The sequence below is a fragment of the Delftia sp. CH05 genome (assembly GCF_009827015.1).
Taxonomy (GTDB): Bacteria; Pseudomonadota; Gammaproteobacteria; order Burkholderiales; family Burkholderiaceae_C; genus Comamonas; species Comamonas tsuruhatensis.
Map to the genome: position 1 here is coordinate 1 of NZ_WUMG01000042.1, position 52,297 is coordinate 52,297.

At 66.6% G+C, this 52,297-nt stretch carries 58 protein-coding genes; 35 read left to right on the forward strand and 23 right to left on the reverse strand.

The features are described 5' to 3' along the window. Together GRX31_RS23920 and GRX31_RS23925 are read left to right on the forward strand one after the other, a co-directional pair. On the forward strand, positions 1-550 hold a 550-nt coding region (locus tag GRX31_RS23920), incomplete at its 5' end, for a chromate transporter (RefSeq protein ID WP_160855219.1). After that, positions 547-1,155, forward strand: coding sequence for a chromate transporter (locus tag GRX31_RS23925; protein WP_016447144.1), 609 nt, complete (start codon positions 547-549; stop codon positions 1,153-1,155). The genes GRX31_RS23920 and GRX31_RS23925, both read left to right, overlap by 4 nt. 111 nt (positions 1,156-1,266) lie before the next feature. Here GRX31_RS23925 and GRX31_RS23930 read toward each other — a convergent pair whose 3' ends face one another. After that, on the reverse strand, positions 1,267-2,046 hold the full coding sequence (locus GRX31_RS23930; protein WP_442874094.1) for an SIR2 family NAD-dependent protein deacylase: 780 nt from the start codon (positions 2,044-2,046) through the stop codon (positions 1,267-1,269). Between the two features lie 59 nt (positions 2,047-2,105). Beyond that, complete coding sequence (locus tag GRX31_RS23935; RefSeq protein ID WP_016447146.1) at positions 2,106-2,744, reverse strand: TetR/AcrR family transcriptional regulator; 639 nt, start codon at positions 2,742-2,744, stop codon at positions 2,106-2,108. A 222-nt stretch (positions 2,745-2,966) separates the two neighbouring features. On the opposite strand from GRX31_RS23935, the gene GRX31_RS23940 reads away from it, so the two are divergent. The 5 genes from GRX31_RS23940 to GRX31_RS23960 all read left to right on the forward strand — a co-directional run bounded on the left by GRX31_RS23940 (position 2,967) and on the right by GRX31_RS23960 (position 5,293). Further along, complete coding sequence (locus tag GRX31_RS23940; protein ID WP_016447147.1) at positions 2,967-3,470, forward strand: VOC family protein; 504 nt, start codon at positions 2,967-2,969, stop codon at positions 3,468-3,470. Positions 3,471-3,551: 81 nt separating this feature from the next. After that, positions 3,552-3,974 carry a VOC family protein gene (locus tag GRX31_RS23945; RefSeq protein WP_034365141.1) on the forward strand — a complete coding sequence of 141 codons (423 nt, stop codon included), beginning with the start codon at positions 3,552-3,554 and terminating at the stop codon, positions 3,972-3,974. 47 nt (positions 3,975-4,021) lie between these two features. Next, positions 4,022-4,405, forward strand: a complete 384-nt coding sequence (locus GRX31_RS23950) for a VOC family protein (protein ID WP_046988004.1) — start codon at positions 4,022-4,024, stop codon at positions 4,403-4,405. 8 nt (positions 4,406-4,413) lie between these two features. After that, positions 4,414-4,890 carry an SRPBCC family protein gene (locus GRX31_RS23955; RefSeq protein ID WP_017403914.1) on the forward strand — a complete coding sequence of 159 codons (477 nt, stop codon included), beginning with the start codon at positions 4,414-4,416 and terminating at the stop codon, positions 4,888-4,890. Positions 4,891-4,915: 25 nt separating this feature from the next. Next, a complete protein-coding gene (locus tag GRX31_RS23960) occupies positions 4,916-5,293 on the forward strand; it encodes a DUF1428 domain-containing protein (RefSeq protein ID WP_047217000.1) in 378 nt (125 codons plus the stop codon). Here GRX31_RS23960 and rlmB read toward each other — a convergent pair. Continuing rightward, positions 5,290-6,081: a 23S rRNA (guanosine(2251)-2'-O)-methyltransferase RlmB gene (rlmB, locus tag GRX31_RS23965; RefSeq protein ID WP_160855221.1), complete on the reverse strand. Its 792-nt coding sequence runs from the start codon at positions 6,079-6,081 to the stop codon at positions 5,290-5,292. The two genes, GRX31_RS23960 and rlmB, sit on opposite strands and share 4 nt — an antisense overlap. A 215-nt stretch (positions 6,082-6,296) precedes the next feature. On the opposite strand from rlmB, the gene sstT reads away from it, so the two are divergent. Next, the gene (gene sstT, locus GRX31_RS23970) at positions 6,297-7,520 is read left to right on the forward strand and encodes a serine/threonine transporter SstT (RefSeq protein ID WP_160855223.1); all 1,224 of its coding nucleotides are present in this window, start codon (positions 6,297-6,299) and stop codon (positions 7,518-7,520) included. A gap of 40 nt (positions 7,521-7,560) precedes the next feature. On the opposite strand, the gene GRX31_RS23975 is transcribed toward sstT, so the two are convergent. Continuing rightward, positions 7,561-8,271 carry an ABC transporter ATP-binding protein gene (locus GRX31_RS23975; protein ID WP_160855225.1) on the reverse strand — a complete coding sequence of 237 codons (711 nt, stop codon included), beginning with the start codon at positions 8,269-8,271 and terminating at the stop codon, positions 7,561-7,563. Between the two features lie 16 nt (positions 8,272-8,287). Here GRX31_RS23975 and GRX31_RS23980 point away from each other — a divergent pair, with 16 nt between their 5' ends. After that, positions 8,288-8,953, forward strand: coding sequence for an arylesterase (locus GRX31_RS23980; protein ID WP_016447154.1), 666 nt, complete (start codon positions 8,288-8,290; stop codon positions 8,951-8,953). 19 nt (positions 8,954-8,972) lie between these two features. Here the strand turns inward: GRX31_RS23980 and GRX31_RS23985 are convergent, their stop codons facing one another. The 5 genes from GRX31_RS23985 to GRX31_RS24005 all read right to left on the reverse strand — a co-directional run bounded on the left by GRX31_RS23985 (position 8,973) and on the right by GRX31_RS24005 (position 13,799). Further along, a complete protein-coding gene (locus tag GRX31_RS23985; protein ID WP_016447155.1) occupies positions 8,973-9,158 on the reverse strand; it encodes a hypothetical protein in 186 nt (61 codons plus the stop codon). A gap of 64 nt (positions 9,159-9,222) precedes the next feature. Next, on the reverse strand, positions 9,223-10,032 hold the full coding sequence (locus tag GRX31_RS23990; RefSeq protein WP_016447156.1) for a DUF2189 domain-containing protein: 810 nt from the start codon (positions 10,030-10,032) through the stop codon (positions 9,223-9,225). Positions 10,033-10,148: 116 nt separating this feature from the next. Continuing rightward, on the reverse strand, positions 10,149-11,900 hold the full coding sequence (locus GRX31_RS23995; RefSeq protein ID WP_160855226.1) for an alkaline phosphatase D family protein: 1,752 nt from the start codon (positions 11,898-11,900) through the stop codon (positions 10,149-10,151). Positions 11,901-11,998: 98 nt separating this feature from the next. Next, positions 11,999-13,228, reverse strand: a complete 1,230-nt coding sequence (locus tag GRX31_RS24000; RefSeq protein WP_046239850.1) for a PLP-dependent transferase — start codon at positions 13,226-13,228, stop codon at positions 11,999-12,001. Between the two features lie 100 nt (positions 13,229-13,328). Further along, complete coding sequence (locus GRX31_RS24005) at positions 13,329-13,799, reverse strand: BON domain-containing protein (protein WP_016447159.1); 471 nt, start codon at positions 13,797-13,799, stop codon at positions 13,329-13,331. Positions 13,800-13,949: 150 nt separating this feature from the next. Here GRX31_RS24005 and GRX31_RS24010 point away from each other — a divergent pair, with 150 nt between their 5' ends. The 4 genes from GRX31_RS24010 (at position 13,950) to GRX31_RS24025 (ending at position 18,205) form a co-directional block, all read left to right on the forward strand. After that, entirely contained in the window at positions 13,950-15,695 is a 1,746-nt protein-coding gene (locus GRX31_RS24010) for a SulP family inorganic anion transporter (protein WP_016447160.1), read from the forward strand. A gap of 31 nt (positions 15,696-15,726) precedes the next feature. Continuing rightward, a complete protein-coding gene (locus tag GRX31_RS24015) occupies positions 15,727-16,509 on the forward strand; it encodes a GGDEF domain-containing protein (RefSeq protein WP_017403908.1) in 783 nt (260 codons plus the stop codon). After that, complete coding sequence (locus tag GRX31_RS24020) at positions 16,496-17,365, forward strand: MinD/ParA family protein (RefSeq protein ID WP_016447162.1); 870 nt, start codon at positions 16,496-16,498, stop codon at positions 17,363-17,365. The genes GRX31_RS24015 and GRX31_RS24020 overlap by 14 nt, the downstream gene beginning before the upstream one ends. 66 nt (positions 17,366-17,431) lie before the next feature. Next, entirely contained in the window at positions 17,432-18,205 is a 774-nt protein-coding gene (locus tag GRX31_RS24025) for a sulfurtransferase (RefSeq protein ID WP_160855227.1), read from the forward strand. 99 nt (positions 18,206-18,304) lie between these two features. On the opposite strand, the gene GRX31_RS24030 is transcribed toward GRX31_RS24025, so the two are convergent. Continuing rightward, positions 18,305-19,084 carry an IclR family transcriptional regulator gene (locus tag GRX31_RS24030; RefSeq protein ID WP_047472496.1) on the reverse strand — a complete coding sequence of 260 codons (780 nt, stop codon included), beginning with the start codon at positions 19,082-19,084 and terminating at the stop codon, positions 18,305-18,307. Positions 19,085-19,320: 236 nt separating this feature from the next. Here GRX31_RS24030 and GRX31_RS24035 point away from each other — a divergent pair, with 236 nt between their 5' ends. The 4 genes from GRX31_RS24035 (at position 19,321) to GRX31_RS24050 (ending at position 22,937) form a co-directional block, all read left to right on the forward strand. Beyond that, on the forward strand, positions 19,321-20,094 hold the full coding sequence (locus GRX31_RS24035; RefSeq protein WP_016451665.1) for an ABC transporter substrate-binding protein: 774 nt from the start codon (positions 19,321-19,323) through the stop codon (positions 20,092-20,094). Positions 20,095-20,182: 88 nt separating this feature from the next. Further along, the gene (gene ehuD, locus GRX31_RS24040; RefSeq protein WP_016451664.1) at positions 20,183-20,848 is read left to right on the forward strand and encodes an ectoine/hydroxyectoine ABC transporter permease subunit EhuD; all 666 of its coding nucleotides are present in this window, start codon (positions 20,183-20,185) and stop codon (positions 20,846-20,848) included. Continuing rightward, the gene (locus tag GRX31_RS24045) at positions 20,845-21,600 is read left to right on the forward strand and encodes an amino acid ABC transporter ATP-binding protein (RefSeq protein ID WP_160855228.1); all 756 of its coding nucleotides are present in this window, start codon (positions 20,845-20,847) and stop codon (positions 21,598-21,600) included. The genes ehuD and GRX31_RS24045 overlap by 4 nt, the downstream gene beginning before the upstream one ends. A 2-nt stretch (positions 21,601-21,602) precedes the next feature. Next, positions 21,603-22,937, forward strand: a complete 1,335-nt coding sequence (locus tag GRX31_RS24050) for an NAD(P)/FAD-dependent oxidoreductase (protein WP_442874095.1) — start codon at positions 21,603-21,605, stop codon at positions 22,935-22,937. Positions 22,938-22,957: 20 nt separating this feature from the next. Here the strand turns inward: GRX31_RS24050 and GRX31_RS24055 are convergent, their stop codons facing one another. The 3 genes from GRX31_RS24055 to GRX31_RS24065 form a co-directional block, all read right to left on the reverse strand. After that, entirely contained in the window at positions 22,958-23,527 is a 570-nt protein-coding gene (locus GRX31_RS24055) for a flavodoxin family protein (protein WP_046239827.1), read from the reverse strand. A gap of 154 nt (positions 23,528-23,681) precedes the next feature. Continuing rightward, complete coding sequence (locus GRX31_RS24060; RefSeq protein WP_016447170.1) at positions 23,682-24,089, reverse strand: DoxX family protein; 408 nt, start codon at positions 24,087-24,089, stop codon at positions 23,682-23,684. A gap of 22 nt (positions 24,090-24,111) precedes the next feature. After that, positions 24,112-24,813 carry a pirin family protein gene (locus GRX31_RS24065; RefSeq protein WP_016451660.1) on the reverse strand — a complete coding sequence of 234 codons (702 nt, stop codon included), beginning with the start codon at positions 24,811-24,813 and terminating at the stop codon, positions 24,112-24,114. Between the two features lie 132 nt (positions 24,814-24,945). Between GRX31_RS24065 and GRX31_RS24070 the strand changes: the two genes are divergently transcribed. The 5 genes from GRX31_RS24070 to GRX31_RS24090 all read left to right on the forward strand — a co-directional run bounded on the left by GRX31_RS24070 (position 24,946) and on the right by GRX31_RS24090 (position 30,028). Next, the gene (locus tag GRX31_RS24070) at positions 24,946-25,884 is read left to right on the forward strand and encodes a LysR family transcriptional regulator (RefSeq protein ID WP_016447172.1); all 939 of its coding nucleotides are present in this window, start codon (positions 24,946-24,948) and stop codon (positions 25,882-25,884) included. Between the two features lie 134 nt (positions 25,885-26,018). Further along, entirely contained in the window at positions 26,019-27,146 is a 1,128-nt protein-coding gene (locus tag GRX31_RS24075) for an NAD(P)/FAD-dependent oxidoreductase (RefSeq protein ID WP_160855231.1), read from the forward strand. A gap of 66 nt (positions 27,147-27,212) precedes the next feature. Continuing rightward, positions 27,213-28,151 (forward strand): tRNA glutamyl-Q(34) synthetase GluQRS, encoded by a 939-nt coding sequence (gene gluQRS, locus GRX31_RS24080; protein WP_160855233.1) that lies wholly within the window; start codon positions 27,213-27,215, stop codon positions 28,149-28,151. A 64-nt stretch (positions 28,152-28,215) separates the two neighbouring features. Continuing rightward, a complete protein-coding gene (gene trmB, locus GRX31_RS24085; protein ID WP_197065211.1) occupies positions 28,216-28,971 on the forward strand; it encodes a tRNA (guanosine(46)-N7)-methyltransferase TrmB in 756 nt (251 codons plus the stop codon). A gap of 34 nt (positions 28,972-29,005) precedes the next feature. After that, a complete protein-coding gene (locus tag GRX31_RS24090; RefSeq protein ID WP_016447176.1) occupies positions 29,006-30,028 on the forward strand; it encodes a GGDEF domain-containing protein in 1,023 nt (340 codons plus the stop codon). 36 nt (positions 30,029-30,064) lie between these two features. On the opposite strand, the gene GRX31_RS24095 is transcribed toward GRX31_RS24090, so the two are convergent. The 3 genes from GRX31_RS24095 to alaS form a co-directional block, all read right to left on the reverse strand. Then, positions 30,065-31,279, reverse strand: coding sequence for a GGDEF domain-containing protein (locus GRX31_RS24095; RefSeq protein WP_337193980.1), 1,215 nt, complete (start codon positions 31,277-31,279; stop codon positions 30,065-30,067). Between the two features lie 45 nt (positions 31,280-31,324). After that, the gene (locus GRX31_RS24100; protein ID WP_016447178.1) at positions 31,325-32,407 is read right to left on the reverse strand and encodes an ABC transporter substrate-binding protein; all 1,083 of its coding nucleotides are present in this window, start codon (positions 32,405-32,407) and stop codon (positions 31,325-31,327) included. 91 nt (positions 32,408-32,498) lie between these two features. Next, on the reverse strand, positions 32,499-35,123 hold the full coding sequence (alaS, locus tag GRX31_RS24105) for an alanine--tRNA ligase (RefSeq protein ID WP_016451657.1): 2,625 nt from the start codon (positions 35,121-35,123) through the stop codon (positions 32,499-32,501). Between the two features lie 435 nt (positions 35,124-35,558). Between alaS and GRX31_RS24110 the strand changes: the two genes are divergently transcribed. Then, entirely contained in the window at positions 35,559-35,858 is a 300-nt protein-coding gene (locus GRX31_RS24110) for a hypothetical protein (RefSeq protein WP_160855237.1), read from the forward strand. A 141-nt stretch (positions 35,859-35,999) separates the two neighbouring features. Here the strand turns inward: GRX31_RS24110 and GRX31_RS24115 are convergent, their stop codons facing one another. Further along, a complete protein-coding gene (locus GRX31_RS24115) occupies positions 36,000-37,337 on the reverse strand; it encodes an MFS transporter (protein WP_016447181.1) in 1,338 nt (445 codons plus the stop codon). 297 nt (positions 37,338-37,634) lie between these two features. On the opposite strand from GRX31_RS24115, the gene cyoA reads away from it, so the two are divergent. The 7 genes from cyoA (at position 37,635) to GRX31_RS24150 (ending at position 44,579) form a co-directional block, all read left to right on the forward strand. Beyond that, positions 37,635-38,681 (forward strand): ubiquinol oxidase subunit II, encoded by a 1,047-nt coding sequence (cyoA, locus tag GRX31_RS24120; protein WP_016447182.1) that lies wholly within the window; start codon positions 37,635-37,637, stop codon positions 38,679-38,681. 65 nt (positions 38,682-38,746) lie between these two features. After that, on the forward strand, positions 38,747-40,753 hold the full coding sequence (gene cyoB / locus GRX31_RS24125) for a cytochrome o ubiquinol oxidase subunit I (RefSeq protein ID WP_016447183.1): 2,007 nt from the start codon (positions 38,747-38,749) through the stop codon (positions 40,751-40,753). Next, complete coding sequence (gene cyoC / locus GRX31_RS24130) at positions 40,746-41,378, forward strand: cytochrome o ubiquinol oxidase subunit III (RefSeq protein ID WP_016447184.1); 633 nt, start codon at positions 40,746-40,748, stop codon at positions 41,376-41,378. Before cyoB ends, cyoC begins: the two co-directional genes overlap by 8 nt. Further along, a complete protein-coding gene (gene cyoD, locus GRX31_RS24135) occupies positions 41,379-41,813 on the forward strand; it encodes a cytochrome o ubiquinol oxidase subunit IV (protein WP_016447185.1) in 435 nt (144 codons plus the stop codon). A 71-nt stretch (positions 41,814-41,884) separates the two neighbouring features. Then, positions 41,885-42,598: an SURF1 family protein gene (locus tag GRX31_RS24140; RefSeq protein ID WP_160855247.1), complete on the forward strand. Its 714-nt coding sequence runs from the start codon at positions 41,885-41,887 to the stop codon at positions 42,596-42,598. Positions 42,599-42,711: 113 nt separating this feature from the next. After that, on the forward strand, positions 42,712-44,013 hold the full coding sequence (locus GRX31_RS24145; protein ID WP_016447187.1) for an ATP-binding protein: 1,302 nt from the start codon (positions 42,712-42,714) through the stop codon (positions 44,011-44,013). 29 nt (positions 44,014-44,042) lie between these two features. Beyond that, positions 44,043-44,579 carry a response regulator transcription factor gene (locus tag GRX31_RS24150; RefSeq protein ID WP_012205888.1) on the forward strand — a complete coding sequence of 179 codons (537 nt, stop codon included), beginning with the start codon at positions 44,043-44,045 and terminating at the stop codon, positions 44,577-44,579. Positions 44,580-44,651: 72 nt separating this feature from the next. Here GRX31_RS24150 and cyoE read toward each other — a convergent pair whose 3' ends face one another. Both cyoE and GRX31_RS24160 read right to left on the reverse strand, forming a co-directional pair. Beyond that, a complete protein-coding gene (cyoE, locus tag GRX31_RS24155) occupies positions 44,652-45,557 on the reverse strand; it encodes a heme o synthase (RefSeq protein WP_016447188.1) in 906 nt (301 codons plus the stop codon). After that, positions 45,554-46,741: a COX15/CtaA family protein gene (locus GRX31_RS24160; RefSeq protein WP_160855239.1), complete on the reverse strand. Its 1,188-nt coding sequence runs from the start codon at positions 46,739-46,741 to the stop codon at positions 45,554-45,556. Before GRX31_RS24160 ends, cyoE begins: the two co-directional genes overlap by 4 nt. A 522-nt stretch (positions 46,742-47,263) precedes the next feature. Between GRX31_RS24160 and GRX31_RS24165 the strand changes: the two genes are divergently transcribed. From GRX31_RS24165 to GRX31_RS24180, 4 genes are all read left to right on the forward strand, one after another. Next, positions 47,264-47,485, forward strand: a complete 222-nt coding sequence (locus GRX31_RS24165) for a hypothetical protein (protein WP_017403888.1) — start codon at positions 47,264-47,266, stop codon at positions 47,483-47,485. A gap of 200 nt (positions 47,486-47,685) precedes the next feature. Beyond that, a complete protein-coding gene (locus GRX31_RS24170; RefSeq protein ID WP_016447190.1) occupies positions 47,686-47,868 on the forward strand; it encodes a hypothetical protein in 183 nt (60 codons plus the stop codon). Next, entirely contained in the window at positions 47,865-48,113 is a 249-nt protein-coding gene (locus GRX31_RS24175) for a hypothetical protein (RefSeq protein ID WP_017403886.1), read from the forward strand. The genes GRX31_RS24170 and GRX31_RS24175 overlap by 4 nt, the downstream gene beginning before the upstream one ends. A 99-nt stretch (positions 48,114-48,212) precedes the next feature. Further along, complete coding sequence (locus tag GRX31_RS24180) at positions 48,213-48,494, forward strand: hypothetical protein (RefSeq protein WP_016447192.1); 282 nt, start codon at positions 48,213-48,215, stop codon at positions 48,492-48,494. A 36-nt stretch (positions 48,495-48,530) separates the two neighbouring features. Here the strand turns inward: GRX31_RS24180 and GRX31_RS24185 are convergent, their stop codons facing one another. From GRX31_RS24185 to GRX31_RS24200, 4 genes are all read right to left on the reverse strand, one after another. After that, the gene (locus GRX31_RS24185; RefSeq protein WP_017403885.1) at positions 48,531-49,319 is read right to left on the reverse strand and encodes a class I SAM-dependent methyltransferase; all 789 of its coding nucleotides are present in this window, start codon (positions 49,317-49,319) and stop codon (positions 48,531-48,533) included. A 725-nt stretch (positions 49,320-50,044) separates the two neighbouring features. After that, positions 50,045-50,182, reverse strand: a complete 138-nt coding sequence (locus GRX31_RS30650) for a hypothetical protein (RefSeq protein ID WP_193726258.1) — start codon at positions 50,180-50,182, stop codon at positions 50,045-50,047. A 171-nt stretch (positions 50,183-50,353) separates the two neighbouring features. Further along, positions 50,354-50,890, reverse strand: coding sequence for a cysteine hydrolase family protein (locus GRX31_RS24195; protein ID WP_043790130.1), 537 nt, complete (start codon positions 50,888-50,890; stop codon positions 50,354-50,356). A 442-nt stretch (positions 50,891-51,332) separates the two neighbouring features. After that, positions 51,333-51,836, reverse strand: coding sequence for a GNAT family N-acetyltransferase (locus GRX31_RS24200; RefSeq protein ID WP_016447197.1), 504 nt, complete (start codon positions 51,834-51,836; stop codon positions 51,333-51,335). A gap of 238 nt (positions 51,837-52,074) precedes the next feature. Here GRX31_RS24200 and GRX31_RS24205 point away from each other — a divergent pair. Further along, positions 52,075-52,297, forward strand: a 223-nt coding sequence (locus GRX31_RS24205) for a transposase (RefSeq protein WP_160855243.1), incomplete at its 3' end; no start/stop codon positions are given.

Here is a 52,297-nt window from a genome sequence, read left to right on the forward strand (position 1 = left end):
GCCCGCCCCCGCCAATCTGCGCGATCTGTTCTGGTCCTTCACCTGGCTGGCCCTGCAGGGCTTTGGCGGTGTGCTGGCCGTGGTACAGCGCGAGCTGGTCGAGAAAAAGCGCTGGCTGACCAATGAAGAGTTTGTGGAGGACTGGGCCGTGGCCCAGATCATGCCCGGCCCCAATGTGGTCAACCTGTCCATCACCATTGGCGAGCGCTACTTCGGCTGGCGCGGTGCCGTGGTGGCCGTGTGCGGCATGCTGTGCTTTCCCATGCTGCTGGTGCTGACGCTGACCGTGATCTATTCCCAGTTGGCCGACCACCCCGCCGTGGCCGGCGCGCTGCGCGGCATGGGCGCCGTCGCAGCCGGCCTGGTGGCGGGCATGGGCCTGAAGCTGGCCAGCACGCTGAGCCGCCACCCGCTGGGGCGCTGGTGCAGCGCGGGCCTGGCGCTGGCCTCGTTCATTGCCATGGCGGTGATGCGCATTCCGCTGGCCTGGGTGCTGCTGGTGGTCGGCGGCGCGGGCTGCGTGCTGACCTGGAGAAAGCTCACGCCATGAATGCTGCCCACCAGATTGCACTGAGCCTGCAGCCCGCCGACTGGTTGCAGTTGCTGCTGTATTTCCTGACGCTGTCGCTGATGGCCGTGGGCGGGGCCATTGCCACGGCGCCCGACATGCACCGTTTTCTGGTCGATGGCCATGGCTGGCTCAGCGAGGCGCAATTCAGCTCCTCCATCGCCATTGCCCAGGCGGCGCCCGGGCCCAATGTGCTGTTCATCGCCCTGCTGGGATGGAACCTGGGCCTGAACGCAGGCGGAGGCACGGGCCTGCTGGCCTGGGCCTTTGGAGCACTGGGCGTGACCATCTGCATGATCGGCATCCTCTTGCCCAGTTCGCTGCTGGCCTGGCAGGCATCGCGGTGGGGCCAGCGTAACAGGAACCGGCGCGGCGTGCGGGCCTTCAAGCAGGGCATGGGCCCTCTGGTCATCGGCCTGCTGCTGGCCACGGGCTGGCTGCTGGGCACGGGCAGCGGTCGCCCCGCCCAGGATTGGCGCCTGTGGCTGCTGACCCTGGTCTGCGCCCTGCTGGTCTGGCGCACGCGCATCCACCTGCTGTGGCTGCTGGGCGCCGGCGCGGCGCTGGGAGCGCTGGGCTGGATCTGAGCGGATGCGCGAGAGGGAGGGGACTGCCCCGGTTGTGCGTCAAAAGGAGCCGCCATGGCGCAAGCCCCTTCCCTCCCCCTGGGCCGCGTCGGGCGGCCTGCCCCTCCGCCTTCAGTCGCCCAGCAGCAGCGGCAGCACCTGTGCCGACGGGCCGCGCAGGCGTTGGTGGGCCGCGTCATCCAGCTCGGACGGTGCGGGATTGATCACGGCCACATGTGCGCCCGCCCTGCGTGCGATTCGCGCCAGCCCTGCAGCCGGGTACACGGCGCCCGATGTGCCCACCACCAGCAGCACATCGCAGTGCTGCACCGCCGCCTCGGCGGCCTGCCACACGCCCATGGGCAGGGACTCGCCGAACCAGACCACGCCCGGGCGCACCAGGTTGCCGCAGACGGCGCACTGCGGCGGCTCGCCCGGCTTCACCTGGGCCAGATCGCAGCATGCGCGCGGCCTTTCCAGCCAGCGGTCCCGCATCAGCTCACCATGCAGGCACAGCACGCCGGGGCTGCCTGCGCGCTGGTGCAGGCCATCGACGTTCTGCGTGACCAGCGTCATGCGGCCCGGGTGGCGCAAGGCCCATTGCGCCAGCGCATGGTGGCCGGCGTTGGGCTGCACCGCAGCCACGGCTTCGCGCCGGTGCGCATACCACTGCCAGACGCGCTGCGGATGCGCGCGAAAGCCTGCCTCGCTGGCCATGTCCTGCGGGTTGAACTGTGCCCAGTAGCTGTTCTTGTCGTCGCGAAAGGTGGGTACGCCGGATTCGGCGCTGACGCCTGCGCCCGTGAGCACCGCGATATGGGCTGCACGCGCGATGCGGTCGCGCAGCTCGCCCTGGCCGGCCAGTTCAGGCTCGGCGGGGGAAGGCGAGGAAAGGGAATGTTCGTCGGGCATCGGGGCGGCGATGGAAAAAAATGGCAGGCCATTGTGAGGCAGTGTCGCCCCGCCACGCATCAAATGCCTTTTTCCACCATCTCCAGCAGGCGCAGCGCCAGCGCGCGCCGCTGCTCGGCGGTGGCGTGGCGCAGCGGCCCGTCTATCACCAGCAAGGCCATGCCGTGCACCGCGGACCAGGCCAGGAACTCGGCCTGGGGCCGGCGCTCGGCAGGCAGCACGCCGGCCTCGGCCATGCTGTCCAGCGCATAGCCCAGCAGCTCGAACGGGTTCAGTCCCATGGCCGCTGCACGCGTGGTGTCGGGCGGCAGGTCCACGTCGTACTCGACCGAAGCAAAGGCCGTGCGAAACCAGCCGGTCTCCGTCTGGGCAAAGCCCAGATAGCCGCGCCCCACGGCGGCCAGCAGCGCGCGTGAGCGCTGCAGCACATCGGGCAGGGTGCGCGCCTGGGCCATTTCGGCCTCGATGGCTGCGGCCAGTGCGCCCAGGGCCGCAGCGCGCACGGCATCAAACAGCGCCTGGCGGTTGGCAAAGTGACGATAGGCTGCATTGGGCGCCACGCCCGCGCGGCGCGTGGCCTCGCGCAGCACGATCGCCTGGGGACCGCCTTCACGCGCCAGCGCCAGGCCAGCCTCGACCAGGGCCTGGCGCAGGTCGCCATGGTGATATGACTCACGCCTGACACGTCGCTGCGTCACTGTTTTGCTTCCTTTTTTCTGCGTGGCCACATCACCCGAGAGGGAAGACAGCCCTGCCCCGCCGATTTACAGCTTGACACCGAAGCTGACAGCGCTTGATGTGGACAGCGTCCATTTTAGTCCCTAGCATATGTGAACGGCGTACACACGCCGGGCAGAAATCGATAAAAAGCCGGCATCGAACGGCATAAAACGGTTATCACCGTCACCAAGGAGACAAGCATGGCTTTGCACACCGGCCGCATACAGCCCTGCCTCTGGTTCGACAACCAGGGCGAGCAGGCGGCGCGCTTCTATACGGAAGTCTTTCCCGATTCCCGCATCACGGCCATTGCGCGCTACGGCGAAGCAGGCCACGACATCCACGGCAGGCCGGCGGGCAGCGTGATGACGGTGCAATTCGAGCTGGAAGGCCAGCCCTTTCTGGCGCTCAACGGCGGCCCCATGTTCCGCTTCAACGAGGCCGTCTCGCTGATGGTCAGTTGCGATACACAGGACGAGATAGACCACTACTGGGGCGCCCTGTCCGAGGGCGGCGACCCGGCGGCGCGTCAATGCGGCTGGCTCAAGGACCGCCATGGCCTGTCGTGGCAAATCGTTCCGTCCCAGATGGCGAGCTGGATGGGAGGCCCCGACATGGCCGCCGCCCAGCGCGTGATGCAGGCCCTGCTGGGCATGCAAAAGCTGGACATCGCCGCTCTTGAGCGCGCGCATGACGGCGGCTGAAGCCTCCTGGTCCCCTCCTCCCGTCGTCCCGTCCTCCCGTTCCTCCACTCCCCTCGCCACCGTCCCTCCCAGGAGCGTTCCATGCAATTCATCCCCTATCTGAACTTCAACGGCAACTGCGCCGAGGCCTTCGCCTTCTACGCCAGGCTGTTCGGCGGCACCATCGTGCACCAGAGCACCTTTGGCGAGACGCCGGGCATGGAGCAGATGCCCGAGGCCGACAAGCGCCTGATCATGCATGCCCACCTGCAGATCAAGGACCAGGCGCTGATGGCCTCGGACGCCACCGACAACTGCGGTGGCGGCGGCTACCAGCAGGCCCAGGGCATGTGGATCTCGATCGGCGTGGACGACGCCACCGAGGGTGGCCGCATCTTCAACGCGCTGGCCGAAGGCGGCAAGGTGACCATGCCCTTCCAGGCCACGTTCTGGTCGCCGGGCTTTGGCATGGTGACGGACCGCTTCAACACACCCTGGATGGTCAACGTCAAGGGCGAGGCCTGAACAAGGCCGGCCGACACATTGCCTCTGTCACCCACGAAGGAGTCCTCATGAACGCCAATCCCGTCGTCTGGTTCGAGATCCATGTGCAGGACATGGCGCGTGCGCGCCGGTTCTATGAAACCGTCTTCCAGGGCAAGCTGGAGCACCTGCCCGCGCCCGATGGCTCCGACAGCCAGGAGATGCTGTCCTTTCCGATGGACATGACAGGCCCCGGCGCGAGCGGAATGCTGGTGCGGATGGACGGCGCACCTTCCGGGGGCGGCGGCACGCTGGTCTATTTCGGCTGCGAGGACTGCGCCATAGAACAGGGCCGCGTCGAGGCCGCAGGCGGGCGCATCGAGCAGGCCAAATTCTCCATCGGCCCCCACGGCCACTGCGCCGTCGTGGTGGACACCGAGGGCAACCGCATCGGCCTGCACTCCATGCAATGAGGAGCACCATGACAGCACAAGACCTTCCCGAACACGCCAACGACCTGGTGCTCACGCGCCTGTTCGACATCCCCGCCGACAGGCTCTACCGCTGCTGGACCGAGCCGGCGCTGATCCAGCAATGGTTTGCACCCAGCCCCTGGAGCGTGGCCCGGGTGGACAACGATGTGCGGCCCGGCGGCCACAGCCTCATCGTCATGCGCAGCCCCGAAGGCCAGGAGATGCCCGGCAGCGGTGTCTACCTGGAAGTCATTCCCAACCGGCGCCTGGTCTTCACCGACGCCTTCACCCAAGGCTGGGTGCCAGCCGACAAGCCCTTCATGACGGGCATCGTCACCTTCGACCCCGAAGGCAGCCAGACCCGCTATACCGCCCGGGTGCGCCATTGGAATGCCGCCGACCGCGCCCAGCACGAGGCCATGGGCTTTCACAGCGGCTGGGGCCAGTGCGCAGACCAGTTGGCGGAACTCGCAGCCCGGCTCTGACGCCGGTTTTCACCAGGAGAGCACCATGCACTACATCGACGGATTCGTACTGCCCGTTCCCCGGGCCAACCTGCAGGCCTACCGCGAGGTGGCCGAGGCCGCAGGCAAGGTCTGGATGGAATACGGCGCGCTGCAGTACTGGGAATGCGCGGGCGACGACGTGCCCATGGGCAAGCTGACCTCGTTTCCCCAGGCCGTGCAGCTCAAGGAAGGCGAGATCGTGTTCTTTTCATGGATCGTCTATGCCTCGCGCGCGGAGCGCGACCGCATCAATGCCGCCGTCATGAAGGACCCGCGCATTGCCTCCATGGACCCGGCCACCATGCCCTTCGACGCCAAGCGCATGTTCTGGGGCGGCTTCGAGAGCGTGGTGGAGCTGGGCGCCGGCGGCGCGCCAGCCTAGATCTGGTCGGCCGGGGCGGCGGATACGGCAGGCGTGATGCCCAGGCCGCGCTGGCGCAGCGCCTCGTACAGGCACACGCCGCTGGCCACGGACACATTGAGGCTGGAGACGGCGCCCATCATGGGAATGCCGATCAGCTCGTCGCAGGTCTTGCGCGTGAGCTGGCGCATGCCGTCGCCTTCTGCGCCCAGCACCAGGGCCGTGGGGCCCTTGAGGTCCACCTCGTACAGGGTCTTGGGCGCATCGTCGCTGGTGCCGATGATCCAGATGTCGCGCTCCTTGAGCTCGTTGAGCGTGCGCGCCAGGTTGGTGACCATGAAATAGGGCACGGTCTCGGCCGCGCCGCTGGCCACCTTGGCCACGGTGGCGTTCACGCCCACCGCATGGTCCTTGGGCGCAATCACCGCATGGGCGCCTGCGCCATCGGCCACGCGCAGGCAGGCGCCGAGGTTGTGCGGATCGGTCACGCCGTCCAGCACCAGCAGCAGCGGGTTGCTGACGCCATCGGCCTCCAGCTGCTCCAGCAGTTCATCCAGCGAATGCACCTGGGCCACCGCCTCCACGCGCGCGGCCACGCCCTGGTGGCCGTGGCTTCCGGCGAGCTTGGCCAGGCGTTCGCCGTCTGCCTCGATCAGCCGGACGCCGGCCGACTTGGCGCGGTCGAGGAACTGGCGCATGCGCGCATCACGGCGCGTGGCCTCGTAGTAGACCTCGATGATGGATTGGGGCGCGGTCTTCATGCGCACGCCGACGGCGTGGAAGCCGAAGAGAACTTTGGGGGACGACATGGGGCGCGATTATCCCGCCAATTGGGCGCAGCCCCGGCACCCGCCGGACGAAGCCCGTCTGCACGCAACGGCTCCTGTGGTTTTTACGTAGCCGCTACACTGCGCGGGTTGGCCGCTTTCCAGCGGGCCCCTCTCATTGCGGCATGCACCGAAGCCACGGGCATGCCGCTTTGCATTTTTCATCGCCCTGTTTTTCCATTTCTTTCTCAACCATCATGCTCAAAGCCTTTCTTGCCTGGCTTGCCCGCACCAGCCTGGTGGGCCAGATCGCCATCAGTCTGGTCGCCGGCGGCCTGTTGGCCTGGCTCTGGCCCGAGGCCGCCCAGTCCGTATCCCTGCTGGGGACGCTGTTCATCTCCGCCCTCAAGGCCGTTGCCCCTGTCCTGGTGCTGCTGCTGGTGGTCTCGGCCACCAGCAACCACCGGCCCGGCCACGCCACGCAGATACGGCCCATCCTGTGGTTGTATGTGCTGGGCACCTTTGCCGCGGCCGTGGTGGCCGTGGTGGCCAGCATGGCCTTCCCGTCCACCATCCAGTTCAAGGACGCCGCCCCCGCCCAGGGCGCGCCTGGGCGCATTGGCGAAGTGCTGATGGCCCTGGTGCAAAGCGCCTTCGACAACCCGGTACGCGCGCTGATGAATGCCAACTACATCGGCATCCTTGCCTGGGCAGTGACCATGGGCCTGGCCCTGCGCCACGCCTCTGAGACCACGCGCGCCGTGATGCATGACCTGGGCCAGGCCATCACCCGCGTGATCCAGGGCGTGATCCGCCTGGCGCCGCTGGGCATCTTCGGCCTGGTGGCGGGCACCTTTGCCCAGTCGGGCCTGGAAAAGCTGCTGGACTATGCCCACCTGCTGGCCGTGCTGCTGGGCTGCATGCTCTTCGTGGCCCTGGTGGTCAATCCGTTCATCGTCTGGACGCAGACGCGCCGCAATCCCTATCCCCTGGTGCTGACCTGCCTGCGCGAGAGCGCGGTCACGGCCTTCTTCACGCGCAGCTCGGCCGCCAACATCCCGGTGAACCTGGCGCTGGCCAAGCGCCTGGGCCTGGATGAGGACACCTACAGCGTCTCCATCCCGCTGGGCGCCACCATCAACATGGCCGGCGCCGCCGTCACCATCAGCGTGCTCTCGCTGGCTGCGGCCCATACCCTGGGCATCCAGGTCGATCTGCTGACCGCCATCTTGCTGTGCGTGGTGTCCGCGGTGTGCGCCTGCGGCGCCTCGGGCGTGGCCGGTGGCTCGCTGCTGCTGATTCCGCTGGCCTGCAGCCTGTTCGGCATCTCCAACGATCTGGCCATGCAGGTGGTGGGCGTGGGCTTTGTGATCGGCGTGATCCAGGACTCGGCCGAAACCGCACTCAACTCCTCCACGGACGTGATCTTCACGGCCGCGGCCTGCGAGGCGGCAGGGCGGCGCGAAGCTGTCGCCGCCTGAGGTCCTGCCACTGGTTGCAGCCGCTTGACCCGGCGGCCGATCAGGCCGCCAGCGCCTGCCCCTCTTCGATGCTGGCGACGCGGCCGGCCTCGATGGTCACGCGCCGCTCGCAGCGCGCGGCGATGGCTCGGTCATGCGTGACCATGACCAACGTGGTGCCGCGCTCACGGTTGAGCGCGAACATCAGCTCCATGATGGTTTCGCCGGTCGCAAAGTCCAGGCTGCCCGTGGGCTCGTCGGCCAGCAGCACGGCGGGCTCGACCACGAAGGCGCGGGCCAGCGCCACACGCTGCTGCTCACCGCCCGACAGCAGCTTGGGATAGTGGCCCAGGCGCTGGCCCAGCCCCACGCGCTCCAGCATTTCGGTGGCGCGGCGGCGGGCGTCGCGGCTGCCGGCCAGCTCCAGCGGCAGCATCACGTTCTCCAGCGCCGTCAGATTGCCCAGCAGCTGGAAGCTCTGGAAGACAAAGCCCAGCTTCTGCGCACGCACGGCAGCGCGCGCATCCTCGTCCAGCGCAAACATGTCCTGGCCCTGCAGCCGCACCGTGCCGCGCGTGGGCGTATCCAGGCCTGCGAGTATGGACAGCAGCGTGCTCTTGCCCGAGCCCGAGGCACCGACGATGGCCACGGTTTCCCTTACCGCGAAGCGCAGATCGATATCCCTCAGAATATCCAGTGTTCCGGTCGAATCGCTGACCGACTTGAAGACATGCTCGACTTCGATCAGGGGCTGGGCAGTGCTTTGTGACATGGAGGATGGGAAGACGATGCAAGACAAGCTGCGCGCAATGCGCCGACGCCGCCACTTTATCTCGGCCGGCTTGGCCTTCGGTCTGCTGGGTACTTGGACGGCCATGCCCGCCCGGGCTGCAGACGCCGGCCCGTTGCTGGTGCTGGGCGATTCGCTGAGTGCCGAGTACGGTCTGGCCCGCGGAACGGGCTGGGTGGCGCTGCTGCAAAAGCGCCTGCAGGAGAGCCAGAAAAATGTGCCGCTGGTCAACGCCAGCGTGAGCGGCGAGACCACCTCGGGCGGCCGCTCGCGCCTGCCGGCCCTGCTCAAGCAGCACAAGCCGTCGGTGGTGGTGATCGAATTGGGAGGCAACGATGCGCTGCGCGGCCTGCCGCTGCAAAGCACGCAGGGCAATCTCGACGCCATGGTACGCGCGGCCCGTGATGCCGGGGCCAAGGTGCTGCTGGTGGGCATGCAGGTGCCTCCCAACTACGGCAGCGGCTATACGCGCCAGTTCGAGCAGTTGTTCTCCAAGGTGGCGCAAGAGCAGAAGGTACCGCTCGTGCCCTTCCTGCTGGCCGGTATAGGCGATGCGGCCGACTCGGCCCAGTGGTTCCAGGCTGACCGCATCCACCCCACGGCCAAGGCCCAGCCGCGCATGCTGGACAACGTCTGGCCACAGCTCAGCAAACTGCTGCCCTGAGCACAGGGCAGCCAGGCTGTCAGCTGCTGCGGCCTTCCTCGCCGGAATGCGCCGCTGCGGGGGATGCCTGGTCTTCACCCGCCATACCGCCGCCCTCATGGTCGTCGGGTTTTCTTTCGGCCTTGGCCTTCTCCTTTTCAAGCTTCTTCTGCTTCTTGGCCAGTTCGCGCTGGCGTTTTTCATAGGCGTAGTTGGGTGTCGCCACAGGTGGACTCCTCTGTTGTTGCAAGCCCCACTGTAGCCGCAAGACGGGGCCCGGCCGTAAAACCTCAGGATAGGGGGGACGCAGGGTCGGCAGATTCACCCACGCTGCAGCGGTAAGCATGCCAACTGGCGCAGCCCAGCAAAGGCCCCACCAGCAGCAGGCCCACGCCGTGCCACCACAGCGCAGCAGCCACCAGCACGGTGATGATCGCGGCCCATTGCAGCATGACGGCCAGGTTGAGGCCGACCACGCGCATGCTGGTGATGCAGGCCGTCAGCGCATCGCTGCCCCGGTCCAGCATGGCCGGCAGCGCCACCACCATGCTGGCGAACACCAGGGCCGCGAAGGCGCCGCCGACCAGCATGTAGATCGCCAGGAACTCCCAATTCTCCGGCCGTGCCACGGCCTGCAGCATGCCGGCCGTGGTGGGCATGCCGGTATCGAAGAACACGGCAAACACCACCATGGAGGCGCGCGCCCAGAGCATTTCCAGCACCAGCAGCACCATGACCAGCATGCCCATGCTGCCCATTTGCGTGTCCCAGCAGGTCAGCGAGCTGCCAAGCTCCGGCGGCAATCCCCGCTCCAGCCTGCGGCTGGTGTCGTACAGGCCCATGGCCAGGAAGGGGCCGATGAGCAGACAGCCGCTGGCCATGGCCATGCTGTATTCAGGGCTGGCACGGAACACCCAGCCGATGAGCAGGGCCATGGCCCAGAAGCACAGGCCATAGAACAGCGCAACGCCCGGCGCCCGCCGCAGATCGCGCCAGCCCAGCGCCAGCCAGCGCCAGGGATCGGCCATGCGCAGCGGTTGCACCTGCAGCGCGCCAGCCGGGTGGTCGGAAGCTTTCTCGGGAGCGGGGGATGCCTGCATGCCTGGACCTCCTGGATCAGCGAGCCCCAAGTTAGCGCAGCCATGGCCGCGCTGCCATGGCGGAAACTACCGAGGGCCCCCGCCCAGACCGCGCAGGCCCGCACCCCGGTCCGCCCTCAGGCCTGCACCAGCTTGCCCGGCTGGCCGGGCAGCACCTTCCAGGCCGCGTCCCGCACGGTCTGGTACTGGCGGCTGAACACCGTATCCACATAGATCCATTCGGCCTGGCAGGCCTGGGGGGTTGCCGTGACGATCATGTAGCCGCGGCGGGAGGTATCGCAGTACTTGAGCGTGTTGATGAACTGCAGCAGCGCGCCACGCAACTGGGCCGGATCCTGGCCGGGCAGGTAGTCCTCGAAGCCGGGCGAGCTGACGGACGAGGTGGCGAACTCCACGCCCACGCCCTGCCCGCTGCGGTCGCGCAGCTCGCTGGCCCAGGCGTTGTGGGTGTCACCGGCCAGCACGACCAGGTTCTTGCCCAGGCTGCGCGCCGTGGCCAGCACGGTCTCGCGAGCCACGGCGTAGCCGTCCCAGGCATCGAGGTTGTAGGGAATGCTGGGCTGGGCCAGGATGGCCTTTTCCGCCGCCGTCAGGCTGGCCGGGTTGGCCTGGGCCTTGGCCAGCAGCGCCGCGTAGGCCGGCAGCGAGACACCGCTGCCGGGGCTGAGGATGTCCATCAGCAAGGGCGCCGGCAGCTCCATGCGCCCCATCAGCACCTGCTGGCCCAGCACCTGCCAGGTGGCCTGCGAGGCCGCCATCTGCTGGCCAAGCCACTGGGTCTGCGTGGCGCCCATGAGCTGGCGTGCGGGATTGGCCATGTCGGAGGAAAAGCGCGCCGCGTCCAGCCCCTGTGCCGTGAAATAGTCGGCGTAGTCCAGCTGTTCGTCGCGGCCGATGACGCGCGTGTCCAGCATGTGCAGCGCCAGCAGGTCGCCGAAGGCGAAGCTGCGGTAGATGATCTCGGGCTGTGCGTTGCGCGTGGGCATCCACTCGTGATAGGCCTTGAGCGCGGCCACCTTGCGCAGCTCGAAGTCGCCTTCGGTGGCCGGCTGGTGGTTCTCGGCGCCGTGCATCCAAGTGTCATTGGAGACTTCGTGGTCGTCCCAGACCGCAATCATGGGCGCTGCCGCATGCAGGGCCTGCAGGTCGGCATCGCTCTTGTACTGGGCATGGCGCTGGCGGTAGTCGGCCAGGCTGACGATTTCGTTGGCCGGCAGGCTCTGGCGCTGCATGGCTTCGGCCTTGCCGTTGGCATAGCCGCCGCGCGCATATTCGTAGATGTAGTCGCCGAGATGCACGGTGGCGTCCAGGTCGCCCTGGCGTGCCGCATGCGCGTAGACATTGAAGAAGCCGGCCGGGTAGTTGGCGCAGGAAAACACGGCCAGCTTGACCTGCTGCACGGCGCCCACGGGCAGGGTTCGCGTGCGGCCCGTGGCGCTGGTCATGCCCTGGCAGCGAAAGCGGTAGTGGTAGCGCGTGGCGGGCCTGAGGCCCGTGGCATCGGCCTTGAAGGTGAAATCCTGGGTGGCGCGCGCCATGGCCTTGCCCGAAGTCACGAGGGTCTTGAAGTCGGCTTCCGATGCCACTTCCCACTCCACCTCGATGTCGCTGGAATGGCCCTGCGGCGGCGTCACGCGGGTCCAGAGGATGACGCGGTCACTCAACGGGTCGCCGCTGGCCACGCCGTGGCGGAACTCGACGGGAATGCGGCTGTCGCCATCCGACCCGCCGCAGCCGGCCAGTGGCAGCGCCAGGGCCGAGGCGCCCATGCCGCGCACGAAATGGCGGCGGCTGGCCACGAGGCCGGATTCTCGGGAGCCGGCTTTCGCCTGCTGCAGGATGTTGGTGATGCTCTCTTTGTGCTTCATGCTGGACCGGGGCCCGAAGGCCTCCGTGGGGTGGTATGAAGCCAGCGAGCATCGGCGGCGCAGGTGACAGGCAGATGTCACCTGCGCCTGGCGCTCAACTATGCAAACGCGGCGGCCAGGGCCTGCTCCAGGTCGGCACGCAGGTCCTGCACCGCTTCCAGGCCGATGGCAAAGCGCACCACGGTGCCGCTGCGCAGCTGGGGCGTGGGGCAGCTGCGCATGGACGACAGCTCATAGGGCACGACCAGGCTGATGGGACCGCCCCAGCTGTAGCCGATCTTGAACAGGCGCAGGCTGTCGCAGAAGCGGTCCACGGCCTGCTGGCCGTGGCGCGGATCGATGACCACGCTGAACAGGCCGGCGGCCACGCCCTCGCCGCCTGCGGCTGCGCCACACAGCGCCTTCCAGTTCTCGTGGCCCGGAGCGCCTTCCAGCGCCGGGTGCAGCACCTGGGCCACGGCCGGCTGCTGCTGCAGCCAGCGCGCCAGCTCGCGCGCGGCGCGGTCCTGGGCGTGGTAGCGCAGCGCGATGCTGGGCAGGGAGCGCAGCACGGCCTCGGTGTCGTTGCCGCCCACGCCCAGGCCCAGGCGCATGTGCGCCAGCTTGATGCGCATGTGCAGCGCCTGGTCGCGCGTGATGATGCTGCCCATGAGCACGTCGCCACCGCCGCTGGGGTACTTGGTCAGCGCATGCACGGTGGCATCCACGCCCAGGCTGTGCGTTCCATCGGCCAGCAGATCGAAGGGATTGAAGGCCAGGCCCGCGCCCCAGGTGTTGTCCAGCACGGTGGTGATGCCCCGCTCGCGGCACAGGCGCACCATGGCGATGAGGTCGGGGAACTCCATGGTCACCGAGCCCGGCGCCTCCAGCCAGACCAGCCGCGTCTTGGGCGTGATTTTGGCTTCGAGGTCGGCAACATCCATGGCGTCATAGCACTGGTGGCGCACGCCGAAATGGGCCAGCTCGCCCTCGCTCAGGGTCTTGTTGGGACCGTAGGCGTTGTCGGGCAGCAGCATCTCGTCGCCGGTGCGCAGCAGGGCCAGGGAGGTGGTCGCAATCGCAGCCAGGCCGCTGGGTACCAGCAGGCACTGCAGGCCGCCTTCCAGCGCGCTCAGGCGCTCTTCCAGCAAGAAGGTGGTGGGCGTGCCGTGCAGGCCGTAGGTATAGCTGCTCTTGTCCAGCCACTGGCGCCGGCGCATGGCCGCCACGTTCTCGAAGATCACCGTCGAGGCCTTGTGCACGGGCGGCTGCGGCGCAACAAAGCCCTCGGGCGGCTGGTAGGGATGGTGGATGAGATGGGTGCTGATCTGCAGGTCGGGTGTGCTCATGCAGCGCATCTTATGCGCTGGGCTGCAGCGTTCAGGCATAAAAAAACCAGGCGGGGAATCCGCCTGGTTTTCACAAGGGCAACGGAGCCGGTGGCTGCGATCAGCTGGCCTTGATCTCCAGCATGTTGCTGACGTTGTTCACGCCCTTGACGGACTTGGCAATGTCGCCTGCGCGCATCTTGAGTGCTTCGCTGGGGACCGAGCCGGTCAGCGTCACGGCGCCTGCCTTGGTGTCCACGTCGATCTTGAGGGCGGAGATATCGGGCTCCTTGATCAGGTCGGCCTTGATCTGGGCGGTGATGCCGGCGTCGTCGAGTGCGGCGCCTGCCTGGCTCATGGCGTTGTTGGTGGCCGCTTCGGCCTTGGCAGCACCTTCCTCGATCTTGGTGCCGGCGCTGCTCATGGCGTTGTCGATCTTCTGGCCGGCGCTTTGCGCGGCCTGCTGGGACTGCTGAACCGCAGAGTCGAGCTTCTGGCCCGCGGTGTCTTCGGTCTTGCCGCAGGCGGCAAGGCCGAAGGCCAGGGCAGACACGGCGAGGATCTGGCAGCAGCGTTGGGTGATGAAAGTCATGCGGTTACTCCTTGAATAGTTGTGAGGCGGTCAACACAGGCCTCGACTTTATTGAGGGCCCTGGGACAAACCCATACGACGCCGACGCAAGCGCCTGTAGGACAAGCCCGAACATCCCGGCACCATCCAGTTAGCATGACAATAGCGGCCATGCATTCCCTGGCGCGCTGGTTTCCCTTCCTGGCATGGCCCAAACCTTCGGCAGCCGTGCTGCGCGGGGAGTTCTGGGCAGGTCTCACCGTTGGTCTGATGCTTCTGCCCCAGGGCGTGGCCTATGCTGCCCTTGCGGGCATGCCGCTGATCACGGGCATTTACGCATCCATCGTTCCGGCCCTGGTGGCCGTGCTGTTCAGCGGCTCGCCCCGTCTGGGCGTGGGACCCACGGCCCTGAGCGCGCTGCTGATCGGCGCCTCGCTCACGGGCCTGGCCGAGCCAGGCTCCGCGCACTGGGTGGCGCTGGCCGCATGGATGGCGATTCTGTCGGGCCTGGTGCAGTGGTCGCTGGGGCTGATGCGCGCCGGCTGGCTGCTCAACCTGGTGACCTCGCCCGTGCTCACCGGCTTCACGCAGGCTGCGGCGCTGCTGATCCTGGCCTCGCAGCTGCCCACGCTGCTGGGCCTGCGCTCGACCTGGGGTGCCGTCTGGAACACGCCGTCGCTGCAGCTTTTCGACTGGCAGTCCATCGTCTACGGCATGGCCAGCATTGCCTTGCTCGTGCTCGCCAAGCGCTGGCGTGCGGCCTTTCCCTCGGCCATCTTCATCATTGCGCTGACCGGCGTGATCAGTTGGGCCACGGACTTTGCCGACGACGGCGGCGCCGTGGTCGGCCATCTGCCCGCGGGCCTGCCCAGCTTCCAGCTGCCGGGGCTGCTGAGCTGGGACGAGTTCGGCGCCCTGGTGATGCCGGTGCTGGTGATCTCGCTGGTGAGCTTTCTGGAGACGGCCTCCAGCGCCCAGGTGGAGCACCAGCAGGCCGGCACGCGCTGGAACGAGAACCAGGACCTGGTCGCCCAGGGCCTGTCCAAGATCAGTGCGGGCCTGTTCGGCAGCTTTGCCACCAGCGCCTCGTTCTCGCGCTCGGCCGTGAACCTGCTGGCCGGCGCCAAGACGGGATGGTCCAACGTGTTCTCCATCCTGCTGGTGGTCATCGTGGTGATGTGGTTCATCCCGGCGCTGTACCACGTGCCCAAGGCGGCGCTGGCGGCCATCGTGATCACGGCCGTGGTCAACCTCGTCAAGCCGCGTGTGCTGCTGCAGCTGTTCAAGGTGTCGCGCGTGGAGGGCAGCATTGCCCTGGCCACGCTGCTGCTGACCATCGTCACGGCGCCGCGCATGTACTGGGGCGTGTTCGCGGGCATCGTGCTGAGCCTGGGCTACTTCCTCTACCAGCGCCTGCACCCGCGCATCATCGAGGTGGGCCAGCATCCTGATGGCAGCCTGCGCGACCGCAACCTCTGGCAGTTGCCTCCGCTGGCGCCAGGCCTGCTGGCCCTGCGCATGGATGCCGAGCTGGACTTCGGCTCGGCCTCGGCCCTGGAGCGACGCATCGGCGACGAATGGGCGCTGCGCCCCGAGACGCACCACCTGTGCCTGCTGGCCCAGCCCATCAACCGCATCGACGTGACGGGCGTGGAGACCTTCGTGCGCCTGCAACTGCTGGTGGCCAAGCGCAGCGGCGTGCTGCACGTGGTGGGCCTGAAGTTGCCGGCCGAGCAGGTGCTGCTGCGCGCCGGCGCCCTGCACCGCGGGCCGCACCTGCGGCTGTACCGCACCGATGCGGAATTCCTCGCCGCGCTGGCCCTGCCGCCCTTCATATCTCGGCCGGGATCAACATCTGTTACCAGCGATGGTGCAAAAGTCGACGCCGGCGCGGCGACAATTGAGCCTACACACTGATACACTTCACCGGCTTTTGATTCAGCCCTCTGTGACTGCCCCCGCCTCCCACCAATCCGTATACCTGCGCGACCTGCGCCTGGCCACAGCCCACGCGCTGGTTACCCACGCTGGCGGGGCGGTCCATTTGCCCACGGATTCGCCGACGCGATACCTGCAGGCGCTGATCGACGAACTGTGTTCGCTGTCGCTGCGCGACCCGCTCACGGGACTGGCCAACCGCCGCCATTTCCGCACCATTGCCGAGCGCGAGATCGACCGCGTGGCGCGCTCGGGCGAAGCGGCGCTGATGCTGATGCTGGACATCGACCATTTCAAGCAGATCAACGACCAGCACGGCCATATCGTCGGCGACCGGGTTCTGCAGTCGGTGGCCCGAACCCTGACCAGTTGCGTGCGCCCCATGGACACGCTGGCCCGCTACGGAGGCGAGGAGTTCGCCATCGTGCTGCCGGCCTGCCCTGCTACGTTCGGCCTGTCCGTGGCCGAGCGCATACGCAGCGCCATCGAGCGCATGCCGGTGGTCATCTCACCCACGTTGACACTGCAGATCACCATCAGCATCGGCGGCGCCTATGCGCTGCAGTGGATACGCAGCACCACGACCTTGTGGACCGAGCGTGCCGACAAACAGTTGTACCTGGCCAAGTCTGCCGGCCGCAACCGCGTGCACATTGAAGAACAACCAGACAGTACGGTAAGCGCGGAGGAAAAAAGCCTGCTTTTCGGACCTTTGTATGCCCCCTCCCCGTTTGACAATGGGCTGAATCCAGATATTGCAACCGATGTGGACCCCGAAGATGGACTCCGCTGATAGCCCGGTGGTAAGCGACAACGCCATTCCCCACCCCTCCCTGCCCGCTGCCGTTTCGATGAGCGATGCCGTGCGCGCCAAGCCGCGCGGACACATCATCGCCGTGACCAGCGGCAAGGGCGGCGTGGGCAAGACCTTCGTTTCGGCCAACCTGGCCGCAGCGCTGACACGCCATGGCCTCAAGGTCCTGGTGCTCGATGCCGACCTGGGCCTGGCCAACCTGGACGTGGTGCTCAACCTCTACCCCAAGGTCACGCTGCACGATGTGTTCACCGGCCGTTCCACGCTGGAGGAAGCCATCCTGCCCGCCCCCGGCGGCTACTCGGTGCTGCTGGCCGGCTCGGGGATGATCGAGTACTCGCGGCTCACGCCCGAGATCCGCCAGCAGTTCACGCACACCATCGAGACGCTGGCTCCTCGCTACGACATCGTGCTGCTGGACACGGGCGCGGGCATCTCCGACGTGGTGCTGTTCTCGGTGTCCATGGCCACCGAAGTGCTGGTCATCGCCACGCCCGAGCCCACCTCGCTGACCGATGCCTATGCAGCCATCAAGGTGCTTGCCATTCAGCAAAAGCGCCAGCAGATCCGCCTGGCCATCAACCAGGCCGCGCGTCCCGGCGATGGCCGCGCCATCACGGGTCAGCTCCAGCAGGTGCTCAACCGCTTTGTCAGCACGGCCTCCGGCGAGCCATTGCGGCTCACGCACCTGGGCGACATTCCCTCCGACCCGGCCGTGCGCGAGGCCGTGATGCGACGCCAGTTGCTGCTGCAATCCATGCCCGGTGCACCGGCTTCGCTGGCCGTGGCCCAGCTGGCCAATAAAATCAAGGCCCTGCTGGTGTCGGGCGGCTGATCGGGCCGCCCCTCGCCGGCGACCCGATCCAACCTGCGGCCCTTGCCGCCCCCCGCCTGCCTGCCTGTGCCCGATATCCTCAATATTTCCTGCTACAAGTTCACGCCGCTGCCCGACGCAGCGGCGCTGCGCGACACCCTGGCCGAACGCGCCCAGGCCCTGGCACTCAAGGGCACCATCCTGCTGGCCGAGGAAGGCATCAACTTCTTCCTGGCAGGCCCCGCCCAGGCGGTGCACAGCTTTGTCGACCAGTTGCGCACCGATGAGCGCTTTGCCGACCTGGCCCCCAAGGAAAGCTGGTCCGACACCGTTCCTTTCCGCAAGATGCTGGTCAAGGTCAAGCGCGAGATCATCCGCATGGACCACCCCACCATCCGCCCGGCAGAGGGTCGCGCGCCTTCTGTCAGCCCCGCCACGCTGCGCCGCTGGCTGCAGCAGGGCCACGATGACGAGGGCCGCGAGGTGGTGACGCTGGATACGCGCAACGACTTCGAGGTCGATGCCGGCGCCTTCAAGGGCACCATCGACTGGCGCATCACCAAGTTCACCGAATTCCCGCCCGCGCTGCGTGCCCACAAGGCCGAACTGGCCGGCAAGACCGTGGTCAGCTACTGCACGGGCGGCATACGCTGCGAGAAGGCCGCCATCCTCATGCAGGACGAAGGCCTGGACCATGTCTATCAGCTCGAGGGCGGCATCCTCAAGTACTTCGAGGAGACCGACGGCGCCTTCTATGACGGCGGCTGCTTCGTCTTCGACGAGCGCCGCGCCGTGGACGCGGACCTGGCGGCCGCCCCCCAGCTGGAGCATCCGCAGACCCAGGAGACTCCGTCTGCATAGGCCGATCCCCCAGCCCTGACCTGAAGCCCGGGGCATGCACGCCACGCTTGCGGCGTGCACCACCAATGCGGCCATACCGGCTGCAGCATCGGCTGCCGTTCAACCCAGGGCACGCACCGAGTTGCTGAGCGAGCGGGCGCAGGCCAGCAGCCCTGGGCCCAGGCGGGCCTGCGCCTCCTCCACCGTCCATCGGCTGGTCGGCGCGACGATGTGCACGGCGGCCACGGGACGGCCATGGCTGCCGATGACGGGCGCGCCCAGCGTCATGTCGCCCAGAAAGAGTTCCTCCCGGTTGACGGCATAGCCGCGCTGACGCGCCTGGGCCAGCTCATTGAGAATGGCGGCCTCGTCCGTGATGGTGAAACGTGTGTGCGCGGTTCGCTCGCTCTGGCGCAGCAGGGCCAGGGCTTCTTCATCGGGCAGTGCGCTCAGCCAGGCACGCCCCGAGGCAGTGCAGTACATGGGGATGCGGCTTCCAATGGGCATGTGCACCGGCACAAACTGGGCGCTGATGAAGCGTGCCACGTAGACCATCTCCAGCCCGTCGGGCTCGGTCAGGCAGGTGGTCTCGGTCGTGATCTTGGTCAGTTCCGAAAGATACGGATTGGCCAGGTCGATCACCGGATTGGCCGCCAGGTAGTTGTAGCCCACGCGCATGACGCGCGGCGCGAGCTGGTAGCGCCGGGTTTGCGGATGCTTGCGGACATAGCCCAACTGCTCCAGCGTGAACACCATGCGTTGCGCCGAGCTTTTGTTGATGCCCGCAGCGGCGGCCACATCGGCCAGCGTCATGCTCCGATGCTGCGCGCTGAAGGCGCAGAGCACGGCCAGGCCCTTCTCCAGCGACTGGTTGAACAGGGGGTTGGTGTCGTCATCCATCGGTGACGAAGCGGGTTGAGACGGTGCTTGCATGGCGGTAAGTATAGGCATCCACATCAAAAGAATCGCATATCGATTTCTTTGAATTACTTAGTGGTTTTCTCTTATTTCTTGAAGATTCATCCACATTGATCATTGGCACGGTTCCGAGAATTCTCCGCTGCAGGCGAGGGGCTGCCCCCAAGGTGACCTGTCCCTGCTCTTTCCTTCCGTCGTTCACGCCAAGGAGTCAGGCAATGCCAGGTTTTGTCCACCGCGTCCTCCACCTCGCCTTGGGCCTGTGTGCCGCCGGCGCCGTCGCGCTGGCTGCGGCGCAAGGCGGCAGCGCCCCGGCCAGCTACAACGTGGGCGCCACGCCCACAGGCATTCCGTTCACTTTTCTGGACGTCAAGAGCAACAGCATCCAGGGCATGATGGTCGACACCATGCAGGCCGTGGCCAAGGCCGGAGGCTTCCAGGCCCATGTGCAGCAGACCAGCTTTGCGGCGCTGATCCCCTCGCTCACATCCAGCAAGATCGACATCATCTCGGCGGCCATGCTCAAGACCGCCGCACGCCAGCAGGTGGTCGATTTCAGCGATGCGGTCTACTCCTACGGCGAGGGCCTGATCGTCAAGGCCGACGATGCCAAGGCCTATGTGTCATTGGACGACCTCAAGGGCGAGGTCGTCGGTGCCCAGGTGGGCACGGTGTTCTACGACCTGCTGCAGAAAAAGGGCATCTTCAGGGAAGTGCGCAGCTACGACTCGGTAGCCGACATGACGCGCGACCTGGCGCTTGGCCGCATCAAGGCAGGGCTGGGTGACCAGCCCATCATTGCCTACCAGATACGCCAGCACAGCTTCCAGGGCGTGAAGCTGGCCGAAAGCTACAAGCCCTCCAACGTGGGGGATGTGTGCCTGGTGGTGCGCAAGGGTGACACCGAAACACTGGCCCGCCTGAACAAGGCCATCGCCACCATCAAGGCAGACGGCACCCTGGCCCAGATCGTCAAGAAGTGGGGCATCTGAGGACATCGGACGCCCGTCGGATCGCCTCGCGCATCACCCCGCTTTGCCGCGCAATGCACGGCAATGACACCTTCGAGGAAAGTACGCCATGCAAGCATTTGTGCAGCACGCGCGAGAGTTCCTGCCCATCCTGCTGCAAGGAGCGGTGGTCACGGTGCAGGTCACCGCGCTGTCGTTCCTGTTGTCCAGCGCGATCGGACTGGTGCTGGCGCTGGGCAAGCTCTCACCCGTGCGCGCCGTCTCGTGGGCCGCGTCGACCGTGGTCAATGTGATACGGGGCCTGCCCATCATCGTGCAGCTGTTCTACATCTACTTCGTGCTGCCCGAGGTCGGCATCCAGCTCACCGCCTTCCAGGCCGGGGTGATCGGCCTGGGCATTGCCTATTCGGCCTATCAGGCAGAAAACTTCCGCGCCGGCATCGAGGCGGTGGACCCAGGCCAGCGGGAAGCCGCATTGGCCATGGGCATGCGACCGGCCCTGCTCATGCGCCGCGTGGTGCTGCCGCAGGCATTCCGCATAGCGCTGCCGCCCTACGGCAACACCCTGGTGATGATGCTCAAGGACTCGTCCCTGGTCTCCACCATCACCGTGGCCGAGATGACGCGCCAGGGCCAGCTGATCGCAGCGTCCACCTTCCAGAACATGACGGTCTACACCCTGGTCGCCCTGCTCTACCTGGCCATGAGCCTGCCGCTGGTATGGGGGCTCAGGCGTCTGGAGAAGCGCTTTGGTGCGGGAAGGAAGTCGCCATGATCGAGATCGATCACCTGGAAAAGGCCTACGGCGAGCATCGCGTGCTGCGGGGCGTCAACCTGCGCGTGGCACGTGGAGAGGTGGTGTGTCTGATCGGCCCTTCGGGTTCAGGCAAGTCCACGGTGCTGCGCTGCATCAACGGCCTGGAGTCGTACCAGGGCGGCGAGGTGCGCGCCTTCGGTGAGCGCGTGGACACACGCGCGCCGTCCATCCACGCGCTGCGCAGCCGCATGGGCATGGTCTTCCAGCACTTCAACCTCTTCCCGCACCGCACCGTGGTGCAGAACGTGATGGAAGGCCCCATCCATGTGAAGGGCCAGGCGCCCGGCCAGGCCCATGCCGAGGCATTGGAGCTGCTGCGCAAGGTAGGTCTGGCAGACAAGGCACAGGCTTGGCCCGCACAGCTTTCGGGCGGGCAGCAGCAGCGGGTGGCCATTGCCCGCGCCCTGGCCATGAAGCCAGAGGCCATGCTGTTCGACGAACCCACTTCGGCCCTGGACCCCGAACTGGTAGGCGACGTGCTGGGCGTGATGCGCCAGCTGGCCGAAGAAGGCATGACGATGATCGTGGTCACGCACGAGATGGCCTTTGCTCGCGAGGTGGCCGACCGCGTGTGCTTTCTGCACGGCGGCACCATCGTGGAGGAAGGCCCTTCGGCCCAGGTGCTGGGCGCACCGCGCCATGCACGCACGCAGGACTTCCTGCGGCGCGTGCTGCACCAGCACTGTGCGCAATCAGAAGGTGCGGCATGACGATGGCAGCTACCGCCTCCATCGCATCGTCTTCGTCGGTACGCCCCGTGCTGTCGCACCCGTCAGCGCCATCGCTGTGGGCGGCCACTGCACCCGCCGCACCGCCCACGCCACCGCTGGCGGCAGCGCTGACCACCACCGACGCGCTGGTGATCGGCGCGGGATATACCGGCCTGTCGGCAGCACTGCACCTGGCCGAAAGCGGCGCCAGCGTGTGCGTGCTTGACGCCCATGCTCCCGGCTGGGGCGCGTCGGGCCGCAACGGCGGCCAGGTGAACCCCACCCTCAAGTACGACCCCGACGAACTGCAGCGCATCCACGGCGCCGCTCGTGGCGAGCGGCTGATCGACGCCGTCTCCCGCTCGGCCGACCTTGTGTACGGGTTGATCGAACGCCACGGCATCGACTGTGCGCCCGTGCGCGCCGGCTGGCTGCAGGTCGGATACACCCAGCAGGCGGTGGACGGCATGCATGCGCGCGCCCGGCAGTGGGAGCGGCGCGGCGTGCGCGTGGAACTGCTGGACCGCACTGCCACGGCAGCACGCACCGGCACGCCCGCGTTTGCCGGCGGCTGGCTGGATGGCCGCGCCGGCGCCATACAGCCCCTGGCCTACGTGCGCGGACTGGTGCGCGCCGCACAGACCTTGGGCGCGCAGGTCCACAGCGGATCGCCCGTGCTGGCACTGGAGCGACAGGGCACGGACCATTGGACCGCCACCACGGCCCAGGGTCAACGCATACAGGCCAGGCAGGTGCTGCTGGCCACCAACGGCTATACCGATGGTCTGTGGCCTGGCCTGGCGCGTACGGTACTGGCAGCCAACAGCTTCATCGTGGCCACGCAGCCCCTGGGCAAGGCGGGCGCGCACATCCTGCCCGGGGGCGAGACAGGCTCGACCTCGCAGCGCCTGCTGCTGTACTTTCGCAAGGACGCACAAGGCCGTCTGCTCATGGGCGGGCGCGGACATTTTGCGGACCCGCAGGGTGCAGGCGACTATGCCCACCTGGAACGCGCCGTGGCGCTGATGTTCCCCGGACTGGGCCCCCTCCAATACGAGTACCGCTGGGCAGGGCGCATCGCCGTCACACGCGACTTCATGCCCCACCTGCACCAGCCTGCCCCCGGCATCACCATGGCCCTGGGCTACAACGGCCGCGGCATTGCCATGGCTACCCTGCTGGGGCGGGAGGCGGCTGCGCTGATGGCCGGCGGAAATGCGCCGGCCTGCCCCTTTCCGGTAACGCCGGTTCAGCCGATACCGCTGCATGGGTTGCAACGGTTGTACATAGCGGCAGGGGTGGCTTGGTACAGCCTGCTGGACCGGCTGGGTGCTTGAGGTTCAGTGGAGCCGGCCGATCAAGCCGCGCCGGCCTGGCGCACCAGCCGCAGCGCCTGCTGCGCCACGCGCTCGCCGAACAGGCGCGCGGTCTCCAGGTCGCCCGGCAGCATCTCGGCGGCCGAGGCATCCGAGGCCGATTGCGCCATGGCGCCGCTGAAGGCGCCTATCCAGTTGAGGTCGTTGCGCTGCGCGGCGCGCGCGTTGGACGGCAGCATGCCGCTGCCCACCCACAGCCCGCCGTGCTGCATGGCCAGCTGGAACAGATAGTCCAGCGTGGTCTGCTTGTTGCCGTTGACGCTGGCACTGTTGGTGAAGCCGGCGAACAGCTTGTCCTTCCAGGCCTGCACGAACCACGGCTTGGACGAGGCATCGGCAAAGCGCTTGAACTGCCAGCTGGGCCCGCCCATGTAGGTGGGCGAGCCGAAGATGATGGCATCTGCCGCCGCCAGCAGCTCCCAGCCGCCGGCAGGCAGCTGGCCGTCGCTGTCTATGGCCAGCATGCGCGCACCCGCGCCATCGGCCACGGCCTGGGCCATGCGCTGGGTGTGCCCGTAACCCGAGTGGTAGACCACCACGATATCTGCCATACAAGAAATCCTCGGGCGCCGGCCACGGCTCCAGGCCGGCAGGCGCCACATTCATCGATCATCCACGCCAAAAGGCCCCACAGCGCTGCTGCGGGGCCCACTCAGGCCGGTAGCCTAACAAAAATAAAGGAGCCGGCGGCAGTGCGCGGGCCACTCAATGGCGCCGTGCATCCACACTCCAGCCACCGGCGCCATGGGCGGCAAAGCCCAGCAGGCCGCCCGTGACGGCGATGTTCTTCCAGAACAGCAGCTGCTGCATCATGGCCGCGTCAGCCGGCACGCTCCAGTAGGCATGGAAGAAGAAGCTGGCCACCAGCGTGAAGAAGGCCAGCGCCAGGGCCGCCCAGCGCGTGCACCAGCCCAGCAGCAGGGCCAGCCCGCCGACGATCTCCACCACCAGGGCCACGGCCACGCCGATCTGCGGCATGGGCATGCCCACCGAGGCCGCATAGCCCACCGTGCCGGCGAAGCCTCCGATTTTCTGAAAGCCCGCAGGCACGAACATCAGCGCGATCAGGATGCGGCCGGCCAGCGCCAGCGGGTTGCTCAGACGGTTCAGCATGATGGTTACTCCTCGTGAATGCTCAGGCTTGCAGATCGAACACCAGGACCTCGGACTGTTCCCCGTCGTGCAGGCGCAGTCGCGGTTCATTCTCCACAAGGGCCGCATCGCCCGTTGTCAGCCGTTGCCCATTGACGCTCAGCGCGCCGCGCACCAGGTGCACATAGGTTTTGCGGCCGGGGGGCAGCTCCATTTCGGCGTGCTCATCGCCGTCGAACAGGCCGGCATAGAGCCGGGCATCGGCATGGACGGTGACCGAGCCATCCGCGCCATCGGGCGAGGCCACCAGGCGCAGGCGGCCGCGCTTTTCCTCGTCGGCAAAGGCTTTCTGCGCATAGCCGGGCGCAATGCCCGTCTCGCTGGGCAGCAGCCAGATCTGCAGGAAATGCGTGGTCTGGCCTGGTGCGTGGTTGTGCTCGCTGTGCACCACGCCCGAGCCGGCGCTCATGCGCTGCACCTCTCCCGGCGAGATGGTCTGCTCATTGCCCATGCTGTCCTTGTGCGAGAGCCGGCCTTCGAGCACGTAGCTGATGATCTCCATGTCCTTGTGGCCATGGGCGCCAAAGCCCGTGCCCGGGGCGATATGGTCTTCATTGATCACGCGCAGGTTGCCAAAGCCCATGTGGCGCGGATCGTGATAGCCCGCAAACGAGAAGCTGTGGTGCGAGCGCAGCCAGCCGTGGTCGGCATGGCCGCGTTCGCGGGATTTGCGCAGGGCGATCATGTGTATGTCCCTTTCAACTGGTCAGATCTTCAAAACTCTTGCGTCGGTGGCTCCACTGTAGAAGCCGCTGTAGCAGGCCAGGCACAGCGGGATTGATGGCATCATTCAAAGCTTTTGAATCCATAACGCCCCATGCCCAGCCCCCGCGACGTGCTCACTCCCGACAGCTTGGCCATGCTCCAGGCCATTGCCGAGGCCGGCAGCTTTGCCGCCGCCGCACGCCAGCTGGGCCTGGTGCCAAGTGCCCTGACCTACCGCGTGCGCCAGATCGAGGATGCGCTGGACGTGCTGCTGTTCGACCGCCGCTCGCGCCACGCCCAGCCCACCGAGGCCGGCCGGGAACTGCTGCGCGAAGGCACCCGGCTGCTGCATGAGATCGACACCGTGGCCCACCGCGTGCGCCGTGTGGCCACGGGCTGGGAGCCGCACCTGACCATCGTGGTGGACGGCGCCGTGGCGCGCACGCCCATGCTGGAACTGGTCGAGGCCTTCTACGCCATGCAGCCGCCCACGCGGCTGAAGCTGCGCGACGGCATCCTCACCGGCACGCTGGAGACGCTGACCTCGGGCCGCGCCGACCTGGCCATCGGCGTGGCCGTCAACTCCAGCAACGTGGCAGGCCTGCAGGCCTGCGAGCTGGGCGAGCTGGACTTCGTCTTTGCCGTGGCGCCCCACCATCCGCTGGCCACGGCGCCCGAGCCCATCACCGACGCGACGCTGCTGCAGCACCGCATCATCGCCGTGGCCGATTCAGGCCTGCGCGACAGCGCCAGCATGGGCCTGCTCAGCGGCCAGGACATCTTCACCGTGGACTCCATGCAGGCCAAGATCGAGGCCCAGGTGCGCGGCATAGGCTGCGGCTTCCTGCCCCATTTCATGGCCGACGTCTATGTGCAGGCCGGCCTGCTGGTAACGCGCCAGGTCGCCCGGCCCTCGCGCAATGTGCGCATGCACTACGCATGGTCCTGCCCGCCGCAGCAGGACCCGCCGCGCGCGCTGCAGTGGTGGCTGCAGCAGCTGGAAAGCCCCGCCACGCGCCGCGCTCTCATGGAAAATCATCACCGACATTGAGCTGGCGCACGCCGCCGGGCGGTCTGTGCGGGTGTAGAGTGGTTACAGGTCCCGGCCTGCTCCGCCGCTGCGGCGAAGCAGGCCGGCAAGGACATGCTTCCCGGAATCTGCCACTGCCCGCAAAGGTCTGCTCCATGAACGCTTCCCGCGCCGCCTCCAAGTCCACGGTCAAGAAAAAGGCCACCAAGCCCCCCGAAGCCTCCAAGGCGCGCCCCAAGGCCGGCGCGCGCCGCATCGCCGTGATCGGTGCCGGCATGGCGGGCCTGGCCTGCGCCCGCACGCTGATGCAGGCCGGCTACGATGTCCATGTCTACGAACGGCTGCCCCAGGTGGGCGGGCGCATGCGCTCGGTCAACGCCGCGCATGGCGCCTTCGACATCGGCGCGCAGTATTTCACCGTGCGCGACAAGCGCTTCGAGCTGGCCCTGCAGACCGTGCCCGGCCTGTGCCGCCCCTGGAGCGTGAGCACGCTGCGCGTGCTGGATGCGCAGGGTCGCCAGTCCAGCGCCGCACCCGCACCCACCGAGGCCCATTGGGTGGCCACGCCCGACATGCAGGCCCTGCCCATGGCCTGGGCCGCGCCGCTGTGGGACGCCGACCGCCTGCATCTGGGCCAGCGCGTGACCAAGCTCGAACGCCAGCCCGGATCGCGCGGCTGGAGCCTGCATGTGGAGACGACCGAGCCGACCACGCAGATCCGCACGGGATTCGATGAAGTGATACTCGCCCTTCCCGCGCCCCAGGCGCGCCAGCTGCTGCAGACCACGCCCCTGGCCCTGTCGCTGGTGCAGGGCATGGCGGCCGTGGAGATGGCACCCTGCTGGGCGCTGACGCTGTCCTATCCCATGGCCACCGAGGCCGGCCTGTCCACCCTGGGCCCACAGTGGAATGCAGCCCGTACCACCCATGAGCGTGCAGTCTGGGTGGCGCGCGAATCGTCCAAGCCGGGACGCTCCCAGAGCGAGCGATGGACCGTGCTGGCCAGCCCCCAATGGTCCCAGGAGCACCGCTCCGACGACGCGCCCCGCGTGCTGGCCAAGATGCAGAAGGCCTTTGGCGAGATCACGCGCATCCGCATCCCCCCCCGCCATGCCAGCGTCTATCTCTGGCCCCATGCCCAGACCCTGTCGCCGCTGGGCAGCAGCCATTTGCGCAACAAGGACGCCGGCCTGGGCCTGTGCGGCGACTGGTGCATTGGCCGCCGTGTCGAGGATGCCTTTGTCTCGGGGCTGGAGATGGCGCTGGCCATGGTTGCGGACTGAGCCGGGGCAGTGTCCGGCTCCCAGGTCATGGCAAGGGGCGGCGCGAGGCTTTAACATCCGGCCCCGATGATTTGCGCCGTCCCTCAGTCCCCCGATCCCGGCATTGCCACCGCGGCCTCCCCCTATGTGGGCCGCTTTGCGCCCTCGCCCACGGGCCTGCTGCATGCAGGCTCCCTGGTGGCAGCGCTGGCCAGCTGGCTGGATGCCCGGGCCCACGGCGGGCGCTGGCTGGTGCGCATCGAGGACATAGACCCCCCGCGCTGCCAGCCCGGTGCCGACATGGCCATCCTGGGCCAGCTCGCCGCCTGCGGCCTGCTGCCCGACGAGGAGCCGGTCTGGCAATCCCGCCGCGGCGCCCTCTACGAGGCCGCTGTGGAGCAGCTCAAGGCCAGCGGCCTGGCCTATCCCTGCGGCTGCACGCGCAAGGACATCGAGGCCGCCTGGGACCGCCTGGGCTGGATCCATGAACGCCATGTGGAGCGCCCCTACCCCGGCACCTGCCGCGACGGCCTGCATGGCAAGAGCCCCCGCGCATGGCGCTTTGCGCTGGACCACTTTGCCGGCCGCCACCCCGTGCTGCGCTGGCAGGACCGCCGCATGGGCGCCCAGCAACAGGACGTGATCCACAGCGTCGGCGACTTCGTGCTGCGCCGGGCCGATGGCCTGTGGGCCTATCAGCTGGCCGTGGTCGTCGATGACGGCCTGCAGGGCGTCACCCATGTGGTGCGCGGCGCCGACCTCGCCGACAATACGCCCCGCCAGATGCTGCTGCAGCGCGCCCTGGGCCTGCCCACCCCGCAGTACCTGCATACGCCGCTGGTGCTCATGCCTGACGGCGAGAAACTTTCCAAGCAGCACGGCGCCCCCGCCCTGGACCTGAGCGTCCCCCTGGCGACGCTTCGCACCGCCGCCACCCACCTGGGCCTGCCCCAGCCTTCTCCACAGACCGCATTGGGCGAAGCGCTGCAGTTCTGGGTACGGAGCTGGCGCCATACATACAATTGAGCCCGTGAACCCAATTCCTTCCTCCCACGCCGAGCAGTCCATGGACGGCGACATCCCGAACACCATGCCCGCTGCCTCCGGCACGCCGCATGATTGCCCTTCACCCTCCACGCCTGCGGCCGCGCGTACCGGCCAGCCGCCCGAGGGCGTGGCCCATCCCAAGACCATCAAGAGCTATGTGCGCCGCGCCGGCCGCACCACGACCGGCCAGGCCAAGGCCTTCGAGGAACTGGGCCCGCGCTTCGTGCTCAACTACCAGGCCGCGCCGCTGGACGCCGCAGCCACCTATGGCCGCCAGGGCCGGCTGATCCTGGAGATCGGCTTCGGCATGGGCGAGGCCACGGCACACATTGCGCGCGTGCGCCCGGACGACAACTTCCTATGCTGCGAGGTGCACGAGCCTGGCGTGGGCGCCCTGCTCAAGCGCATTGGCGAGCAGGACATCACCAACATCCGCATCCTGCAGCACGACGCCGTCGAAGTCATAGACAACATGCTGCCCGAGGCCAGCCTCGACGGCGTGCACATCTTCTTTCCCGATCCCTGGCACAAGAAGAAGCACAACAAGCGCCGCCTGATCCAGGAGCCGCTGGTGGCCAAGCTGGCGCGCCGGCTGCGCCCCGGTGGCTACATCCACTGCGCAACCGACTGGGAACCCTACGCAGTGCAGATGCTGGAAGTGCTGGGCGCCGAGCCCCTGCTGGCCAACACGGCACAAGGCTATGCCGCCAAGCCCGACTACCGGCCGCTGACCAAGTTCGAGAACCGCGGCATCCGCCTGGGCCACGGCGTATGGGATCTGGTGTTTGAGCGCCGCTGAGCCGGTCGCGCCCTCCTCCAAGACAAGGCCTCGCATGCAGCCATTGCTACAGAATCTGGTCGAGATGACGGCCCACCGGGACCATCTGCGATTGGAAATCTCGGTGCTGTCCACCTTGTTCAAGCTCAACGGCGTGGTGCAGGTGCGGGCGCTGGAGCTGTTCGCCATGCCTGACGGCAGGCACTGCGTGCGTGCGCGCACCTGGAGCCAGGGCGATGAGGTCATGTCCACCGATGCCGAGGCCCTGTACGACCCGCAGAGCGTGGAGCTGTCCTCCATGCCCTCGCTGCAGCAGGCCCTGCAGCAGCGCGCCCTGGTCGCCTCGGCCGTGCAGCCCGATGGCCGCCATGTGCTGTGGCTACCGCTGTGGCGCCAGGAGACGGCCTACCACTGCCTGGAGATTGCCCAGTCCACGGCCTTCTCGCCCAGCCGGCTGGATGTGATCCAGGGCATCTTCGGTGTCTATCACAACTACCAGAGCCTGCTGGACTACAGCGAGCGCGACGCGCTGACCGGCCTGCTCAACCGCAAGACCTTCGACGAGCAGTTCCTGCGCCTGTCTCTGCAGGAGCCGCCGGCAGCCATGCCTGGCGTGGCCACGCAAGATGTTCCGGGCCAGTGGCTGGCCGCCATCGACATCGACCATTTCAAGCGCATCAACGACCGCTTCGGCCATCTGTATGGCGACGAGGTGCTGATCCTGGTGGCCAACATCCTGCGCAGCTGCTTCGATGCCAAGGACCGCGTATTCCGCTTCGGCGGAGAGGAGTTCGTGGTGCTGCTGCGCTCGGTCAGCCTGGCCAATGCGCGCAAGGCGCTGGAGCGCCTGCGCCACGATGTGGAGAGCTACGAGTTTCCCCAGGTCGGCCGCATCACCGTGAGCGCGGGATTTGCCGCCATGGGCACCGGCGCGCCCGTGGAGGTTCTGGGGCATGCCGACCAGGCGCTCTACCACGCCAAGGAACATGGCCGCAACCAGACCTGGTACTACGGCGACCTGATCACCCAGGGATTGCTGGCACCCCAGGTGAACAGCAACGACATCGAACTGTTCTGAGCCCGACCTGAGGCCAGGCCGGTCAGGCCGGGTCGGTCAGGCCGTGTCGGCCACGCGCACGCAGTCGCGCCCGGCGTGCTTAGCCTCGTAGAGCATGGCATCGGCACGCTGCAGCAGTTGCTGCACGCCCTCGCCGCCACGCAATTGGGCCACGCCAAAGCTGGCCGTCAGCATCAGATCCAGCCCGTGGACATGCACGGGCGTGGTGCGCACGGTCTCGCGCAGTTGACCGGCCAGTGCCCCGGCCCGGGCCGCAGCGACACCAGGGATCACGATCAGGAACTCCTCCCCGCCGTAGCGCGCCATCCAGTGCGCCGACGAATCCAGCTCCAGCGCACGCTGGCAGCGCAGCGCCACCTCGCGCAGCGCGGCGTCGCCGGCGGCATGGCCGTGCCTGTCGTTCACCCGCTTGAAGTGGTCCACGTCCACGAACATCACGCTCAGCGCCGCGCCCCGGTCCCGGCTCTGGACGACCTCGGCCGCCAGGCGCTCGTCCATGGCGCGCCGGTTGAGGCAGCCGGTCAGCGCGTCGGTCAGCGACATGCGCTTGACCTCTTCCACCAGCTCCTGCAGTTGCCCGGTGCGCTGGGCCACCAGCAGGTCCAGATGCTCGATGTGGCCGCGCAGGTCATGCTGCAGCTGGGCAAAGCCCTGCACCACCAGATCGATCTCGTCGTGCTGGCCGCGCCGGGTCCGCTCCAGCACCAGTGGCCGCGACAGCTCGTTGGGCTTGAGGCTGGCCGCAAAGCTTGCAATCTGCTGCAGCGGCTGGCGAAGTTCGCGGCGCATCACCCAGGCCACCATCAGGCAGACCAGGGCCGTGAACAGCGCATAGCCCAGCAGCACACGCAGCGTGGAGTCGCGCAGCACCTCCAGGTAGTGGCCCCGGTCTTCCCAGACCTGCAACTCACCCAGCGGCAGGCTGGACTGGCTGTGCCTGGGCGCCGCAATGGCCATGGACACGGCGGGAGCCTGGCCATCCCTGGGCTCGCCGGCCTCGTACATCTCGCCCGTGGAGGTGACGCGCAGCTGCACATGGCCGACCAGGGGCAGCCGGCCCAGCCACTGCACCTGCTCGTGCACCAGGGCAGGCTCTATATCCCACAGCGCGGCCGACAGCGAGATCATGCTGTTGGTCACCACCGTCTCCATGGAACGGCGAAACTCCTGCTGCCCCTTGCGGTACTCCCACCAGGCGTGGGCACCGCCGAACACCAGCATGCAGGCCACGGCCAGCAGCATGATACGCACAATCAGCAAGGAGGCGATCGAACGGAAGCGGGGCATGGAAGGCGCTCAGCGCAGCAGGTGCTTCAACTCGAATCCGTAGCGCCGCAGCCGGGGATTGAGGTGCTTGCTGTAGCTGCGAAAGTCCAGCGGAGCCAGGGGCGCGCTGATCCTGTGCTCGTAGCGGTCGATCTGGGACTTGTCCAGCAAGGCGAACATGGGCCGCACCTGCTCCAGCCCTTCGGTGGCGAAATCGCTGCCGTGCGCATGGTCGTACAGCATGACCAGGGCCCAGGCGCCCGTGAGGAAATGGCCGCCCGCCAACGCGCTCAGCTCGCCCGTGCGCAGCGCCGTCATGGCGGCGGCCGATGAATTGATGGCACTGAAGAAGGCATCGTGCCCGGGCGCTCCCCCGCGCGCGCGCCAGGCCTGCATGGCGCCAAAGGCCATCTCGTCGTTGCCGGCCCACACCAGGCGCACTTCGGGATAGCGCTGGAACAGCACGGCCGCCTGCTGCTCGGCGCGTTCGCGGCGCCATTCGCCAAAGACTTCCTGCTGCAGCACCACGTCGCCGGCCTCGGCCGCTGCGCGGCGCATGCCGGCATTGCGCTCCACCGACGAGGGCGTGGAGCGGTCGCCGGCAATGGCCACCATGTGCAGCCGGCCATCGGCCGCACGCGCGTGGCCCGACGCCCGCGCGGCGGCGAACAGGGCCTTGGCCGTGAGGTAGCCGGCCTCTTCGGCGCCCGGCTCCAGGCTGCCCAGCCAGTGGCGATAGCGCTCCCGCGCCACGCCGGTCTGGCCACGCAATGTCTCGGGCACGCCACTGAAGGCCATGAAGCTGTCTATGCCTGCCGCCTCCAGCGTGCGCAGGATTTCGGGCGCCACGCTGTAGTCGTTGGTGAACATCACGTAGCGGGGCCGCTGCGCCTTGGGCAGGGCCGCGATCTGCCGCGCGATCTCGATGGGGCGCAGGTGGTCGCGCTGCGCATAGCGCACCTGCAGCTGCATGCCCAGGCTGCTGGCCGCGTCCTGCATGGCCTCGCTGACCGTGGTCCAGTAGCGCTCGTCGGACCGGCCGGGGTTGATGAAGACCACGCTTTGCGCGGCGGCAGCGGCCGATTGCGCCACCACGCCCATCACGCACGCCATGCGCAGCGCCCACGGCAAGACGCCCCGGTGGAGGAATCCACCGGGGCGTCCCGAAGCGGGAGCAGCAGCAATCATCTGCCGCGCAGCTGGATCAGGCGCGCTCTGCCACCCAGGCCTGCACGGCGGCCAGCGCGGCCGGCAGGCCCGCTGCATCCGTGCCACCGGCCATGGCCATGTCGGGCTTGCCGCCGCCCTTGCCGCCGACCTGGCTGGCCACGAAGTTCACCAGCTCGCCAGCCTTGATGCGCGAGGTCTCGGCCTTGGTCACGCCGGCAGCCAGCTGCACCTTGTCGCCATCGACCGCCGCCAGCACGATGGCGGCGGCGCCCAGCTTGTCCTTGAGCTTATCCATGGTCTCGCGCAGGGTCTTGGCATCGGCGCCTTCCAGTCTGGCGGCCAGCACCTTGATGCCCTTGACGTCGACGGCCTGACCGGCCAGTTCGTCGCCCTGGCTGGAAGCGAGCTTGCCCTTGAGCGCAGCCACTTCCTTCTCCAGCGCACGGATCTGCTCCAGCGCGCCGCCGATGCGGGTGTTCAGCTCGGCCGTCGGCGCCTTCAGCGCAGCGGCCGCCTGGTCCACCGTGGATTCCAGCGATTGCAGGTAGGCCAGCGCGTTCTCGCCGGTCACCGCCTCGATGCGGCGCACGCCAGCGGCCACGCCGCCTTCGCCCACCACCTTGAACAGGCCGATGTCGCCCGTGCGCTGCACGTGGGTGCCGCCGCACAGCTCGCGGCTGGTGCCGATGTCCAGCACGCGCACGGAGTCGCCGTACTTCTCGCCGAACAGCATCATGGCGCCCGTGGCCTTGGCCGATTCGATGTCCATCACCCGCGCGTCGGTGGGCGTGTTGGCCAGGATCTCGGCGTTCACGCGGCGCTCGATCTCGCGGATCTCGGCAGCGGTCACGGCCTGGTTGTGGGCAAAGTCGAAGCGCGTGCGCTCGGCGTTGACCAGCGAGCCCTTTTGCTGCACGTGGTCGCCCAGCACTTCGCGCAGGGCCTTGTGCATGATGTGCGTGACCGAGTGGTTGCGCATGGTGGCGGCACGCAGCTGCGTGTCCACCTCGGCCTGCACGGCATCACCCACCTTCAGGCTGCCGGACTCCAGCACGCCGTGGTGGCCGAACACATCGGCCTTGATCTTGAGCGTGTCCTCGACCGCGAAGCGCGCGCCTGCGGTGCTGATCACGCCCTGGTCGCCCACCTGGCCGCCGGACTCGGCGTAGAAGGGTGTGGTGTCGAGCACGACCACGCCGCTCTGGCCGGCCTTGAGTTCCTGCACGGCGCTGCCTTCGGCATACAGTGCCACCACCCTGGCGGCCTCGGCCAGCTTCTGGTAGCCGGTGAAGGCATTGGCCTGGCCCGTGTACTCGAGGGCGCGGTCCATCTTGAACTTGCCAGCCGCGCGGGCCTTGTTCTTCTGTTCTTCCATGGCGGCCTGAAAGCCTGCCTCGTCCACGCCCAGGCCGCGCTCGCGGCAGACGTCGTTGGTCAGGTCCAGCGGGAAGCCGTAGGTGTCGTGCAGCTTGAAGGCCACGTCGCCGGGCAGCACCTTGGCGCCACCTGCCAGCGCCGCATCCAGGATTTCCATGCCGTTGGCCAGGGTCTCGAAGAAGCGTTCTTCCTCGACCTTGAGCACTTCGGTGATGCGCGCTTCCTGCTCGCGGATCTTGGGATAGGCGTCGCCCATCACGGCCACGAGGTCCTTGACCAGCTTGTGGAAGAACGGCGTCTTCTGGCCCAGCTTGTAGCCGTGGCGGATGGCGCGGCGCACGATGCGGCGCTGCACGTAGCCGCGGCCTTCGTTGGACGGGATCACGCCGTCGGCCACCAGGAAGGAGGTGGCGCGGATGTGGTCGGCAATGACCTTGAGCGACGGGGTCTCGAGGTCGGCAATGTGCGTCTCGCGCGCAGCCGCCTTGATCAGTGCCTGGAACAGGTCGATCTCGTAGTTGCTGTGCACATGCTGCAGGATGGCGGCCAGGCGCTCCAGGCCCATGCCGGTATCCACGCAGGGGGCGGGCAGCGGCTTGACGTTGCCCTGCTCGTCCATGTCGAACTGCATGAACACGTTGTTCCAGATCTCGATGAAGCGGTCGCCGTCTTCGTCAGGGCTGCCCGGAGGGCCGCCGGCCACGTGCGCGCCGTGGTCGTAGAAGATTTCCGAGCAGGGGCCGCAGGGGCCGGTGTCGGCCATCATCCAGAAGTTGTCGCTCTTGTAGCGGCCGCCCTTGTTGTCGCCGATGCGGATCACGCGCTCGGGCGGCAGGCCGATTTCCTTGGTCCAGATGTCGTAGGCCTCGTCGTCCTCGGCGTAGACCGTGGCCAGCAGGCGCTCCTTGGGCAGCTTGTAGACCTCGGTCAGCAGTTCCCAGGCCCACTTGAGCGACTCGCGCTTGAAGTAGTCGCCAAAGGACCAGTTGCCCAGCATCTCGAAGAAGGTGTGGTGGCGGGCGGTGTAGCCCACGTTTTCCAGGTCGTTGTGCTTGCCGCCTGCGCGCAGGCAGGTCTGCACCGAGGTGGCACGCGTGTAGGGGCGCTTGTCGGTACCCAGGAACACGTCCTTGAACTGGACCATGCCCGAGTTGGTGAACATCAGCGTCGGGTCGTTGCCGGGCACCAGGGGGCTCGACTCCACGATGGTGTGGCCCTTGGATGCGAAAAAGTCCAGAAAGCTCTTGCGAATGTCGGCAACGGTGAAAGTGGGTGTGCTCATGGTGTCTAGGAGTTCGGAGCGCGCACGCGGGGCGCTGTCCCTGGCGGGAGGGTGTCCCGTCGGGACCAACGCGCATTATAGGTTTGCCCCATCGTCGCGGCAGCGAGCCCCGCCCGTCCCTCCATCGCGCACCTGGCCGAAGAAGGCCTTACCCCCCATCTGCCCGCCCTTGAGCACGATCTCCAGCCCGCCGCTGGCCGGATCGCTGACATGTGCGCGCAACAGCGGCGCGCGACTGGCCGGTCCGCGGCGCCTGCAGCTGTGGGTGGCGCCCCATCCGGGCCGCAGGGCCGACATTCTTGCGCTGGAGAATGGCGGGTGCAGGAGATGGGGGAGATGGCTAGCACAGGCGATCTCGCCGTTCCCTGATCCCGCTCAGACTGCGCGCGATGGGCGCCCTGGATAATCGCCAGCCGGAACCACAGCAAGCACACCATGGCGCAACCACCGACACCCGAGCCTCATTCCGCCAAACCGGCCCAACCAGGCAAAAGCCGCATCGTGCCCTGGCTCATCGGCCTGCCCGTGGCTTTCTTCGGTGTGCTCATGCTGGCCGGGCAGCTGCTGTCCACGCCCGAAGGTGAGGCGCGCTGGGTGGAGCGCGAAACCATCAAGATCTGCCGCAAGGAAACCGCGCGGCCAGAGGCCGAGCGCAAGACGCAGCAGTTTGAATCGGTGCAGGACTGCGACAGGCTCGAATTCGACTTCAAGCAGCGCTACGGTGAAAACCCCTGAGGCGGAGCCGCAACGGAAAATGCCCCCACGCTCCCCTGCTTCGCAAGGTCCGCTGCCCCCCAGGGGGCCAGCTTTTTGCCTTGGGGCGGCCCGGCGACAAAAAAGGCCGGCAGAGCCGGCCTTTGGCTTGCAAGGGCCCGTTCAGTCGCGCGTCTCGATGGCCCGGTTGATGCCCAGCGCCGCCAGCGTGCACAGCGCGCCCGACAGCAGATAGATGCCCAGCGCCACCAGGCCGAAGCGCGAGGACACGCCCAGCGCCACCAGCGGGGCAAAGGCCGCGCCGACCAGCCAGGCCATGTCCGAGGACAGGGCCGCGCCCGTATAGCGATAGCGCGAGGGGAAGTTGGCCGTCACCGTGCCTGCCGCCTGCCCGTAGGACAGGCCCAGCAGGATGAAGCCGACGATGATGAACACGTTGTTGCCCGTGGTGCCGCTGCCCAGCAGCCAGGGAGCCACAAAGCTGAAGATGCCGATCAGGCAGGCCATGGTGCCCAGCGTGTTGCGCCGCCCCACCCGGTCGGCCAGCCAGCCCGAAACCATGATGGCGCCGGCCGCACAGAAGGCGCCAACGATCTGCACGCCCAGCACATGGTTCACCGACTGGTCCGAATACAGCGAGATCCAGGACAGCGGGAAGATGGTCACCAGGTGGAAGAGCGCAAAGCTGGCAAGGGCTGCAAAGGCGCCGATGACCACGTTGCGGCCCTCGTCACGCATCAGCGGCACCACGCCCATGGGCTCCAGCTCGCGCTGCGCCAGCAGCTCGGTGTAGGACTGGCCCACCACCAGGCGCAACCGGGCAAACAGTGCCACCACGTTGATGGCAAAGGCCACGCAGAAGGGATAGCGCCAGCCCCAGCTGAGGAACTCGTCGGCATCCACATGGGCATAGATGAAGGCAAACAGGCCTGCCGCCAGCACAAAGCCCAGCGGCGCACCCAGCTGCCCGATCATCGAATACCAGCCCCGCCGGTTCTGGGGGGCCGACATGGCCAGCAGCGACGGCAGGCCGTCCCAGGAGCCGCCCAGTGCAATGCCCTGGCCGATGCGCAGCAGCGCCAGCACGATGATGGCGTTCACGCCCGCCTGCTGGTAGCTGGGCAGGAAGGCCATGCCCACCGTACACACGCCCAGCAGGAAGAGCGCCAGCGTCAGCTTGGTCGCCCGGCCCCAGCGCCGCTGCACGGCCATGGACAGCGCCGTGCCCAACGGCCGCGCCACGAAGGCCAGCGCGAAGATGCCGAACGACATCAACGTGCCGTCAAGCTTGGAAAGATAGGGGAACAGCAGTGCCGGGAAGACCAGCACGCAGGCGATGCCGAACACGAAGAAGTCGAAGTACTCCGAGGATCGCCCCAGGATCACGCCGACGGCGATCTCGTTGGGCGTGACATCTTCGTGGGTGTCGGCGCGGGACAGAGATTCCTTGCTTTCGTAGCTTCCGTTGGGGAAGCTTGCAGTTGTGTCGAGGCCGCTCATAGATGGATGCTCCTTGTCTCGTCTCACTGACAGCTCCGTTCTACGCCCTCGCTTGATCTGGCGCAAGGCGGTTTCACCTCGACCGGACTTGGTGTTTTTCCTGCTGCGCGCGGCCGAAAAATGCGGCCTCCGGATCGCCGGGACCCCGCTGCCTGCCCCGCCAGGTAGCAGAAAGTTCCCGGCTTCTCCTTGACGTTGGACAAAATGTCCAATGGACAAATTTATACTTCGTAATACATTTGCCCGGATCTTGTAATCCGCGTTTCTATGTAAACGCGCTCTTGTTGCGCCCCTAGCATGCTAAAAATCAAGGAACTCCGTGGGCCTGCGTGGCTCACCGCGGCCGCTTTGACAGCCAGTCTCACTGGCTGCAGCAAAGCCGTCGTGCTCAACCCGGCCGGCGATATCGCCGCGCAGCAAGGCAACCTGGTGGTCACGGCCACCTTGCTGATGCTGATCATCATCATCCCGGTGATCATCCTCACGCTGCTGTTCGCCTGGAAATACCGCCAGTCGAACACCGAGGCCCACTACGACCCCGAATGGCACCACTCCACCACGCTGGAGCTGGTGATCTGGTCCGTGCCGCTGATGATCATCATCGCGCTGGGCGCCATCACCTGGATCAGCACCCACAAGCTCGACCCCTACCGCCCGCTGGACCGCGTCTCGGCCTCCAAGCCCTTGAGCACCGATGTCAAGCCGCTGGAAGTGCAGGTCGTGGCCATGGACTGGAAGTGGCTGTTCTTCATCCCTGAAAAGGGCATCGCCACCGTCAACGAGCTGGCCGCTCCCGTGGATCGTCCCATCCACTTCAAGCTGACCGCCACCTCGACGATGAACGCCTTCTACGTGCCTGACCTGGCCGGCATGATCTATGCCATGCCCGGCATGCAGACCGAGCTGAACGCAGTGATCAACAAGACCGGTGTGTTCCACGGCCTGGCATCGCACTACAGCGGCGCCGGCTTCTCGGGCATGACGTTCAAGTTCCACGGCCTCAGCGACGAGGAATTCGAGCAGTGGGTTGCCAAGGCCAAGTCCGAAGGCAAGGCCCTGAACCGCGACACCTACCTGAATCTGGTCAAGCCCAGCGAGCGCAACCCGGTCGAGCGCTTCGCCACCGTGGACGAAGGCCTGTACGACAAGGTGCTCAACCGCTGCGTCGAGGAAGGCAAGATGTGCATGCACCACATGATGGCCATCGATGCCGCAGGCGGTGAAGCCTATCTCAAGGCCGTGGGCATGAACCTGCCCCAGGATGTGTGCACGGTGCAAAACGCCGACCGCGTCGTGGCCTTCCTGGACCAGCGCGACGGCTCGGCCGCCAGCGCACAGCAATAAGCAGATAGCGGAAGCGGACGACGGCCAGCCCGCCGCCCGTTCCAAAACGACCTAAGAGACTCGATATGTCTGAACATACCTCCCCGGCACAGGCCCACTGGCTGCTGGGACGCATCACCTGGGACTCCATCCCGATGGCGCATGAGCCCATCGTGCTGGTGACCTTCATCGCCGTGGTGCTCGGCGGCCTCGGCGTGCTGGGCCTTCTCACCAAGTTCCGCCTGTGGGGCCCGCTGTGGCGCGACTGGCTGTGCAGTATCGACCACAAGAAGATCGGCATCATGTACATGATCCTGGGTCTGGTCATGCTGCTGCGCGGCTTCGCAGATGCGCTGATGATGCGCCTGCAGCAGGCCATGGCCTTCGGCGACAACCTGGGCTACCTGCCTCCGCACCACTACGACCAGATCTTCACGGCCCACGGCGTGATCATGATCTTCTTCGTGGCCATGCCCTTCGTGACTGGCCTGATGAACTACCTGGTGCCGCTGCAGATCGGCGCCCGCGACGTGTCCTTCCCGTTCCTGAACAACTTCAGCTTCTGGATGACCACGGGCGGCGCCGTGCTGGTGATGATCTCGCTGTTCCTGGGCGAGTTCTCCACCTCCGGCTGGCTGGCCCTGTCCAACCTGGGGGCGCAGAACCCGGGGGTCGGGCTTGACTACTACATCTGGGGATTGCAGGTGGCCGGTGTCGGCACCACGCTGTCGGGCATCAACCTGATCGTGACCATCATCAAGATGCGCGCACCCGGCATGAACCTGATGAAGATGCCCGTCTTCACCTGGACTGCCCTGTGCACCAACGCGCTGATCGTGGCCTCGTTCCCCATCCTGACCGCAGCCCTGGTGCTGATGTCGCTGGACCGCTACGTCGGCACGAACTTCTTCACGAACGACCTGGGCGGCAACCCCATGCTGTACGTGAACCTGATCTGGATCTGGGGCCACCCCGAGGTCTACATCCTGATCCTGCCGTGCTTCGGCATCTTCTCCGAGATCGTCTCGACCTTCAGCCGCAAGCGCCTGTTCGGCTACACCTCCATGGTGTACGCGACGGTGTGTATCACCATCCTGTCCTACCTGGTGTGGCTGCACCACTTCTTCACCATGGGCTCGGGCGCCAGCGTGAACACGTTCTTCGGCATCACGACGATGATCATTTCGATCCCGACGGGCGCCAAGATCTTCAACTGGCTGTTCACCATGTACCGCGGCCGCATCCGCTTCACCGTGCCGATGCTGTGGACCGTGGGCTTCATGTGCACCTTCGCCATCGGCGGCATGACCGGCGTGCTGCTGGCCGTTCCCCCGGCCGACTTCGTGCTGCACAACAGCCTGTTCCTGATCGCCCACTTCCACAACGTGATCATCGGCGGCGTGGTGTTCGGCGTGTTCGCCGGCATCAACTTCTGGTTCCCCAAGGCCTTCGGCTACAAGCTCGATGAGTTCTGGGGCAAGTGCTCCTTCTGGTTCTGGCTGGTCGGCTTCTGGGTGGCCTTCACGCCGCTGTACGTGCTGGGCCTGATGGGTGTGACGCGCCGCGCCAACCACTTCGAGGACCCCTCGCTGCAGATCTGGTTCATCATCGCCGCCTGCGGCGCAGGCCTGGTGGCCCTGGGCATCGGCAGCTTCCTGATGCAGCTCGTGGTCAGCTACTTCAAGCGCGACCAGCTGCGTGACGAAACCGGCGATCCATGGGAAGGCCGCACGCTGGAGTGGGCCACATCCTCGCCCCCGCCCCAGTACAACTTCGCCTTCACGCCCGTGGTGCATGAGATCGATGCCTGGTGGGATATGAAGAAGCACGGCTACCAGCGTCCGCTGACCGGCTTCAAGCCCGTGCACATGCCCGCCAACACCGGCGCCGGTGTCGTGATCGCTGCGCTGTCCACGGTCTTCGGCTTCGCGATGATCTGGCACATGTGGCCCCTGGCCATCGTGTCCTTCGCCGCCACCGTGCTGGCGTCGATCATCCACACGTTCAACTACAAGCGCGACTACTACATCCCCGCCGCGGAAGTCGCGGCCACGGAAGAACTGCGCACACAACAGCTGGCACGTCATGTCTGATATCCGTTACACCGCAGGCGGCGCTGCCGCCCTGGCCCCGCGTGAGTACCACCTCGCCGAGGAGCCCCATCCCGAAAACGGCACCGCTCTGGGCTTCTGGCTCTACCTGATGAGCGACTGCCTGATCTTTGCAGCGCTGTTCGCCACCTATGGCGTGCTGGGCCGCAACTACGCTGCAGGCCCCACGGGCGCCCAGCTGTTCGACCTGCCCCTGGTGGCGATGAACACGGCCTTCCTGCTGCTGTCGTCGATCACCTTCGGCTTCGCCATGCTGCAAAAGCAGCAGGGCAAGCTGGGCGGCACGCAGATGTGGCTGGCCATCACCGGCCTGTTCGGCCTGTGCTTCCTGGGCCTGGAACTCTATGAGTTCTCCCACCTGCTGCACGAGGGCGCTGGCCCTCAGCGCAGCGCCTTCCTGTCCTCGTTCTTCACGCTGGTGGGCACCCACGGCCTGCACGTGACCTTCGGCCTGATCTGGCTGGTCACGCTGATGATCCAGATCAACAAGCACGGCCTGACGCACGAGAACAACCGCCGCCTGATGTGCCTGTCGATGTTCTGGCACTTCTTGGACGTGGTCTGGATCGGCGTCTTCACTTTTGTTTATCTGATGGGGGTGCTGTAAATGGCTGCACACGACATCCACGCCGGCCACGGTCACCACGACCATCACGGCCATGACGACCACCACCACGATGCCGGCCCGCACAGCACGTTCTCGGGCTACATGTGGGGCTTCGTGCTCTCGATCATCCTGACGGCCATCCCGTTCTGGCTGGTGATGGGCAACATCATCTCGGACCGCTCGACGGCCGTGATGGTGCTCGGCGGCTTCGCCGTGGTGCAGATCCTGGTCCACATGGTCTTCTTCCTGCACATGAACGGCAAGATCGAAGGCGGCTGGACCCTGCTGTCCACCATCTTCACCGTGGTCTTCGTGGCCATCGGCATCGCAGGCACGCTGTGGGTCATGTTCCACATGAACACCAACATGATGCCCCAGCACACCATGCCGGCCGATCCTGCGGCGCAGACGGCACCGGCCGTGGTCACGCCTTGACCGCATCCGGAAACTCCGGGCCCTCCAGCCGCGCAGGCGCATCGCGCCGGCGCGGCCCACTCGCTCAGGCGATGCTCATCTCGGTGGGCATCGCCTTGTTTTTGGGCTTCATCTTCCTGGGCAGCTGGCAGGTGCAGCGCCGCGCCTGGAAGCTGGATCTCATAGAGCGCGTGGAGCAGCGCGTGCACGCCGCGCCCGCTGCCCTGCCCCCGCCCGCCGAATGGCCGCAGATCACGGCCGCCGACCATGAATACCGCGCCGTGCAGGCCAGCGGCCAATGGCTGACAGGCAAGACCGTGCTGACCCAGGCCGTGACCGAGCTGGGAGCAGGCTTCTGGGTGCTGACGCCGCTGCAGCTGGACGATGGCAGCCAGGTGCTGGTCAACCGGGGCTTCATCCCCACGGAGCAGCGCGCACGCTGGCAGGCGCAGCCCGGGCAGGCATCCCAGGACCAAGTGACGGTGTCCGGCCTGCTGCGCATCAGCGAGCCGCGCGGCGGTTTTCTGCGCGAGAACGATCCTGCTCAGCAGCGCTGGTTCTCGCGCGATGTGGCGGCCATTGCACAGGCCCAGGGCCTTGGCAAGGCAGCGCCCTATTTCATCGACGCCGGCCTGCCCGGCCAGCCCGTGGCGGACGGCACCTGGCCGCGCCCGGGCATGACCGTGATCCGCTTTCCCAACAGCCACCTGGTCTACGCACTGACCTGGTACGGATTGGCGCTGATGGTGGTCGGTGCCGCCTGGCTGGTCAGGCGCAATGACCGGCAGCCGGCCGGCAAGCCATAGAACCGCCTTGCGCAGGCAATGGGGCCATCGATGACATCGGTGGCCCTTTTTCTTCAGTCCTCTACAAGACCCTGCCGCGCCACGGCTGCCTGCGGTAGCGCACAATCGCCCGCGTGAATTCGCCTTCAGAGTCCCTGTTCCGCGTCGAGCGCACCACCGAACGCCAGAACATGCAGCTGCTGATACAGCTGCGCTGGTTTGCCGTGGTCGGGCAGGTGATCACCATCTCCCTGGTGCACTACGGCTTCGGCATCAACCTGCCGCTGCCGGCCATGGCCCTGGTGCTGATGGCCAGCGTGTTCACCAACCTCGGCTACATCTACTGGTACCGCAGCCACCGCCGCCAGATCTCGGCGCGCAACCTGTTCCTGGCCCTGCTGGCCGACGTGCTCGCCCTGGCCATACAGCTGTATCTGAGCGGCGGCGCCAGCAATCCCTTCATCTACCTGTTCCTGCTGCAGGGCATTCTGGGCGCCGTGCTGCTCAGGCCCGTGCACGCCTGGATCATCGTTGCCAGCACCTCGCTGTGCACCCTGGTGCTGGCCATCGTGCACTGGCCCCTGCCCATTGGCGCGGCGGGACCGGACGGGCTGCCCGGCCTGTACGTGAGCGGCATCCTGATCAGCTTCGGGCTGACCACGGTGCTGCTGGTGGTCTTCCTGCGCCGCATCGTCTCCAACCTGCGACGGCGCGACGCGCGGCTGGCCAACATGCGCCAGCGCGCCAGCGAGGAAGAGCACATCGTGCGCATGGGCCTGCTGGCCACGGGCGCGGCGCACGAGCTGGGCACGCCGCTGTCGACCATGTCCGTCATCCTGGGCGACTGGCAGCGCATGCCCGTCATCACGCAAGATCCCGATCTGCTCGCCGACCTGCAGGAGATGCAGCAGCAGCTGCTGCGCTGCAAATCCATCGTCTCCAGCGTGCTCATGTCCGCCGGCGAAACCCGCGCCGACGCGCCCCAGGCCACGACCTTGCATGCCTTCATGGATGGAGTGGTCGCCCAATGGCAGTCACGCCATGCGGTAGAGCGTTTCGACTATGTCCAGGCCGAAGAGGACTTCCCCATTCTTTCGGATACCGCGTTGCAGCAAATGGTTTGCAATGTGCTCGACAATGCCGCCGAGGCATCTCCCGGCCATGTGGCGCTGCACCTGTCCGTGCGCACCGGCATGCTGTGCATCACCGTGCGCGACAAGGGTCCCGGCTTTGCACCTGCCGTGCTGGAGCAGCTGGGCCAGCGCCATATCTCCACCAAGACGGAGCGCCCGGGCCGCGGACTGGGCCTGTTCCTGGTGCTCAACGTGGCGCGCTCGCTGGGCGGACGCGTTCAGGTGAGGAACACCCCGCCCAGGGGCAGCGAGGTGGAGATCCGCCTGCCCCTGTCATCGATTGCCATTGAACCCGGCGCCTGAAGCGGCGCCCACAGGAACCCGAATCGCCCATGGACAGCTCCCGCCTCCTGCTGCTGGTTGAAGACGATGCAACGTTTGCACGCACGCTGACGCGATCGTTCGAGCGGCGCGGCTACCGCGTGCTGCAGGCCGCCAGCGCCGAGGAAGTGCGCGAGCTGCTGCAGACGCATTCGCCGCAATACGCCGTCATGGACCTCAAGCTGGCCGGCAATGCCTCGGGCCTGAGCTGCGTGCAGATGCTGCACCAGCACAACCCCGAGGCGCTGATCGTCGTGCTCACCGGCTATGCCAGCATTGCCACGGCCGTGGAGGCCGTCAAGCTCGGCGCCTGCCACTACCTGGCCAAGCCGTCCAACACCGACGACATCGAGGCCGCCTTCGGCCGCCTCGAAGGCCGCACCGACGTGGAGCTGTCGCGCAACCCCACTTCCATCAAGACACTGGAGTGGGAACACATCCACGAAACCCTGGCCGAGAGCGACTTCAACATCTCCGAGGCCGCACGCCGCCTGGGCATGCACCGGCGCACGCTGGCGCGCAAGCTGGAAAAGCGGCAGATCAAGTAAGACGGCAGGCACCAAGACAAACCGGGCCTCAAGGGCCCGGTTTGTCATTGCGCGGCCATGGCCCTCAGGCCATCAGCCCAGCCAGAGGTAGTGATCGATCAGCAGTGCCAGGAACAGCACGCTCAGATGCACCAGCGAGAAGCGGAAAGTCCTGCGCGACAGCTCGTCCGAGTAATTGCGCCACAGCGCGAAGGCATAGCCGCAAAAGCCCACGCTCAGCACCACGGCCACCACCAGGTACAGCCAGGAGCTCATGCCGTACATAAAGGGCAGCATGCAGGCTGCGAACAGGATCACCGTGTACAGCAGGATCTGCAGCCGCGTGTACTCGCTGCCATGCGTGACGGGCAGCATCGGCAGGCCCGACTGGCGGTAGTCCTCCACGCGGTACAGCGCCAGCGCCCAGAAATGCGGAGGCGTCCACAGGAAGATGATGAGAAACAGGATCAGCGCCTCGGGTCCGACCTGGCCCGTCATCGCGGCCCAGCCCAGCACGGGCGGCATGGCGCCGGAGGCGCCGCCGATCACGATGTTCTGCGGCGTGGCGGGCTTGAGGATCACCGTGTAGATCACGGCATAGCCCACGAAGGTGGCCAGCGTCAGCCACATGGTCAACGGATTGGTGCACAGCAGCAGCACCAGCGCACCCAGCGTGCACAGGATGGCCGAGAAGGCCAGGGCCTGCTGGCTGGTCAGCTCCCCGCGCGCCGTGGGCCGCCAGGAGGTGCGCTTCATGCGCGCATCGATATGGCGCTCCACCAGGCAGTTGAAGGCCGCTGCGGCGCCCGCCACCAGCCAGATGCCCAGGCAGGCCAGCGCCATGTGCAGCCACTGGTCGGCGTTGGGCCAGCCCGGCACGGCCAGCACCATGCCGATCAGCGCGCAGAACACGATCAGCTGCACCACGCGCGGCTTGGTCAGGGCATAGAACTGCGTCCAGCGTGAGGACTCGACACTCAGGGAAGCTTGTTTACTCATGCAATCTCTCCACGGGCAACCGGTAACCCGGCCCGCAGCGTGCCCGGGCGACTGGCCGCCAGGCACCAAACAATCACGGTCACCAGCGCGGCTGCGCCACCCGTATGCAGCACTGCAGCCACCAGCGGCCAGTCCAGCACCACGTTCGACAGGCCTGTCAGCACCTGCAACACCAAAAACGCAGCCAGCACGCGGCGCTGCGGCGCCAGGGCAGGCGCCTCGCCCAACCGCCACCACAGCCCGGCAAGCGCGGCCACTACCACATAGGCCGCCAGGCGGTGCAGATAGTGGATGGCCGTGAGGCCCGCAAGGCTGATGTTGCTGCCGTCCTGCAGCAGGCCCAGCGGACGCCAGATCTGCAGCGCCTGCGAAAAATCCATGGCCGGCCACCAACTGCCCTGGCAGGTCGGAAAACTGCTGCAGGCCAGCACCGCATAGTTGGTGCTGACCCAGCCACCCAGTGCCGCCTGCAGCACCAGCAAGCCCAGGCCCAGCCACAGCAGAGCACGCAGGCCCGGGGAAATCACCGTTGCCTGCTGCTGGCGAGCCGCCCGGCTCAGCCCAACGGCGGGCACGCACAGCAAGGCCAGCAGGCCCGTGCCGCCCAGCAGGTGCAGGGTCACGATGGCCGGAAACAGCTTCATGGTCACGGTCCAGGCGCCAAAGGCACCCTGCAGGCAGACCCAGAACAGCGCCAGCGTGGGCCACCAGGGGCTCATGGCCCCCCGCCGTGCGCCTTCCACGCCTTGGGCGCCCGCCCTGCCCTGGCGGCGCGCACGCCGCCAGGCCATGATGGTCATGGCGATGATGAGCACGCCCACGGTGGTGGCCAGATAGCGGTGGACCATCTCTATCCATGCCTTGCCATGCGTCACCGGCCCGGTGGGCATGGCGGCCTGCGCCTCGGCAATCTGCGCGCGGGCGCCCATGGGGCTGGCGCTGCCATAGCAGCCCGGCCAGTCAGGGCAGCCCAGGCCGGAATCGGTCAAGCGCGTAAAGGCGCCGAACAGCACCAGGTCGAAAGTCAGGAACAGCGTCAGCACCGACAGTGCCTGCAGCCGCTTGAGCGAGCCACCGTTGCGGTTGCGCAGCCACACCCAGGCCAAGGGTCCCAGCGCCAGCAACAGGCCCAGCAGCATCAGCTCCAGAACGGGGGCCAGATCGTACAGCGCCTGCTCGTTCACCTCCGCCCTCCGCAGCGCAGCGTCCACCGGACGGAACCGACCCCAGGCAAGCCGCAAGGCAATGCCACAGGCGCATCCGGTTGGCGACAGCAGAACTTCATAAATGAGAGCAATTTGACGAGAAGGCTCAGCCCCATGCGCGAGATTGGATCGCAGGCCGGGCCCACAGAGAATCAGGACATGCACCCAGATACAGGCTGCGGGACGGCGCCCCATGCACAAGGCCCGCCAAGCGGGCCCGGTCGCTGCAACTTTCAGAGCAGCATGTCTTTGATATGAAACAATTCTACTTGCCTGCGCACCACTCAAGCGCCCAAGCGCGCAGTGCCCCTAGACCGCAGCCAGCTTCTTTTGGCCGGCGTGATGCGGCTTGGGCCGGGCGCACACGAATTTGCGCCGGGTGCCACCCGAGGCATCGGTGGCCCGGCTTTGCACAACTGCTCAGATTCGCTCAGATTCAGACGCCCAGCGTTCCTTAGATTGACGCTTTCACTTGGGGACCGGCAACCGCCGGGTGAGGCCATGATTGCAGGACGCTCGTGGACTGTGCTTGATGGGCGCGGACACGAAATCGGGCGTGTCGAAGGCGATGAATTCGTCCGGTGCGGGACCAGGCTCATCTACCGCATCGATGGGCCGGCGCTGTACTCCATGGACGGCTCGGCCAGACTGATGGGCTTTATCGAAGGGACCGAGGTCAGAACCCGGCAGGGGCGGATCTTTCTCAAATTCCTCGCGCATTGAACTGCGCTGCTCTGATCTGCGCAGCACCGTGCGCATGCAGCGGCAAGCTTTCGGCCCCCTTCTGCGCCAGCCGATGACAATCTATATCAATTCATTCATAGCCAGTCGCTAAGACGCACAGATAATTGCCGGCATTCGTGTGAATTGTGAGAAGGGACCGGGCCACGTGCCACGCCCTTCGCATGCTGGAGGATTGGCAGATGAGCGCCCCGGAAATGGAGGCCATACAGGAGCGGCTGAAGAAGCTGCGGGCCGACGAGGCGCAGGTAGCCGAGCAGCTGGAACGGCTGCAGACCCAGAAGGCTGCGCTGGAGCACAGGCAGGCCATGATCCAGGGCGCCTTGGAGGTGCTGGAAGAGATGCGGCAGGAGCTGGAGCCATGAACCGCGGCAAGCCCGGTTCGTCCCCGTCCTCGTCACCGCCCGCCACTGCCCTGCCAACAACCCAGGACTGGCTGGAAAGAATTGCAGCCCTGGATGCCACGCAGCCGCCGCCTACCCCACCTCGTCCGCGCAACACCCGCAAAGCAGCGCGCCGCAAGGCGGTCACCATCGTGGCAAGGCTGGTGCTGCTGGTGCTGCTGGCCATCGCCCTGGCCGTGGCGGCGCAATTGATGTGGGTCAAGTAGCTGCCTGCGGTATACCCTCGCATCCTGGCGAAGTTCCCATATTGTTTGCATGCTCACTTGCGCCTAGCATGGAGGCACACTCAACGCAGTGGAGGTGTCATGGCCGATCCCGAAGAACCGCTGGAAATACGCTCAGAACGCTGGCAGTCGCTGAAGGGGCTGGACATCGCCTCCGTGGATCTGGGCCCCATCTGCGTGGTGCTCTTGCTGACGTTGATCTGCATGGCCGTGATGCTGCTGCTGGCCAAGTCCGGCGCCGAGCAGGTGCGGCAGGCCCAGCCATCGCCCCAGGCCAAAGGCCCTGCTCCCCGACCGCAACCGGCGCAGCCCGTGGCAGAACCCGCCCAGCAACAGACCTGGATACCGGCCTTGCGCACCTGAGCGCGGCAAGGCCGGTCCAGGCCGTAGGTAGCGCGTTCAGACCTTCATCGAACGTGTCGCAATGAAGGTCGGCACGAACTTCTCGATCACAAAACGGGCGTGGGGCTGCCAGTCCTCGTGGAAGCCCGTCAGCACAAGCCCCGCATCCAACTGCCCCCCGATCTGATCGGCCAGCGTATGGCCGAACACCAGGGCCTCGTTGCGCTCGCGCTTGGCCGCAATCGCCTCGGGCGGCAAATCCGCCACATCGGAATACGGCAGGCGCCAGGCGGGCCGCACGAGTCCTTGCTCGCGCAATGCAGGATCACGGTCCTCCACGAAGACCACCGGATTCCAGAAGCTGGACAGAAGACGCCCGCCCGTCGTCAGCACCCGCGCGCATTCACGCCATACGGGCCGCACATCGGGCACGTAGAGGTTGGAGATGGGGTGAAAGATCACATCAAAGCTGGCGTCTGCAAAGACCCCCAGATCGCGCATATCGCCCTGCACGCAGGTCAGCGCAAGGCCTTCGCGCTCGGCCACATGCCGGTCCTGCGCAAGCTGGCCGGCTGAGGCGTCGAAGACGGTGACCTGGGCGCCCGCTGCCGCAAGAATGGGCGCCTGCTGGCCGCCGCCGCTGGCAAGGCAGAGGATGCGCAGGCCGCGTACATCATCCAGCCAGCCGGCAGGCAAGGGGCCTGGCGTGAGCCGCGCCTGCCAGCTTCCGGCGCGGGCCCGTGCTATTTCGGCGCTGTCGACCGGGCGCGACCAGTCGCAGGACTTGGCAGCCTGCTGGTTCCAGGCGGCCGTGTTGTGGGCGAGGATATCGATGGATTCCGTCATGGGCACTCTTTCAAAAATTCCGAAAGGAGGCCGCACGGCGACGCCGGGTTGCGTTCAGGAAACGCAGAGCAATCAACGAACAGGCAGGAGGTGACGCAGGCGTCCGCCGTCGGCCGGCAAAGGGCTTCGGGGGATTGGTCGGACGAAGGTCCGAAGGCGTCACAGGTTCATGTCAGGCTCGCAATGGTCGCAGGAACGGAAGCAAAAATTCTAGGGTTGCCCGAAGCACGCTGTCAAACAGCTGCGGCGCCTTCCCCACACGGTCATGCAAAAGTCACAACCGTGAGACGGCCTGGCTGTAAGTTGAACACGCACCCTCGATGGCGCCGGCTTCTGCTGCGCCTTGGCGCGCCCGCTGACGACCGCCTTTTCCAACCCGGCGCCCAATGGATACCGAGGAGCAACACTTTGAAGGAGAGCTATGCGTAGTCCCAAGAAAGGCAGAGAGCCGATCCGGCTCCTGGACCTGGCCCCCGCCGTCTTCTGCATGCAGTGCGAACAGGAAAAGCCCGCCACAGGCGCCCGCCAATTCCATGCGTGGCACGTGTGCAGCGATTGCTCGCAGAAGCTGGCCCGACTCCCCACGGCGCAAGCACCCACGGCGCAAGCACCCACGGCGCACCCTGCGCACTAAGGCAAGCGATTCCCCAAAACGACAGCCCGCCAAATGGCGGGCTTTCTCATGCCCTTTCGGGCATGGGCGGGACCATGACAGTGGATCGCGCCTACCAGGGCGCAAACACCATCATCAGCGCCACGGCCACGACGGCTGCGGCGATGTACATGGTCCGCCTGGTGGCGAACCGGTTGCGGGACGACGACGTGGGCACTTGGCCAGGGGTGTTGGGAGGAGGTGTGTTCATGGCCTCAAGCATGGGTGCCGCCCAGGCACGCCCTTGTCGGACAAGCACAGGTCAGGGAATCAGCGCAAGGCAGGACCAGGCCGTCGGCATTGGCCCATGGCCCGGTGGTCTGAAAGACAAATGGCGCTGCAATCGCTAGCGTGTGCCTCAATATGGGCGGACTCCAGCAGATCAGGTGTGAACCGGTGCCGAGAAATCCCAGGCGTTTGCGGGCATGACCGCGCAAAACGCCCCTGCCAGCGTCGCGTTGTGGTGTTCCACAATCTTCTGCGCTGCAAGCTGGGGGGTGTCGGCACAAGTATGTCCATCCGCAATAAGGACGGCATCAAGGCCCAGATCGCGAGCGACCCGGCAATTGGTGTCCACGCAGTACTGAGTCTTCATGCCGGTGATGACCAGGCCGGTCACGTTGCGTGCTTGAAGCTGCTGCAACAGATCGGTGCCTGCAAAGGCGCTTGGGCGGTGTTTTTCGAACACAACCTCACTGCCGTCCAGTTGCAGTTCGGGTGCGAGTTGGGTCAGTGGGCTGCCTGGGCCAATGGGCGTTCCCACGGGACCGATGTGACGAGCCAGAAAAATTGGCGCTCCCGCACGGCGGGCCTGTGCCATCAAGGTATTGATGGTGTCCAGCACCTCGGTGCAGCGCCACATGGGTTCAGGGCCTCGGACCAGGCCGACCTGAACATCGAGGACTAACAGAGCAAACATGAGAACAACTCCTTGCGTGGTGCCGGCGACGCAAGGGCAAAAAAAAGGGCCCTGTCCATCGCTGGCGGGCCTGGGAAGTGGTTCAACTGAGACTCACGGCACTTCACACGGTCCGCAGGAAGCGGTCGTGGAGGTGGTAGTGGTGAGAGTGCAGTAAACCATGGAGTTCCATTGTAACGAGCGCCTTCGCCTGTCATCTCAGCACCTATGCGGCTTTTTTGCGTTTGTCGCGCCGCAGATCTCGCCCCTGTAGTTCCGGACGCTGTCCAGCTGTTTTCGGGGGAGACGTCAGGCAAGAACAAGCCCACTGTTAGGGCTTGTCTGCACCTCGGTGTGCTTCACCTTCTTCGACGTCTCGTCACTTCCCAGGATGACAAGGTGCTGCGTCCTTTGCGAGACCAGTTCATGGAGAACCCCCAGGCGCTGACGGATCCGGCAGCGACTACGCGGACAACAGCGCCCAGCGTTCGTGATCTCGCCAGCGACCACCGACCTTCATGAATGCGGGCGACAACCCCTCCAACTTGAAACCACAGGACTTCACCAGTGCTATGGCTGCCTTGTTCTCAGGCTGAATGTTGGCTTCCAGCCGATGCAGCTTCGAAGTCCTGAAGACCTGCTTCACGACATGCGCGAGGCCCTCCTTCATCAGGCCCTTCCCTTCGAAGCCCGAGAATGCAAAGAAGTCGATATGGGCAGAGCGGAACGGGTCCATCAGGATGTTCGTGATCTGCACGACCCCGGCAAAACCATCGCTGCGCCACTCCCAGATCACAAATGCCGCACCCGACGGCTCCTGCACGCGAGCCAGGTAGCCCTGGAACTCCTGTGCCGTGCTGGGCGGCGAAACCCATGGAGCGTGCAGTTTGCGGCTCTGTCCGACCGCGTCGATGAACTGCTGCTCCAGATCGGCGGTCAGCGTCGAAACGTAGATATCTGTGCCCATGACTTCCCTTCTCTGTGGAGAGAAAAGTGTAGCCAGCCCAGGAATCCGTCGGAAGCCCGGCAGCGCGCTTGCACCCTACAGCCTTGTCAAGTGCACCATTGAAACGACGAAGCCCGCTCGGCGCGGGCAGCCTAAGAATTCGAGTTCAAGCTCGGCGCACCATCAAGATGAAATAGCCCCCTGATTCCCCGGCCCCGTCCTATCGCTTATCTTTGAAGATAGGAACAGGACTGTGCATATGACTAGGCATACGGAGTCAATCGAGGTAGTCGTGAAGGACCAGCGCCGCAGGCGCTGGTCTCTCGCAGAGAAGGCGGCGCTGGTGCGCCGAACCTACGAACCAGGCATGAGCGTGTCATTGGTCGCTCGGCAGGAAGGCGTTTCGGCTGGACTGCTGTTCCAGTGGCGCAAGCTCGAACGGCAAGGTGCTTTGACCGCCGTCTCCGCTGGCGAGGCAGTCG

Excerpts from the sequence above, each read along its gene's own strand:
- GRX31_RS23925 (WP_016447144.1), top strand. The coding sequence starts at position 547 with ATGAATGCTGCCCACCAGATTGCACTGAGCCTGCAGCCCGCCGACTGG.
- GRX31_RS23930 (WP_442874094.1), bottom strand. The coding sequence starts at position 2,046 with ATGCCCGACGAACATTCCCTTTCCTCGCCTTCCCCCGCCGAGCCTGAA.
- GRX31_RS23940 (WP_016447147.1), top strand. The coding sequence starts at position 2,967 with ATGGCTTTGCACACCGGCCGCATACAGCCCTGCCTCTGGTTCGACAAC.
- GRX31_RS23945 (WP_034365141.1), top strand. The coding sequence starts at position 3,552 with ATGCAATTCATCCCCTATCTGAACTTCAACGGCAACTGCGCCGAGGCC.
- GRX31_RS23950 (WP_046988004.1), top strand. The coding sequence starts at position 4,022 with ATGAACGCCAATCCCGTCGTCTGGTTCGAGATCCATGTGCAGGACATG.
- GRX31_RS23955 (WP_017403914.1), top strand. The coding sequence starts at position 4,414 with ATGACAGCACAAGACCTTCCCGAACACGCCAACGACCTGGTGCTCACG.
- GRX31_RS23960 (WP_047217000.1), top strand. The coding sequence starts at position 4,916 with ATGCACTACATCGACGGATTCGTACTGCCCGTTCCCCGGGCCAACCTG.
- rlmB (WP_160855221.1), bottom strand. The coding sequence starts at position 6,081 with ATGTCGTCCCCCAAAGTTCTCTTCGGCTTCCACGCCGTCGGCGTGCGC.
- sstT (WP_160855223.1), top strand. The coding sequence starts at position 6,297 with ATGCTCAAAGCCTTTCTTGCCTGGCTTGCCCGCACCAGCCTGGTGGGC.
- GRX31_RS23975 (WP_160855225.1), bottom strand. The coding sequence starts at position 8,271 with ATGTCACAAAGCACTGCCCAGCCCCTGATCGAAGTCGAGCATGTCTTC.
- GRX31_RS23980 (WP_016447154.1), top strand. The coding sequence starts at position 8,288 with ATGCAAGACAAGCTGCGCGCAATGCGCCGACGCCGCCACTTTATCTCG.
- GRX31_RS23990 (WP_016447156.1), bottom strand. The coding sequence starts at position 10,032 with ATGCAGGCATCCCCCGCTCCCGAGAAAGCTTCCGACCACCCGGCTGGC.
- GRX31_RS23995 (WP_160855226.1), bottom strand. The coding sequence starts at position 11,900 with ATGAAGCACAAAGAGAGCATCACCAACATCCTGCAGCAGGCGAAAGCC.
- GRX31_RS24000 (WP_046239850.1), bottom strand. The coding sequence starts at position 13,228 with ATGAGCACACCCGACCTGCAGATCAGCACCCATCTCATCCACCATCCC.
- GRX31_RS24005 (WP_016447159.1), bottom strand. The coding sequence starts at position 13,799 with ATGACTTTCATCACCCAACGCTGCTGCCAGATCCTCGCCGTGTCTGCC.
- GRX31_RS24010 (WP_016447160.1), top strand. The coding sequence starts at position 13,950 with ATGCATTCCCTGGCGCGCTGGTTTCCCTTCCTGGCATGGCCCAAACCT.
- GRX31_RS24020 (WP_016447162.1), top strand. The coding sequence starts at position 16,496 with ATGGACTCCGCTGATAGCCCGGTGGTAAGCGACAACGCCATTCCCCAC.
- GRX31_RS24030 (WP_047472496.1), bottom strand. The coding sequence starts at position 19,084 with ATGGATGACGACACCAACCCCCTGTTCAACCAGTCGCTGGAGAAGGGC.
- GRX31_RS24035 (WP_016451665.1), top strand. The coding sequence starts at position 19,321 with ATGCCAGGTTTTGTCCACCGCGTCCTCCACCTCGCCTTGGGCCTGTGT.
- ehuD (WP_016451664.1), top strand. The coding sequence starts at position 20,183 with ATGCAAGCATTTGTGCAGCACGCGCGAGAGTTCCTGCCCATCCTGCTG.
- GRX31_RS24045 (WP_160855228.1), top strand. The coding sequence starts at position 20,845 with ATGATCGAGATCGATCACCTGGAAAAGGCCTACGGCGAGCATCGCGTG.
- GRX31_RS24050 (WP_442874095.1), top strand. The coding sequence starts at position 21,603 with ATGGCAGCTACCGCCTCCATCGCATCGTCTTCGTCGGTACGCCCCGTG.
- GRX31_RS24055 (WP_046239827.1), bottom strand. The coding sequence starts at position 23,527 with ATGGCAGATATCGTGGTGGTCTACCACTCGGGTTACGGGCACACCCAG.
- GRX31_RS24060 (WP_016447170.1), bottom strand. The coding sequence starts at position 24,089 with ATGCTGAACCGTCTGAGCAACCCGCTGGCGCTGGCCGGCCGCATCCTG.
- GRX31_RS24065 (WP_016451660.1), bottom strand. The coding sequence starts at position 24,813 with ATGATCGCCCTGCGCAAATCCCGCGAACGCGGCCATGCCGACCACGGC.
- GRX31_RS24070 (WP_016447172.1), top strand. The coding sequence starts at position 24,946 with ATGCCCAGCCCCCGCGACGTGCTCACTCCCGACAGCTTGGCCATGCTC.
- GRX31_RS24075 (WP_160855231.1), top strand. The coding sequence starts at position 26,019 with ATGAACGCTTCCCGCGCCGCCTCCAAGTCCACGGTCAAGAAAAAGGCC.
- gluQRS (WP_160855233.1), top strand. The coding sequence starts at position 27,213 with ATGATTTGCGCCGTCCCTCAGTCCCCCGATCCCGGCATTGCCACCGCG.
- trmB (WP_197065211.1), top strand. The coding sequence starts at position 28,216 with ATGCCCGCTGCCTCCGGCACGCCGCATGATTGCCCTTCACCCTCCACG.
- GRX31_RS24090 (WP_016447176.1), top strand. The coding sequence starts at position 29,006 with ATGCAGCCATTGCTACAGAATCTGGTCGAGATGACGGCCCACCGGGAC.
- GRX31_RS24100 (WP_016447178.1), bottom strand. The coding sequence starts at position 32,407 with ATGGCGTGCGTGATGGGCGTGGTGGCGCAATCGGCCGCTGCCGCCGCG.
- alaS (WP_016451657.1), bottom strand. The coding sequence starts at position 35,123 with ATGAGCACACCCACTTTCACCGTTGCCGACATTCGCAAGAGCTTTCTG.
- GRX31_RS24110 (WP_160855237.1), top strand. The coding sequence starts at position 35,559 with ATGGCGCAACCACCGACACCCGAGCCTCATTCCGCCAAACCGGCCCAA.
- GRX31_RS24115 (WP_016447181.1), bottom strand. The coding sequence starts at position 37,337 with ATGAGCGGCCTCGACACAACTGCAAGCTTCCCCAACGGAAGCTACGAA.
- cyoA (WP_016447182.1), top strand. The coding sequence starts at position 37,635 with ATGCTAAAAATCAAGGAACTCCGTGGGCCTGCGTGGCTCACCGCGGCC.
- cyoB (WP_016447183.1), top strand. The coding sequence starts at position 38,747 with ATGTCTGAACATACCTCCCCGGCACAGGCCCACTGGCTGCTGGGACGC.
- cyoC (WP_016447184.1), top strand. The coding sequence starts at position 40,746 with ATGTCTGATATCCGTTACACCGCAGGCGGCGCTGCCGCCCTGGCCCCG.
- cyoD (WP_016447185.1), top strand. The coding sequence starts at position 41,379 with ATGGCTGCACACGACATCCACGCCGGCCACGGTCACCACGACCATCAC.
- GRX31_RS24140 (WP_160855247.1), top strand. The coding sequence starts at position 41,885 with ATGCTCATCTCGGTGGGCATCGCCTTGTTTTTGGGCTTCATCTTCCTG.
- GRX31_RS24150 (WP_012205888.1), top strand. The coding sequence starts at position 44,043 with ATGGACAGCTCCCGCCTCCTGCTGCTGGTTGAAGACGATGCAACGTTT.
- cyoE (WP_016447188.1), bottom strand. The coding sequence starts at position 45,557 with ATGAGTAAACAAGCTTCCCTGAGTGTCGAGTCCTCACGCTGGACGCAG.
- GRX31_RS24165 (WP_017403888.1), top strand. The coding sequence starts at position 47,264 with ATGATTGCAGGACGCTCGTGGACTGTGCTTGATGGGCGCGGACACGAA.
- GRX31_RS24170 (WP_016447190.1), top strand. The coding sequence starts at position 47,686 with ATGAGCGCCCCGGAAATGGAGGCCATACAGGAGCGGCTGAAGAAGCTG.
- GRX31_RS24175 (WP_017403886.1), top strand. The coding sequence starts at position 47,865 with ATGAACCGCGGCAAGCCCGGTTCGTCCCCGTCCTCGTCACCGCCCGCC.
- GRX31_RS24180 (WP_016447192.1), top strand. The coding sequence starts at position 48,213 with ATGGCCGATCCCGAAGAACCGCTGGAAATACGCTCAGAACGCTGGCAG.
- GRX31_RS24185 (WP_017403885.1), bottom strand. The coding sequence starts at position 49,319 with ATGACGGAATCCATCGATATCCTCGCCCACAACACGGCCGCCTGGAAC.
- GRX31_RS30650 (WP_193726258.1), bottom strand. The coding sequence starts at position 50,182 with ATGAACACACCTCCTCCCAACACCCCTGGCCAAGTGCCCACGTCGTCG.
- GRX31_RS24195 (WP_043790130.1), bottom strand. The coding sequence starts at position 50,890 with ATGTTTGCTCTGTTAGTCCTCGATGTTCAGGTCGGCCTGGTCCGAGGC.
- GRX31_RS24200 (WP_016447197.1), bottom strand. The coding sequence starts at position 51,836 with ATGGGCACAGATATCTACGTTTCGACGCTGACCGCCGATCTGGAGCAG.